The 54,612-nt window shown below is 68.3% G+C and carries 59 protein-coding genes (2 of these 59 cut by a window edge); 32 read left to right on the top strand and 27 right to left on the bottom strand.

Annotated elements, in window-relative coordinates; all coding sequences use genetic code 11:
* Positions 1-16 carry the beginning of a VOC family protein gene (locus tag ABT313_RS21610; protein WP_350856496.1) on the bottom strand. It extends 356 nt beyond the left edge of the window, so the window shows 16 of its 372 coding nt (coding positions 1-16); it begins with the start codon at positions 14-16; the stop codon falls past the left edge of the window.
* Positions 17-201: 185 nt separating this feature from the next.
* Here ABT313_RS21610 and ABT313_RS21605 point away from each other — a divergent pair, with 185 nt between their 5' ends.
* From ABT313_RS21605 to ABT313_RS21575, 7 genes are all read left to right on the top strand, one after another.
* Positions 202-1,593, top strand: coding sequence for an ABC transporter substrate-binding protein (locus ABT313_RS21605; protein ID WP_350856493.1), 1,392 nt, complete (start codon positions 202-204; stop codon positions 1,591-1,593).
* 4 nt (positions 1,594-1,597) lie between these two features.
* Complete coding sequence (locus tag ABT313_RS21600) at positions 1,598-2,527, top strand: carbohydrate ABC transporter permease (RefSeq protein WP_350856490.1); 930 nt, start codon at positions 1,598-1,600, stop codon at positions 2,525-2,527.
* Positions 2,524-3,408: a carbohydrate ABC transporter permease gene (locus ABT313_RS21595; protein ID WP_350856487.1), complete on the top strand. Its 885-nt coding sequence runs from the start codon at positions 2,524-2,526 to the stop codon at positions 3,406-3,408. The genes ABT313_RS21600 and ABT313_RS21595 overlap by 4 nt, the downstream gene beginning before the upstream one ends.
* Positions 3,409-3,415: 7 nt before the next feature.
* A complete protein-coding gene (locus ABT313_RS21590) occupies positions 3,416-4,291 on the top strand; it encodes an NAD-dependent epimerase/dehydratase family protein (protein WP_350856485.1) in 876 nt (291 codons plus the stop codon).
* Positions 4,292-5,557, top strand: coding sequence for an enolase C-terminal domain-like protein (locus tag ABT313_RS21585; RefSeq protein WP_350856482.1), 1,266 nt, complete (start codon positions 4,292-4,294; stop codon positions 5,555-5,557).
* 77 nt (positions 5,558-5,634) lie between these two features.
* Positions 5,635-6,900 carry an ROK family transcriptional regulator gene (locus ABT313_RS21580; RefSeq protein WP_350856480.1) on the top strand — a complete coding sequence of 422 codons (1,266 nt, stop codon included), beginning with the start codon at positions 5,635-5,637 and terminating at the stop codon, positions 6,898-6,900.
* Complete coding sequence (locus ABT313_RS21575) at positions 6,897-7,454, top strand: GNAT family N-acetyltransferase (RefSeq protein ID WP_350856477.1); 558 nt, start codon at positions 6,897-6,899, stop codon at positions 7,452-7,454. Before ABT313_RS21580 ends, ABT313_RS21575 begins: the two co-directional genes overlap by 4 nt.
* 470 nt (positions 7,455-7,924) lie before the next feature.
* Here ABT313_RS21575 and ABT313_RS21570 read toward each other — a convergent pair whose 3' ends face one another.
* From ABT313_RS21570 to ABT313_RS21560, 3 genes are all read right to left on the bottom strand, one after another.
* Positions 7,925-9,013, bottom strand: coding sequence for a Gfo/Idh/MocA family protein (locus ABT313_RS21570; protein WP_350856474.1), 1,089 nt, complete (start codon positions 9,011-9,013; stop codon positions 7,925-7,927).
* A 7-nt stretch (positions 9,014-9,020) separates the two neighbouring features.
* Positions 9,021-12,815 (bottom strand): discoidin domain-containing protein, encoded by a 3,795-nt coding sequence (locus ABT313_RS21565; protein WP_350856471.1) that lies wholly within the window; start codon positions 12,813-12,815, stop codon positions 9,021-9,023.
* Positions 12,816-12,895: 80 nt separating this feature from the next.
* Positions 12,896-14,266: a DHA2 family efflux MFS transporter permease subunit gene (locus ABT313_RS21560; protein WP_350856469.1), complete on the bottom strand. Its 1,371-nt coding sequence runs from the start codon at positions 14,264-14,266 to the stop codon at positions 12,896-12,898.
* Between the two features lie 95 nt (positions 14,267-14,361).
* On the opposite strand from ABT313_RS21560, the gene ABT313_RS21555 reads away from it, so the two are divergent.
* Positions 14,362-14,928 (top strand): TetR/AcrR family transcriptional regulator, encoded by a 567-nt coding sequence (locus tag ABT313_RS21555; protein ID WP_350856467.1) that lies wholly within the window; start codon positions 14,362-14,364, stop codon positions 14,926-14,928.
* 5 nt (positions 14,929-14,933) lie between these two features.
* Here ABT313_RS21555 and ABT313_RS21550 read toward each other — a convergent pair whose 3' ends face one another.
* Positions 14,934-16,046 (bottom strand): tyrosine-type recombinase/integrase, encoded by a 1,113-nt coding sequence (locus ABT313_RS21550; protein ID WP_350856464.1) that lies wholly within the window; start codon positions 16,044-16,046, stop codon positions 14,934-14,936.
* Between the two features lie 127 nt (positions 16,047-16,173).
* On the opposite strand from ABT313_RS21550, the gene ABT313_RS21545 reads away from it, so the two are divergent.
* A complete protein-coding gene (locus tag ABT313_RS21545; RefSeq protein WP_350856461.1) occupies positions 16,174-17,328 on the top strand; it encodes a coiled-coil domain-containing protein in 1,155 nt (384 codons plus the stop codon).
* Positions 17,329-17,341: 13 nt separating this feature from the next.
* Here the strand turns inward: ABT313_RS21545 and ABT313_RS21540 are convergent, their stop codons facing one another.
* Positions 17,342-18,139: an NAD(P)H-binding protein gene (locus tag ABT313_RS21540; protein ID WP_350856459.1), complete on the bottom strand. Its 798-nt coding sequence runs from the start codon at positions 18,137-18,139 to the stop codon at positions 17,342-17,344.
* Positions 18,140-18,195: 56 nt separating this feature from the next.
* Between ABT313_RS21540 and ABT313_RS21535 the strand changes: the two genes are divergently transcribed.
* Positions 18,196-18,588, top strand: coding sequence for a winged helix-turn-helix transcriptional regulator (locus tag ABT313_RS21535; RefSeq protein ID WP_350856456.1), 393 nt, complete (start codon positions 18,196-18,198; stop codon positions 18,586-18,588).
* Between the two features lie 136 nt (positions 18,589-18,724).
* Here the strand turns inward: ABT313_RS21535 and ABT313_RS21530 are convergent, their stop codons facing one another.
* From ABT313_RS21530 to pepN, 3 genes are all read right to left on the bottom strand, one after another.
* Complete coding sequence (locus ABT313_RS21530) at positions 18,725-19,135, bottom strand: hypothetical protein (RefSeq protein WP_350856453.1); 411 nt, start codon at positions 19,133-19,135, stop codon at positions 18,725-18,727.
* Positions 19,136-19,321: 186 nt separating this feature from the next.
* Positions 19,322-20,770, bottom strand: coding sequence for a septation protein SepH (sepH, locus tag ABT313_RS21525; RefSeq protein WP_350856450.1), 1,449 nt, complete (start codon positions 20,768-20,770; stop codon positions 19,322-19,324).
* Between the two features lie 187 nt (positions 20,771-20,957).
* The gene (gene pepN, locus ABT313_RS21520) at positions 20,958-23,414 is read right to left on the bottom strand and encodes an aminopeptidase N (protein WP_350856447.1); all 2,457 of its coding nucleotides are present in this window, start codon (positions 23,412-23,414) and stop codon (positions 20,958-20,960) included.
* A gap of 34 nt (positions 23,415-23,448) precedes the next feature.
* Between pepN and ABT313_RS21515 the strand changes: the two genes are divergently transcribed.
* From ABT313_RS21515 to ABT313_RS21505, 3 genes are all read left to right on the top strand, one after another.
* A complete protein-coding gene (locus ABT313_RS21515; protein ID WP_350856444.1) occupies positions 23,449-24,393 on the top strand; it encodes an aldo/keto reductase in 945 nt (314 codons plus the stop codon).
* Positions 24,390-25,151, top strand: a complete 762-nt coding sequence (locus tag ABT313_RS21510) for a YaaA family protein (RefSeq protein ID WP_350856441.1) — start codon at positions 24,390-24,392, stop codon at positions 25,149-25,151. Before ABT313_RS21515 ends, ABT313_RS21510 begins: the two co-directional genes overlap by 4 nt.
* A 108-nt stretch (positions 25,152-25,259) precedes the next feature.
* Entirely contained in the window at positions 25,260-25,889 is a 630-nt protein-coding gene (locus ABT313_RS21505; protein ID WP_350856438.1) for an HNH endonuclease family protein, read from the top strand.
* Here the strand turns inward: ABT313_RS21505 and ABT313_RS21500 are convergent.
* Both ABT313_RS21500 and ABT313_RS21495 read right to left on the bottom strand, forming a co-directional pair.
* A complete protein-coding gene (locus tag ABT313_RS21500; RefSeq protein WP_350856435.1) occupies positions 25,886-26,833 on the bottom strand; it encodes a LuxR C-terminal-related transcriptional regulator in 948 nt (315 codons plus the stop codon). The two genes, ABT313_RS21505 and ABT313_RS21500, sit on opposite strands and share 4 nt — an antisense overlap.
* 155 nt (positions 26,834-26,988) lie before the next feature.
* The gene (locus tag ABT313_RS21495) at positions 26,989-27,942 is read right to left on the bottom strand and encodes a DUF389 domain-containing protein (RefSeq protein ID WP_350857808.1); all 954 of its coding nucleotides are present in this window, start codon (positions 27,940-27,942) and stop codon (positions 26,989-26,991) included.
* A gap of 121 nt (positions 27,943-28,063) precedes the next feature.
* Between ABT313_RS21495 and ABT313_RS21490 the strand changes: the two genes are divergently transcribed.
* Positions 28,064-29,461: an APC family permease gene (locus ABT313_RS21490; protein ID WP_350856432.1), complete on the top strand. Its 1,398-nt coding sequence runs from the start codon at positions 28,064-28,066 to the stop codon at positions 29,459-29,461.
* On the opposite strand, the gene ABT313_RS21485 is transcribed toward ABT313_RS21490, so the two are convergent.
* Positions 29,403-30,605 carry a Cmx/CmrA family chloramphenicol efflux MFS transporter gene (locus tag ABT313_RS21485; RefSeq protein ID WP_350856429.1) on the bottom strand — a complete coding sequence of 401 codons (1,203 nt, stop codon included), beginning with the start codon at positions 30,603-30,605 and terminating at the stop codon, positions 29,403-29,405. The two genes, ABT313_RS21490 and ABT313_RS21485, sit on opposite strands and share 59 nt — an antisense overlap.
* Before the next feature lie 110 nt (positions 30,606-30,715).
* Here ABT313_RS21485 and ABT313_RS21480 point away from each other — a divergent pair, with 110 nt between their 5' ends.
* Positions 30,716-31,321 (top strand): rhomboid family intramembrane serine protease, encoded by a 606-nt coding sequence (locus ABT313_RS21480; RefSeq protein ID WP_350856426.1) that lies wholly within the window; start codon positions 30,716-30,718, stop codon positions 31,319-31,321.
* On the opposite strand, the gene ABT313_RS21475 is transcribed toward ABT313_RS21480, so the two are convergent.
* On the bottom strand, positions 31,314-32,234 hold the full coding sequence (locus ABT313_RS21475) for a threonine/serine dehydratase (protein ID WP_350856423.1): 921 nt from the start codon (positions 32,232-32,234) through the stop codon (positions 31,314-31,316). The two genes, ABT313_RS21480 and ABT313_RS21475, sit on opposite strands and share 8 nt — an antisense overlap.
* A 49-nt stretch (positions 32,235-32,283) precedes the next feature.
* On the opposite strand from ABT313_RS21475, the gene ABT313_RS21470 reads away from it, so the two are divergent.
* Positions 32,284-34,167: a propionyl-CoA synthetase gene (locus ABT313_RS21470; protein ID WP_350856420.1), complete on the top strand. Its 1,884-nt coding sequence runs from the start codon at positions 32,284-32,286 to the stop codon at positions 34,165-34,167.
* Here ABT313_RS21470 and ABT313_RS21465 read toward each other — a convergent pair.
* A complete protein-coding gene (locus tag ABT313_RS21465) occupies positions 34,135-34,914 on the bottom strand; it encodes an alpha/beta fold hydrolase (protein WP_350856417.1) in 780 nt (259 codons plus the stop codon). The genes ABT313_RS21470 and ABT313_RS21465 overlap by 33 nt on opposite strands.
* A gap of 17 nt (positions 34,915-34,931) precedes the next feature.
* Between ABT313_RS21465 and ABT313_RS21460 the strand changes: the two genes are divergently transcribed.
* The gene (locus ABT313_RS21460) at positions 34,932-35,582 is read left to right on the top strand and encodes an SDR family oxidoreductase (protein ID WP_350856414.1); all 651 of its coding nucleotides are present in this window, start codon (positions 34,932-34,934) and stop codon (positions 35,580-35,582) included.
* Positions 35,583-35,619: 37 nt separating this feature from the next.
* The gene (locus ABT313_RS21455; protein WP_350856411.1) at positions 35,620-36,048 is read left to right on the top strand and encodes an OsmC family protein; all 429 of its coding nucleotides are present in this window, start codon (positions 35,620-35,622) and stop codon (positions 36,046-36,048) included.
* On the opposite strand, the gene ABT313_RS21450 is transcribed toward ABT313_RS21455, so the two are convergent.
* Positions 36,038-36,832 (bottom strand): alpha/beta fold hydrolase, encoded by a 795-nt coding sequence (locus tag ABT313_RS21450; RefSeq protein WP_350856408.1) that lies wholly within the window; start codon positions 36,830-36,832, stop codon positions 36,038-36,040. The genes ABT313_RS21455 and ABT313_RS21450 overlap by 11 nt on opposite strands.
* A 69-nt stretch (positions 36,833-36,901) precedes the next feature.
* Between ABT313_RS21450 and ABT313_RS21445 the strand changes: the two genes are divergently transcribed.
* The gene (locus ABT313_RS21445; protein ID WP_350856405.1) at positions 36,902-37,351 is read left to right on the top strand and encodes a MarR family transcriptional regulator; all 450 of its coding nucleotides are present in this window, start codon (positions 36,902-36,904) and stop codon (positions 37,349-37,351) included.
* Between the two features lie 15 nt (positions 37,352-37,366).
* On the opposite strand, the gene ABT313_RS21440 is transcribed toward ABT313_RS21445, so the two are convergent.
* From ABT313_RS21440 to ABT313_RS21430, 3 genes are read right to left on the bottom strand one after another with little or no spacing between them, the layout of a single operon-like run.
* Positions 37,367-38,152, bottom strand: a complete 786-nt coding sequence (locus tag ABT313_RS21440; RefSeq protein ID WP_350856403.1) for an SDR family oxidoreductase — start codon at positions 38,150-38,152, stop codon at positions 37,367-37,369.
* Positions 38,149-38,988 carry a hypothetical protein gene (locus tag ABT313_RS21435; protein WP_350856400.1) on the bottom strand — a complete coding sequence of 280 codons (840 nt, stop codon included), beginning with the start codon at positions 38,986-38,988 and terminating at the stop codon, positions 38,149-38,151. Before ABT313_RS21435 ends, ABT313_RS21440 begins: the two co-directional genes overlap by 4 nt.
* Before the next feature lie 12 nt (positions 38,989-39,000).
* Entirely contained in the window at positions 39,001-39,468 is a 468-nt protein-coding gene (locus tag ABT313_RS21430) for an Lrp/AsnC family transcriptional regulator (RefSeq protein ID WP_350856397.1), read from the bottom strand.
* 93 nt (positions 39,469-39,561) lie between these two features.
* On the opposite strand from ABT313_RS21430, the gene ABT313_RS21425 reads away from it, so the two are divergent.
* Both ABT313_RS21425 and ABT313_RS21420 read left to right on the top strand, forming a co-directional pair.
* Positions 39,562-40,410 carry an LLM class flavin-dependent oxidoreductase gene (locus ABT313_RS21425; protein ID WP_350856395.1) on the top strand — a complete coding sequence of 283 codons (849 nt, stop codon included), beginning with the start codon at positions 39,562-39,564 and terminating at the stop codon, positions 40,408-40,410.
* Positions 40,400-40,825 (top strand): nucleoside deaminase, encoded by a 426-nt coding sequence (locus ABT313_RS21420; RefSeq protein ID WP_350856392.1) that lies wholly within the window; start codon positions 40,400-40,402, stop codon positions 40,823-40,825. The genes ABT313_RS21425 and ABT313_RS21420 overlap by 11 nt, the downstream gene beginning before the upstream one ends.
* A 1-nt stretch (position 40,826) precedes the next feature.
* Here the strand turns inward: ABT313_RS21420 and ABT313_RS21415 are convergent, their stop codons facing one another.
* On the bottom strand, positions 40,827-41,735 hold the full coding sequence (locus tag ABT313_RS21415; protein ID WP_350856389.1) for an LppU/SCO3897 family protein: 909 nt from the start codon (positions 41,733-41,735) through the stop codon (positions 40,827-40,829).
* Positions 41,736-41,830: 95 nt separating this feature from the next.
* On the opposite strand from ABT313_RS21415, the gene ABT313_RS21410 reads away from it, so the two are divergent.
* Positions 41,831-42,265 carry a GNAT family N-acetyltransferase gene (locus ABT313_RS21410; RefSeq protein WP_350856386.1) on the top strand — a complete coding sequence of 145 codons (435 nt, stop codon included), beginning with the start codon at positions 41,831-41,833 and terminating at the stop codon, positions 42,263-42,265.
* Here the strand turns inward: ABT313_RS21410 and ABT313_RS21405 are convergent.
* Positions 42,247-43,194, bottom strand: a complete 948-nt coding sequence (locus tag ABT313_RS21405) for a helix-turn-helix transcriptional regulator (protein WP_350856383.1) — start codon at positions 43,192-43,194, stop codon at positions 42,247-42,249. The genes ABT313_RS21410 and ABT313_RS21405 overlap by 19 nt on opposite strands.
* Before the next feature lie 108 nt (positions 43,195-43,302).
* On the opposite strand from ABT313_RS21405, the gene ABT313_RS21400 reads away from it, so the two are divergent.
* From ABT313_RS21400 to ABT313_RS21390, 3 genes are all read left to right on the top strand, one after another.
* Positions 43,303-44,250, top strand: coding sequence for a helix-turn-helix transcriptional regulator (locus ABT313_RS21400; protein WP_350856380.1), 948 nt, complete (start codon positions 43,303-43,305; stop codon positions 44,248-44,250).
* A gap of 300 nt (positions 44,251-44,550) precedes the next feature.
* Entirely contained in the window at positions 44,551-44,841 is a 291-nt protein-coding gene (locus tag ABT313_RS21395) for a DUF1905 domain-containing protein (protein WP_350856377.1), read from the top strand.
* 58 nt (positions 44,842-44,899) lie between these two features.
* The gene (locus tag ABT313_RS21390; protein WP_350856374.1) at positions 44,900-45,448 is read left to right on the top strand and encodes an isochorismatase family protein; all 549 of its coding nucleotides are present in this window, start codon (positions 44,900-44,902) and stop codon (positions 45,446-45,448) included.
* A gap of 40 nt (positions 45,449-45,488) precedes the next feature.
* On the opposite strand, the gene ABT313_RS21385 is transcribed toward ABT313_RS21390, so the two are convergent.
* Positions 45,489-46,421, bottom strand: coding sequence for an aldo/keto reductase (locus tag ABT313_RS21385; protein ID WP_350856371.1), 933 nt, complete (start codon positions 46,419-46,421; stop codon positions 45,489-45,491).
* Between the two features lie 71 nt (positions 46,422-46,492).
* Between ABT313_RS21385 and ABT313_RS21380 the strand changes: the two genes are divergently transcribed.
* Positions 46,493-47,320, top strand: coding sequence for a phosphotransferase (locus ABT313_RS21380; RefSeq protein WP_350856369.1), 828 nt, complete (start codon positions 46,493-46,495; stop codon positions 47,318-47,320).
* Here the strand turns inward: ABT313_RS21380 and ABT313_RS21375 are convergent.
* Positions 47,313-47,873 (bottom strand): cysteine hydrolase family protein, encoded by a 561-nt coding sequence (locus tag ABT313_RS21375; protein ID WP_350856366.1) that lies wholly within the window; start codon positions 47,871-47,873, stop codon positions 47,313-47,315. The genes ABT313_RS21380 and ABT313_RS21375 overlap by 8 nt on opposite strands.
* 26 nt (positions 47,874-47,899) lie before the next feature.
* Positions 47,900-48,178: a MarR family transcriptional regulator gene (locus tag ABT313_RS21370; protein WP_350856363.1), complete on the bottom strand. Its 279-nt coding sequence runs from the start codon at positions 48,176-48,178 to the stop codon at positions 47,900-47,902.
* A gap of 73 nt (positions 48,179-48,251) precedes the next feature.
* Here ABT313_RS21370 and ABT313_RS21365 point away from each other — a divergent pair, with 73 nt between their 5' ends.
* The 4 genes from ABT313_RS21365 (at position 48,252) to ABT313_RS21350 (ending at position 50,667) form a co-directional block, all read left to right on the top strand.
* On the top strand, positions 48,252-48,998 hold the full coding sequence (locus ABT313_RS21365; protein WP_350856360.1) for an SAM-dependent methyltransferase: 747 nt from the start codon (positions 48,252-48,254) through the stop codon (positions 48,996-48,998).
* Positions 48,999-49,061: 63 nt separating this feature from the next.
* Positions 49,062-49,445, top strand: a complete 384-nt coding sequence (locus ABT313_RS21360) for a tautomerase family protein (RefSeq protein ID WP_350856357.1) — start codon at positions 49,062-49,064, stop codon at positions 49,443-49,445.
* Positions 49,446-49,450: 5 nt separating this feature from the next.
* Positions 49,451-49,936 (top strand): NUDIX domain-containing protein, encoded by a 486-nt coding sequence (locus ABT313_RS21355; protein WP_350856354.1) that lies wholly within the window; start codon positions 49,451-49,453, stop codon positions 49,934-49,936.
* Positions 49,936-50,667 carry a DUF3626 domain-containing protein gene (locus ABT313_RS21350; RefSeq protein WP_350856352.1) on the top strand — a complete coding sequence of 244 codons (732 nt, stop codon included), beginning with the start codon at positions 49,936-49,938 and terminating at the stop codon, positions 50,665-50,667. The genes ABT313_RS21355 and ABT313_RS21350 overlap by 1 nt, the downstream gene beginning before the upstream one ends.
* Here the strand turns inward: ABT313_RS21350 and ABT313_RS21345 are convergent.
* The 3 genes from ABT313_RS21345 to ABT313_RS21335 form a co-directional block, all read right to left on the bottom strand.
* Positions 50,638-51,882 carry an RNA polymerase sigma factor gene (locus tag ABT313_RS21345; RefSeq protein ID WP_350856349.1) on the bottom strand — a complete coding sequence of 415 codons (1,245 nt, stop codon included), beginning with the start codon at positions 51,880-51,882 and terminating at the stop codon, positions 50,638-50,640. The two genes, ABT313_RS21350 and ABT313_RS21345, sit on opposite strands and share 30 nt — an antisense overlap.
* Positions 51,879-52,202, bottom strand: a complete 324-nt coding sequence (locus ABT313_RS21340; protein WP_350856346.1) for a YciI family protein — start codon at positions 52,200-52,202, stop codon at positions 51,879-51,881. The genes ABT313_RS21345 and ABT313_RS21340 overlap by 4 nt, the downstream gene beginning before the upstream one ends.
* A 76-nt stretch (positions 52,203-52,278) precedes the next feature.
* Positions 52,279-52,608: a YciI family protein gene (locus ABT313_RS21335; RefSeq protein WP_350856343.1), complete on the bottom strand. Its 330-nt coding sequence runs from the start codon at positions 52,606-52,608 to the stop codon at positions 52,279-52,281.
* 20 nt (positions 52,609-52,628) lie between these two features.
* Here ABT313_RS21335 and ABT313_RS21330 point away from each other — a divergent pair, with 20 nt between their 5' ends.
* Complete coding sequence (locus ABT313_RS21330; RefSeq protein ID WP_350856341.1) at positions 52,629-53,573, top strand: GNAT family N-acetyltransferase; 945 nt, start codon at positions 52,629-52,631, stop codon at positions 53,571-53,573.
* Between the two features lie 49 nt (positions 53,574-53,622).
* Complete coding sequence (locus ABT313_RS21325; protein ID WP_350857805.1) at positions 53,623-54,381, top strand: class I SAM-dependent methyltransferase; 759 nt, start codon at positions 53,623-53,625, stop codon at positions 54,379-54,381.
* Positions 54,382-54,427: 46 nt separating this feature from the next.
* On the opposite strand, the gene ABT313_RS21320 is transcribed toward ABT313_RS21325, so the two are convergent.
* Positions 54,428-54,612, bottom strand: partial view of a phosphotransferase gene (locus ABT313_RS21320; protein ID WP_350856338.1) — the 3' portion only. It continues 115 nt past the right edge of the window; only the last 185 of its 300 coding nucleotides appear in the window; the start codon falls outside the window, past its right edge — the gene reads right to left on this strand; it ends in the stop codon at positions 54,428-54,430.

Below are 54,612 nucleotides of genomic sequence, written 5' to 3'. Positions count from 1 at the left end.
CTACCTGGTCAGCCATGTGTTCCTCCTTCTCGCCAGGTACGTCGGTGCCAGTTGCGCGACCTCGACATGTTGCGCAAGCGTTATCGCAAAACAGTTGGTCTAGGCCTTGAGTTAGTAACACGCTTGGTTTAACTTACTCGGGACCTGGCCGGTGTGTGGCTCAGAGCACATCGGCGGCATCCGGAAACCTGAGGAGTTCCGATGACGAGTGTGAGCAGGTGGGGCCGGTACGGGACCGCCCTTGGGGTTGCTGGGCTGTTGCTCGCGGCCGGTTGTGCGAAGGCGACGACGCCGTCCGCGTCCGGAGGCGCGGGTGGTGACGTCGACCAGAACGCGCCGGTGACGATCACGATCGGCGACCGCCCGACGCCGGACAAGCCGAACGACTTGAAGGCCTTCAACCAGAAGGTCAAGGACTTCACGGCGAAGAACCCGAACATCACCGTGAAGACGACCGAGACCAGCTGGCAGGCCCAGACGTTCCAGGCCCAGGTGGCCGGTGGCACGTTGCCGACGGTGATGAGCATCAGCTTCACCGAACCGGCCAACATGATCCCGAACAAGCAGCTCGCCGACATCACCGACGAGCTGAAGACGGTCGACCTGACCAAGGATCTGAACCCGAACGTCCTGAAGATCGTCCAGGACGACAAGGGCCGCATCTACGGTGTCCCGACCGACGTGTTCTCGGTCGGCCTGGCCTACAACCGCAAGCTGTTCACGCAGGCCGGCCTGGATCCGGACAAGCCGCCGACGACCTGGGACGAGGTTCGGCAGGACGCCAAGCAGATCGCGGAGAAGACCGGCAAGGCGGGCTACGCCCAGCTGACCACCAACAACACCGGTGGCTGGATGCTGACCACGATGACCTACAGCATGGGCGGCACGGTCGAGAGCGCGGACGGCAAGAAGAGCACGTTCAACGATACCCCGACCAAGAAGGCGCTGCAGCTGCTGAAGGACATGCGCTGGACCGACAACTCGATGGGCTCGCGATTCCTCTACAACCAGGAGGAGGTCCGGCAGGACTTCGCGGCGGGCAAGATCGGCATGGTCCTGCAGGCGCCGGACGCCTACGACATGAGCGTGAAGCAGTTCGGCATGAAGCCGGCCGACTTCGGCGAGGCCGCACTGCCGCAGGACGGCGGCCCGTACGGCACGCTGACCGGCGGCTCGCTGAAGATGATCAGCCCGAAGGCGACCAAGAACGAGATCGTCGCGGCGCTGAAGTGGATCAAGTTCGACCAGTTCGACAAGTACACCTCCGAAGCGGTCGCCGTGCAGGACGCGAAGACCACGATCGCGGACAAGGGCTTCGTCGGCCGGCCCGGCATCAGCCCGCTGAGCCAGGAGACCTACGACCAGTACAACAAGTGGCGTGAGCCGTACGTGAACGTCCCGGTCAAGCAGTTCCAGGGCTACATCGACTCGACCACGTCGCTCAAGCTGCTGCCCGAGCCGTCGAACAAGGGCCAGGAGGTCTACTCGCTGCTCGACCCGGTGGTCCAGCAGGTGCTGACCAAGAAGGACGCGGACATCGACAAGCTGTTGAGCGACACCGCCTCGAAGATCGACGCACGCCTGGCGCGGTAAGCCCATGTTCCAGCAGAGAACAGATGATAAGTCGAGCCGGAGCGGTGCTCATTCTTGGGCCACCTGGTACCGCTCCGGCGGGCTCAGCAGCATCTTCTTCGGCCTGCCCCTGGTCCTGATCTTCCTGTACTTCTCCTGGGGCCCGATCGTCCGCGGACTGGTGCTCAGCTTCCAGAAGAACAACCTGGTCACGCCCGCGGAGTGGGTCGGCTGGTCGAACTTCAGCTACGTGCTGACCGACCCGCAGCTCCCGCAGGCGGCGCTCAACACGCTGTACTTCGCGTTGCTGGCGCTGATCTTCGGATTCCCGGTGCCGCTGTTCCTCGCCGTCTTCATCAGCGAGCTCCGCAAGACCGGCTGGCTGTACAACGTGCTGTCGTACCTGCCGGCCGTCGTACCGCCGGTGGCCGCGATCCTGCTGTGGACGTTCTTCTACGACCCCAGCGGCGCGGGTGTCTTCAACTCGATCCTCGGCTGGTTCGGGATCGGCCCGTTCGCCTGGCTGAACTCGCAGACCCTGGCGATGCCCGCGATCGTGCTCGAGGCGACCTGGGCCGGCGCGGGCGCCACCTCGATCATCTACCTGGCGGCGCTGACCGGCGTACGCACGGAGTTGTACGAGGCGGCCGAGCTCGACGGCGCCGGGATCTGGAGCCGGGTCTGGCACGTCACGTTGCCGCAGATTCGCGGAATCATCCTGATCATGATGCTGCTGCAGCTGATCGGGACGTTCCAGGTGTTCACCGAGCCGTTCCTGTTCACCGGCGGCGGCCCGAACAACGCCACGATGACGGTGCTGCTGCTGATCTACCGGTACGCGTTCGTCAACGGTGACTTCGGCGCCGCGACGGCGCTCAGCGTGCTGCTCGCCGGAGTGCTCTGCGCACTGTCGGTCGTCTACCACTTCGTCACCCGCCGCTGGAGTACGACATGAGCATGACCGAGCGCGGAATCATCTCCACCGCCGACCGGCAGCGCGGCATCATCCGCTACGGCCTGCCGGCGATCCAGGTGCTGATCTTCATCGCCGTCGCGATCGCCGGCGTCGGGCCGCTGCTGTGGCTGCTGAAGTCCGGTGTCTCCACCAGCCAGGACATCCTCAGCGGCCCGATGCAGATGTGGCCGTCGGGCATCCAGCTGAAGAACATCCCGGACGCCTGGAACCGCGTGCAGATCGGCGCGTATCTGGGCAACACGGCATTCATCGCGATCGGCTCGATGATCGCGACGCTGTTCGTGTGTACGACGGGAGCGTTCGTCCTGAGCATCCTCCGTCCGAAGTGGGGCCCGGTCGTCACCGGCGCCGTGCTCGCGACGCTGTTCCTGCCCGGTGTCATCTCACTGGTGCCGCTCTACATGACCGTCCTGGACATGCCGCTGCTGCACATCAGCCTGCAGAACACCTTCTGGGCGGTCTGGCTCCCGTCGGCGGCCAGCGCGTTCAACGTCCTGATCATGAAGCGGTACTTCGACTCGATCCCGCGCGAGCTGATCGAGGCGGCCCGGATCGACGGCGCGAGCAACCTGCGGCTGTTCACGGCGCTGATCCTGCCGCTGTCCAAGCCGATCGTCGGCGTGGTCGCGCTGCTGACGGTGATCGGCTCGTGGAAGGAGTACCTCTGGCCGCTGCTGGTGTTGCCCGACCCGACCCTGCAGCCGATCTCGGTCGCCCTGCCGCGTGTGCAGAAGACCACAGAGATCTCCCTGCAGATGAGCGCGCTGTTCCTCGCGGTTCTGATACCTGTGGTGCTGTTCTTGTTGTTCCAGAAACAGTTCCTGCGCGGCGTAGGAATGGCGGGAGGAATCAAAGAGTGAGGCCAGAGTGAGTGAACTGAACGGCCGGCGCGTGCTGGTCACGGGGGCCGCCGGCCGGATCGGGCTGGTCACGGTCGAGCGCCTGAACGACCTGGGTGCCAAGGTGACCGCCCTGTCGAACGTCGAGCACCCGGACCTGAAAGCGGACCGGGTGCTGATCGGCGACACCCGTTCCGAGACCGATGTCGCCCGGGCGCTGGAGGGTGCGGAGTACGTCGTCCACCTGGCGGCGCTCCCGCATCCGTCCGCGGGCACGCCGTACGACGTGTACTCGATCAACGTGGTGTCGACGTTCAACGTGCTCGCGCAGGCCGGCGCGCTCGGCATCGACCGGGCGGTGATCGCGAGCAGCATCAACGCGACCGGCGTCCCGTTCAACCCGCACGAGATCCGCCAGCCGTACTTCCCGTGGGACGAGAAGGCCCCGACCGACGTCGCCGACTGGTACTCGCTGTCCAAGCAGAACGACGAGAACACCGCGCGGATGGCGTGGCGCCGGTGGGGCATCGACGTGGTCTCGTTCCGGTTCCCGCATGTGAACTCGCCGGACGTGCTCGAGCGGATGGCGGAGAATGTCCGGGTGAAACCGGGCAGCGGACTGCGGGAGGCGTGGAGCTACCTGGACACCCGGGACTCGGCGTACGCCGTGGAGCTCGGGCTGACCGCGCCGTTGACGGGAGCCCACACGTTCTTCGTCGCCGCCGACACCACCATCGCGCCGTACGCGACCGAGGACCTGCTCGACGCATACGCCGCGGACGTGCCGCGCTCGCGGCGGTTCATCGGCCGCGAGGTGCCGATCGACCTGACCGCCGTCCGGACCGTGCTCGGCTTCCAGGCCAAGCACGAACTAGACCTACCCACCCTTTCTCTGGAGTCCTGAATGGCCCAGCAAACACCGACCACCTTCGACCAGCCGTGGCCCGTCCGCGACGACCTCCGGATCCGCGAGGTGAAGGCGATCGTCACGGCGCCGCAAGGCATCCCGCTGGTGGTCGTGAAGATCGAGACCACCGAACCCGGCCTGTACGGGCTGGGCTGCGCTACGTTCACCCAGCGGTGGAAGGCGGTGCAGACGTTCGTCGACGAGCACTTGTCCCGGCTGCTCGTCGGCCGCTACCCGGGTGACATCGGCGACCTGACCCGCCTGGCCGGGTACTCCGGTTACTGGCGCGGCGGACCGGTCACCAACAACGCGATCTCCGGGATCGACCAGGCGCTGTGGGACATCGCCGGCAAGCGCGCCGGGATGCCGGTGTACGAGCTGCTCGGCGGCAAGGTCCGGGCCGCGGCGGACACGTACATCCATGCCAGCGGCAAGACGATCGAGGACACGATCGAGCACGCGCAGAAGCTGATCGCGCAGGGCTGGCGCCACATCCGGCTGCAGATGTCCACGCCGGGCGGCGGCGGGTACGGCGCTCCGCGGGTGCCGACGCTGTACCCGGACGCGCCGTACCACAACGGCTGGTCGGCGCGGGACTACCTGCGGACGACGCCCGAGCTGTTCGCCGAGGCGCGGCACGCGCTGCCGGACAACATCGAACTGCTGCACGACGTCCATTCGCGGCTGACGCCGAAAGAAGCGGTGCTGCTGGCCCGGTCGCTGGAGCCGCACCGGTTGTTCTTCCTCGAGGACGTGCTCGCGCCGGAGCTGTGGGACCGGCTGCCCGAGGTCCGGGCGGCGTCGCCGGTGCCGCTGGCCGTGGGCGAGCTGACGACGTCGTTCGGCGACGCGGTCCGGTTGATCCGGGACGGCGGTGTCGACTTCATCCGATCGCACGTTTCCGACATCGGCGGTCTGACCCCGGCCCGCAAGCTCGCCGACCTGGCCGAGATCTCCGGCGTCCGGACGGCGTGGCACGGGCCGGGCGACACCTCGCCGATCGGGGCCGCGGCGAACGTCGCGCTCGACGTGAGTTCTGTTGCCTTCGGCATCCAAGAGGGCCACATCTACGACGACGCCGTGCACGAGGTGTTCCCGGGGACACTGCGGATCGAGGACGGCTGGCTGCGGCCGAACGAGGCACCGGGCTGGGGCATCGACATCGATCTCGAGGCGGCGGCTCGTTATCCCGCGCAACTGTCCGGACACGACGAGTGGGCAGCCGGGGTACGACGGATCGACGGAGCGCTCGAAGCGCCGTAGGAAGCCTGACAAGCACTGTAAACACGCACAGTGGGCAGTACGATCGCGGCTACTCGAGGTGAGACGGGGAGGTGGAGATGAACGAATCGGTCGACGGCCTGGCCGACGTGGTTCGCGCGGGCGCGAACCAGTACGACCTGGGCTCGTTCAACGAGGCGGTGATCATCGAGACGATCCGGCTGGCCGGCATCATCAGCCGGACCGAGATCTCCCGCCGGACCGGTCTCACCCAGCAGTCGGTGTCGCGGATCCTGCGCATCCTCCTCCAGCAGGGCCTGCTGGTCGAGGAGGCGCAGGAGCGCGCCGAACGCCTCGGGAAGCCGCGTACGCCGGTGCGGATGCGGTCGAACGCCGCGCATGCGGTCGGCATCCACATCGACCCGGAGCTGCTGACGGTCGCGGTCGTGGACCTCGACGGCCGGATCGTCCGGCGCGAGACCGTCGATCTGGCGGACGGTCTCGAAGCGGGCAAGTTGATCGATCTCACCGCGGCCACGGTCACGGCGGCGTTGAGCATCAGCCAGGTCGATCCTGCGTCGATGCTCGGCGTCGGTGTCGCCGTACCGGGGCCGATCGACACGGACGGTTCCCTGCTCGCGCTTCCGCTGCAGCCTGCTTGGCGCGGGCTGAAGATCCGGAAGCTGCTGCAGGAGCGGCTCAATCACCCGGTGCTGGTGGAGAAGGACGGGACGGCGGCCGCGATCGGCGAGCGCTGGATCGGACGGTCCGCGCGGGCTCGGGACTTCGCGTATCTGTATCTCGGTACGGGCGTCGGCAGCGGGTTGATCCTGAACGGGTCGATCTATCGCGGTGGGTCGGCGAACGCGGGTGAGTTCGGGCAGATCGCGGCGTTGCGGATGGGGGAGTGGGACCCGGTGGACGGGCCGCGGATGGTGCCCGAGTGCAACCCGACGGCGTCGTTGCCTTTGATCGCCGCGGAGTTCGGGTACGTCGAGAGCGATCCGGGCGCGACCGACGAGGCCAAGCGGTACAAGGCGGTGTGCAAGGCAGCAGCGGACGGTGATGCGGCCGCGGTGCAGGCGGTGACGCAGGTGGCGCGGGTCGTCGGGCAGGGCGCGGTCGGGCTGGTGGATCTGCTCGACATCGATCTCGTGGTGCTCGGCGGGCCGGCGTACATGAAGGAGATCTCGGAGATCTTCCTGACCGAGATCGGGCGGGCGGTGAACGCGCATCCGGTGGCTCGGGAGACGCGTCCGGTCGCCGTCGAGGAGTCGATGTTGCAGACCGACGCGGCCGCGGTCGGGGCGGCGTCGACGATCTTCCACGACGCCTTCACCCCTCGCGTGTCGGGCTCCAGCCAGGCACGTAGGCTGCCGAAGTGATCGAAGCCCGCTCGCTGACTCCCGACGTACAACTGCGCATCGCGACCCTCGACGACGCTCCCGCACTGGCCGATGCGCAGGTCCGCAGCCGCGAGCATCTGCGGCCGTGGGAGCCGGTGCGCACCGAGAAGTGGTTCACCACCGCGGGCCAGGTCGAGCGGATGACGTACCAGCTGGAGCGTTACAAGAACGGCCTGGTCGTGCCGTGGGTCCTCGCCTCCGGTGATCGGATCGTCGGTGCGATCACCTTGAGCGACCTCGTCCCGGGCCCCTTCCGCAGCGCCGCCCTCGGCTACTGGCTCGCCGTGGACGCCGTCGGCCGGGGCTTGGCCACGCGAGCCGTGGAAGCTGTCGCCGAGATCGCCGACACAGAACTCAAACTCCACCGCATCGAGGCCAGCACCCTAACCGCCAACACCGCCTCCCAGCGCGTGCTGTCCCGCACCGGCTTCCACCAGATCGGCATGGCCCCCACCTACCTACACATCAACGGCCACTGGCAAGACTGCAACCTCTACCAAAGAATCCTCAACACCCGAGAACCAGGCGCCTAACAGCACGCGAGCCCAGCGCCTAGCGGCGCAGGGCTCGCGGAAGATATTGCAGCAACCGCTCCGAGTGCAGGCAGGTGCCCGGGAGACGCCCGAAAGCCGCTTCGTGAGCTGCCTCGTCCAGTGGCCCGCTCGGCTTCCTGCAGTGCCTCGCACATGCAGGGAAGTTGCTCACGTACCTGCTGCGTGCGGTTCGTGCTCACGTGCCTCGTGCTCACGCACCTGCCGGGCAGTTCTTGCTCGCCCACGTGCTGGGTGCTGTTCGTGCTCACGCACCTGCCGGGCAGTTCCTGCTCGCCCACGTGCTGGGTGCTGTTCGTGCTCACGCACCTGCCGGGCAGTTCCTGCTCGCCCACGTGCTGGGTGCTGTTCCTGCTTACCCACCTGCTGGGCGGGGCTCCAATACATATCCGCGCGCCGGCCGCTACATATCCGCGCGCCGGCCGCCGTTAGGCGGCCGGCGCGCGTGCTTTTCAGTTGGGTGGGAGGCCGATGCCTCGGGCGACCTCTACGTCGTCGTACTTGCCTTCGAGGACGTCTTCGAACTTGACCGGACGCTGGAGGGTGGAGGCGATGTAGACGGCGCGCACGAGGGCGAGTGCGTTGATGCCGTCCTGCACGGTGATGGAGGGCTGCTTGCCGGCGGCGAGCGCGGTGAGGATGTCGGCGTACTGCGCCTTGTGCTCACCCGGATCGCCTACGTCAACCGAAGCCTCGTCCTTCGAACCGTCGACGTTCAGCCGGCTCAAGCGATCGTCTTCCACCTCGGCGCCGCCCTTGGTGCCGTGGACCGACACCCGTGTCCGCCCGCCGGGGTACGCCGCGGTCGTGGCGTGCAGCGTGCCGACCGCGCCGTTCTCGAAGGTGATCGTGGCGACGACGGTGTCCTCGACCTCGATCGCGTGATGTGCCGCGCGCAGCGCCTGGGCCTGGATGCTGACCGGGCGACCCATGAACCACAGCACGAGGTCGGCGGTGTGCACGCCCTGGTTCATGAGCGCGCCGCCGCCGTCCTGCGCCCACGTACCGCGCCAGCCTGCCGACGCGTAGTACTCGTCGCTCCGCCACCAGGCGACCGTCGCGACGCACGACGTCAGCTGCCCGAAGCGGCCGGCGTCGATCGCCTCCTTGATCACCGCGCTGCCGGCGTCGAACCGGTGCTGGCTGATCACCGACAGCTGCACGCCCTGGCCCGCGGCCCGGGTGGCCGCCGCACCGAGGCGGCGGGCGCGGCCGAGGTCGACGTCGATCGGCTTCTCGACGACGACGTGCTTGCCTTCCTTCAGCGCCTGTTCGGCCTGCTCGGCGTGCATGCCGCTCGGCGTGCAGACCGCGACGAGCGAGATGTCCGACGCACTCAGCGCCGCGGTCAGGTCGTCGTACTGCTTCGGCTCCGGCTGACCGGCCTCGGTCAGCTGCGCCAGCACCGCCTCCCGGGCGGCGGCGTCCGGGTCGACCAGCGCGGTGACGATCGCGTCCGGCCGTTCCGCGATGGTCGCCGCGTGGCGCTTGCCGATGATGCCGCAGCCGACGATCGCGACCTGCTGTTGTGTGTCAGCCATCTCGCTCCTACTGGAAGTTCGCGGTCAGAACCTGGTCCGTGCTGACGGTGAAGGTGTACGACGGCGCTGTCGACACCACGGTCCCGTTCACGGTCCAACTCTGGAAAACGCTATCCGATGATGGCGTCGCCGTCACGGTCACCTGCGCGCCGACCTCGTACTTGCCCGGCTCGGACTCGTTCCCGGCGATCTTCACCGTGCCGTTCCCGGCCGCCTGCACCGAGACGCTGCGCTGGACCACGTTGATCACCATCACGTTGTGCAATGTCGCAGTACCGCTGAGCGTAGCGCCGTTGTAGCGGGCCAGGTTCGTCGCCTCGACGTCCCCGCTGACCACCTGGATCGTGTGGCCGTCGGTCCCGAGGTTGTCCGTGCCGAGGTTGAACGCGTCGACCTGGCCGGAGTTGACGACCAGCCCGTCGTGGAACCCGTACGCGAACACGTCGAGCAGTGTCAGCCCACGGGCGCCGTCGACGGTGACGATCTTGGCCGTCTTGCGCATGTACTTGTCGATGACGAGCTCGAAGATGTTGCCCTCGTTCATCCAGTACGGCTGCTGGTACCCGACCCGCGTGACCGCGTTCCCGTTCGACAGCACGCCCTCGACCCGACCGCCGCGGCCGGCCCCGATCGAGATCGCGTGGTCGAAGAACGCACCGGCCACCTTGCGTACGACGACATCGTCGCCGCTGAGGTCGATGCCGTCCCACGCGTTCGGGAACCCGGCGTTGATCACGTAGTTCGCACCCGCCGTACCGCGGATGGCGTACGGATAGGGCACGACACCGTCGGCCGGGTTGTTCTCCGGGTAGAAGACCCGCAACCCACGCACACCGGCCCGGTTCTTGAGCGTGATCAGCGCGGTGTCCGTGTTCCGCTCGAAGGCCTGCAGAACGGTCCCGCCGCTCGCCCCGCCCTGGTCCCGGTTCGGTACGGCGGACGCGCCGCGCAGCTCGACCTTCGCCGGCACGCTCAGATGCGTGCTGATCCGGTACCACCCGGCCGGCAGGTAGACGATGCCGCCGCCCTCGCGTCCGGCGCGATCGAGCACCTTCTGCACGTCCCGCGTGGCGTCGGCGGCCGGCAGGTACCCGACCCCGTGCGGCGCGTCCACGACGTACAGCTTCTGCACCGGCTTCGGCAGCGGCTTCTGGTCGTACGTCGGTGCCGCGCCAGCCATCCTGTGGACGATCCCGGTGACCGCACCGCTGACCTCGGTGCCCGTGATCTTCACGTACCCGGCCGAGTTGTTGGTGATCCCGCCGTCGACGTGACCGCCGGCCAGGGTCAGGCCCCACCGGTCGTCCATCACGTCCACGAGCAGCCCGGTCCCGGTCCGGCGTACGTCGGGCTGGAGGAAGCTGCCGGTGAACTGCGCCCGCTGACCCGCGACGACGTGGATGCCGACCAGGTAGTCGGAGACGCTGATCCGGTAGAACTGGTCCCACTCGAGGTCGCCGAGGACGAGACCGGTGCCGTGCGCCCGCGTCCAGCTGTCGAGTGCCTGCCGCGCCGGCGGGTTGAAGGCCTTCGGCGCCGACGACCAGTACGAGTTGCTGAAGGCAACGTTCTCCCAGGTGCCGACGTCGGCGCCGTTGTAGGCCCGCGCGCCCTCGAACAGCGCCGTACCGGTCACGTTGCGGATCGTGGTCGACTCGTGCACCTGGCCGGAGCTCGGCGCGTTGCCGTGGTCGTTGGGCATCGTGCTGACGCCGATCCCGCGGTACGAGTTGAGCATGGTGACGTCGGAGACGGTCGACATCATGTAGTTCTCGTTGCCGATCCAGGCGCCGCCGGGGATCTCGAACGTGTAGCCGTACGGGACCGGCTTGGTCGCGCTCTGGTTCGGGTAGTACGTCGTGACGCCGAGGACGCCCGCGCTGCCGCCGATCCGGAACAGGCTCGGACCGTCGTCGCCGGACGGCAGATCCGCGATCACCACGGTGCCCGTGCCCAGCTTCTGGCCGTGGTCGCCGCGGAGGCTGCAGAACGCGTGGACCTCGATCGTGTCGGTCACCTTGTACTGACCGGCCGGCAGCCAGACCGTGCCGCCGCCCGCGTCCTGGCAGGCGTAGATCGCCTGCTGGATGGCCTTGGTGGAGTCGCGCCGGCCGGTGCGGTCGGCGCCGTACTGCGTGGCGTCGAAGTCGGCGACGACCCCGTCCTCGGTCGGGTTGCTGGTCTGCACCAGCTTCGGCGTCGGGGTGACAACCGGTGTGAGTCGGAGCTGGAGTTCCTTGACGACGAACGACTCGGCGCCGGTCATCGCGACCCGCACGTACCGGGCGCTCATGGTCGCGAAGCGGGTCCGGCTGAACTGATTGCCGCCCGGCGATCCGATCCGGCCGACGGAGGTGAACTTCGTGCCGTCGTTCGAGACCTGGACGGTGTAGTCGGGGGAGTAGGCCTCGGCCCACTCGACCCGTACGTCGTTGACCGGCCGCGGCTTGCCCAAATCGATTTGCAGCCATGAATCGGCGCCACCGGTCCAGGACGTGTCGTCGTCCCGGTCGTTGACGGCCGCGGCTGCGCCGTTGCTGGCCGTGGCGGTGCCGCTCGGCGCGAAGTTGGTGTCGACGATCGACGCGGTGAAGGCGTCGAGTTTCGTCTGCAGCGTCGTGAGCGCGGCCTTGACCTGTACGTCGGTGACGCCCGGGGTGGATGCGACCGCCTGAGCGTCGTCGATCGCGTCCTGCAGGGCGGCGCGGCTGCCGACCGGGTACTGGCCGTCGCGGGTGCCCTCGCGTGCCGCCTTCTCGGTGCGGGTGGCCTGACCGATCAGGTCCACGAGTCCTTCGGTGACGTCGAGCGTGGTCGCGACCTTGGCGACGCGGACCGCGGCCACCTTGAGGTCGACCGAGCCGTCGCCGTTGTGGATCCGGAAGTCGCCGCCGTTCGAGCGGTTGGTCATCACCGCGTCGGGCAGGGCGAACGTGTACGTCTTCCAGGTTCTGGTGTCGCCGTACCGGATCACCTCGGAGTTCTTGAACTTCTCCGGGATCGTGTCGCCGGGGGAGTCGTAGTGCAGACCGAACTGGCCGTTGCCCTCGTCGAAGTAGTCGATGCTGACCAGGACGAGGCTGCGGTTGTCGTACAGGTAGGTGTCGGCGACGTTCATGTAGAAGAAGCTCGTCCCCGGCGACGGCGCGGTGCGGTCGGTCTGCCAGTAGGCGCGACCGTCCTGTACGCCGGTGATCAGGTGCGACGCGTCGTCGCCGGCCCGCGGGCTGATGCCGTTCTGCACGGGCGTCGCGCCGAGCTGGACCGAGGCGCCCGCCGTACTGATTCGCAGGCTCGCGATCGTGATGTCGGTGCTGCCGCCGAAGACGCGGACGTCGGCGTCGCCGAGGCGGTTCGTGAACGCGATGCCGGTGAGCGAGAAAACGCCGGTCTTCCAGGTGCCGGTATTGGTCAGCTGGATGTCCGTGGCGTCCTGCTGGGGATCGGCCTTGGCGTCGTACTGCAGGTCGAGGGTGCCGGTGCCGCTGTCGAGATAGGTCACCGTCACCAGGACGTCGTCGGTGCCGATCTCGTCCACGTAATCGTGGTCGACGTCGAACTCGAGGTAGCCGGTGCCGGCCGCCTGGTTCGTCTGCCAGTACGTGCGGCCTTGCTCGGTGCCGGTGCGCAGCCCGGCTGGGTCGTCGCCGGCGGCGGGCTGTACGCCGAGAGTCGTGGGGGCCGGGCCGAGATCGGCGCCGACCCCGCTGGGGTACATGGTGGCGGCGTGCGCTGCCGGGACAGCGATCACGCTCGCCAGCAGAACGGCAGGAAGAACCCGCGCAAGCAGGCGTTTGGGCATGTGGAAACCTCCAGGTGGCGGACCGGAGTACACAAGGGAGAGCGGTTGCGCGGATAAGTTAAACCAAGCGTGTTACTTATTCAAGAGCCCGGGGCCCGGGCAGGAAGAGAGCCGGTACCGCGGCGATGACGGTGAACCCGATGGCCCAGGCGAAGCTGTGCGCGTACGCCGTCGACGCCGGGTGTCCGGTGAGCTGACTCTGCAGGACCACGGCCAGCGTCGCGGCGCCGAACGCACCGCCCAGCTGCTGCATGATCCGCGTCGTACTGCTCGCGTGCGGGATCTGCGCCGGCTCGAGATCGCGGAAGGCGCCGACCATCACGGCGAGGTTGACGGCGCTGAGCCCGGCCCCCGCGGATGACGAGCGCGACCGCGAGCAGCCAGTACGACGTACCGTCGAAGGCGAACGGGATGGTGCCGGCAGTGGTCAGCACAATGCCCGCGAGGACGACCGGGCGCGGGCCGATCCGGTCGGTGAGGCCACCGGCGGCTCGCGCGAGAAGGCTGCCGATACCTTGCGGGACGAGCAGGAGGCCCGCTGCGGTAACCGTCTGGCCGCGGGCTTGCTGGTAGAAGAGCGGGAGCAGCAGCATCGCGCCGTACAGGCCGAAGCCGGTGAGGAACAGCAGTCCGGTCGATGCGGCGAAGGACCTCGTGCGGAACAGCGCGAGGTCGATGAGCGGTTCGTCGGTACGCCGTACCGCGAAGATCGTCAGCAGGATCGCACCGAGGACGAGCGGGAGCAGGACGCTCAGGTGGCCGAAGCCGCCGCGATCGCCGACCTGGCTGAGGCCGTAAATGATGCCGGCCAGCGCGGGCGAGATGAGAAGTAAGCCCGGTACGTCGAGAGCCGCGGCGGTGGGCTCGGGGTCGGGCTTGAGGGTGCGTACGGCGAGGACGATCGCGGCGATGCAGATCGGGACGTTGACGTAGAAGATCCAGCGCCAGTCGAGGTGGCCGACGAGGACGCCGCCGATCACGGGGCCGAGGATGGGGCCGACCAGCGCGGGCAGCGTGACGACGGCCATCAGGCGGCCGATGCGTTCGCGGCCGGCGGCGCGCAGGAGCAGCGTCTGCAGGATCGGCAGCATCAGTCCGCCGCCGATGCCCTGGATCACGCGGAACACGATCAGCGAGACGATGTTCCAGGCGGCCCCGCAGAGCATCGATCCGATCAGGAACAGCGCTAGCGCGATGATCCACATCCGTTTGGCGCCGAAGCGGTTCGCGGACCAGCCGGTGATCGGGACTGCCATCGCGAGCGCCAGCAGGTACGCCGTACTGACCCATTGGACCGTGGACACCGAGGTGTGCAGCTCGATGCCGAGGGTGTGGATCGCGACCGTGACGATCGTGCTGTCGAGCAGTGGGGCCAGAGCGCCGAGCACCAGCACGGCGGCGAGTTTGAGGACCGCCCGGTCGAGGCGGTCCGTGGAAGGTGCGGTTGTCATCCGAGGGACTCCTTAGAGACGGTGCGTCTCTTACGGTTTTAGAGTAGGCTCGGATGCATAAGAGACGCAAGGTCTCTTGTTGAGGAGTGGATTTCATGGAGCGTCGCAGGGGTGCGGAGCTCGAGGCCGTCCTGCTCGATGCTGCCTGGGACGAGCTGATGGAGTCCGGGTACGCACGGCTGACGATGGAGGCCGTCGCTGCCCGGGCACACACCGGCAAGCAGGTGCTGTACCGGCGCTGGCGGAACCGGGCCGAGCTGGTGGTCGCGGCGATGCGGCATCGCACCGGCTCGATCGTCGAGAACGTGCCGGACACCGGGAGCCTGCGCGAGGACGTGCTCGGCGTACTGCGACTGATGGCCGAGCGGTTCGCGACGCTCGGGCCTGATGTCGTTCACGGACTGCTGGCCGAGGCGCCGGATCTGGATCCGGAGGTCTACACGCGGATGTCGAGCGTGATGGCGACGATCGTGAAGCGTGCGGCGGAGCGCGGTGAGATCCCGACCGACGACCTGCCCGACCGGGTGCTCACCGCTCCTACCAACCTGCTGCGTCACGAGATGCTGTTCGCCCGCGATCCGCTCCCGGCGTCTGCGCTCACGTCGCTCGTCGACGACGTATTCCTCCCGTTGGTCATCGGAAAGCCTGCACGTTCCGACTGACCCAGTCAGCGACGGGACTTGACGTGGTGGGGAACGGCCGTCATGACACGGCCGAGGTCGTCGGTGAGAGCGGCGACCCGCTCCGCGCGGCCGTCGTCGTCGATGTAGACCATGACTGTGCGGACGTCCGCGTGGCCGGACAACTCCTGCAGATCCTCGGCACTGTGGCCGCGACGTTTCTGGTCGGTGATCGCGGTGGCGCGCAGCGAGTGCGGGCTGACGCTCTCCGGGCGAGGGATCCCCGCGGCTCTGGCGAGCCGGCGAAGCAGGCGGGTGACATCATGTCGGTCGAGCCGATCGCCCGTGGCATCGGTGAGGAGTGCGGCCGGCCCCACACCTGTCCAAGGGGGCCGCGTCAGGCGGTACGCATCGAGAAGTTCGGCCACCGTGATCTCGAGTGGCACGCGGACGGCCTTTCCGCCTTTGCGGGTGACGACGAGCCATGTGCGCCGTCCCTCGTCGTGGCAGTCGGCGTCGTCGGCGCCGCAGAGTTCGGAGACCCGGAGAGCGGCTGTGTACAGCAGGCCGACGATCAAGGCGTCGCGCACGTCCGACGCGGCGCCGAGTAAAGCCGCGACCTGATCAGCGTCCAGGACCCGCGCCGACGTCGCACGGCGGCCGCGGTGGAACTTGGGCCGGTGGTCGTCGTCGGAGATCGGCGACGTGACCAGCAGGCCCCAGCCGGCGGCGTACCGGTACAGACTCGACAACGTCGACAGCCGACGCGAGATCGACGACGATGCGGCGCCTGCCTCCTGCTGGTAAGTGAGCCACATCGTCACCTCGCCACGACTCAGGTCGAGGCCGAAGCGCTCTCGACCAAGCTCCGTGCGAGCCCAGTCCGCCCACAGCAGTAGGTCGTCGGCATAGGCGACCCGGGTGTCTCGGCTCGGCCGCCTGGTCCCGCCGAGCCAGAGCACGACCAGGGCCGTCACTTGCGACGTGAGCGCTTCCATCAGTAGGTCGAGGCGGTCAACCGGATCCGCGCCCGAGTCGTGCAGCGGGCGGCGTCGTCCCAGGGACCGGCGTACGGCGCCTTCGGTCGCGGGATCTGGCTGTGGCAGCTCCGCGACCGTCTCTACAGCGCGAAATTCGAGGGGGACCGCGGCATCTTCCACGGAAATGACCGTAGCGCATAACGGGGATTATGCGCTAGTTCAGTTCGGTTTAGTTGAGGCTAAAGACATTGACGAAAACTAAACGAAAAGCCCTACTTTATGAACGAAATCGGGTAGGGTGATGACTATGCAGACGGAGACGGAGCCCGGAGCGCGGTCCCGGCAAGGGCTGTGCGACTTCCCTGGGGTGAGCTGTGCGAACCCGAAGCAGGTCGATCCCGGGACGCCCGGACGCCCGCCGAAGTACTGCGGCCGGGAGGGCGCGGGCGTCGATGGAAAGCCGGTGGTGCACAACAAGGCCAACGCCTGGGCCGCGAAGAACCGGCTGGCACGGCAGCCGGTTCGCCGGGATATCGCCGGAGCCGGAGCCGGCCCGGCCGGCGCACCGGCGATCGGACCAGTGACCGCGGCCCGAGTGACGCTCGAGCAGTTGATGAAGGGCAACCTGCCGCGCTTGGTCGAGGAACTGGAGGGCTACCTCGCGCAGATCGCGGAGGCGGTCCGGACGTACGGCGACGCGGAGGCGGTCGCGGCTGAGGTCGAGCAACTGCAAGCGGCGTCGCGCGCAGAGCTGGCAGACCTGGAACGGCTCCGAGGTCAGGAAGAGCACCGCCGCCGTATGGCGGAACAGCAAGCGGTGGAAGCCGAGGACGCTCGCGAGGAAGCAGACGAGGCCGCCCGGGATGCGGTCGCGGCGCTCGACGAGGCTCGCCTCGAGATAGCCGTCACCAAGGAAGCAGCGGAACAGGCTCGAAGAGACGCCGAAGCCATCCGGGAGAGCGCCGCTGCCGAGCTTGCGCAGCTCCGGCAAGAGCTCGCCGACGTCCACGAAGCCGCGGCTGGAGAGCTGGAGCGAACCCGCGCCGAGGCTGACCAACGGATACGCGACGTCCGGACAACCGCTGACGAAGCACTCCGCCGGGCGCGCAGCGAGGCCGAAGCTGCGCGAGCCGCTCAGGCTGCGGCCGAGACCGACCGCCAGTCCGCGCAACTGACGATCGGCGAGCTACGCACCGAGCTGCACCAGGAACGTGAACGCCACCGCGCCGAGCTCGAGGCCCTGCGAACCGAACACCGAGTGGACCGCGACCAACTACGCGCCGATCACCAGTCCCGACTGGCTGACGTGAAGAAGGCAGCCGAAGACCGGTTCACAGCCCTGACCGCGGCCCACCACGCCGCCGAACAGGTAACCGAAGCGCTCCGCCACCAACTACGAACCCGCCCCGTGCCTCCACCCGCCGACCCGGAGGAGGCCCCCGTCACCGCACCTGCCGACTAAGCCACCCAAGCCGTCACCGGAAGGCCGTGGCGTTGCGGGTGACCCAGTTGGCGAAGGTTCGAGGTTTGCGGCCCAGGACCTTCTCGACGTCCGGGCTGACTGCTTGCTCGGCGGCGGTCGGGGCGCCGAGTACGTCGAGGGTGGCGTCGACGACCGGTTCGGGCATGAAGGTCAGCATCCCGGTACGTGCCTGGTCCCGGCTCAGCTCGGTGAACTGGACGGGCTCGCCGATGGCCGTCCCGATCACCCCGGCCTGCTGGCGCGGTGAGATCGCGGCCGGCCCGGTCAGGGTGTAGACGGCGCCTGCGTGACCAGGGTCGCGTAGCGCGACCGCGGCGACCTCGGCGATATCGGCCGGGTCGACGGCCGGCAGTGCGACGTCCGCGAACGGCGCCGCCATCGCCCGTTGGGTACGGATGGACTCGGCCCACTGGAACGCGTTGCTGGCGAAGTTGCCCGGTCGGAGGATCGTCCATTCGAGACCGGAACCGGTGACCGCGTCCTCGTGGACGGACGGGTGGCGGTTCGTCGTGACGCCCTGCGAGGACAGGAGTACGACGCGCGGGACGCCCGCGGCTCGCAGTACGTCGACGACGCCTTCGAGGTTGCCGCCGGCCAGGAAGTCGGCGGAGGTCAGCAGGAAGACGGCCTTGGCGCCGTCGAGGATGGGCTTGAGGGTTGCGGGTTTGGTCAGGTCGGCCTGGTGCGCTTCGCCGTGGCGTGAGACAGGTACGACGTCCTCGCCGGCGGCGATCAGGGACTGGACGAGTGGGCGGCCTACGTTGCCGGTTGCTCCGGTGATCACGATCATGCCGAGGACGCTACTGGCCGTCGGATAGTAGGTACCTAGAGGATAGTATCGGGTTTGTGACCGAGACCACTGCCGTTGACCCCGTCCATCCCGTTCAGGCCTGTCCGATCGCGCCGGTCGTCGACCTCGTCTTCAGCCGCTGGACGACCCCGATCCTGTGGACCCTGAACGAGTACGGCCGCCAGCGCTTCGTCGAACTCGAACGCCGCATCGGCGTCATCACCCCGAAGGTCCTGACCCAACGCCTCCGCCAACTGGAACGCGACGGCCTGATCCTCCGCGAGTACCACGCCGAGGTCCCACCCCGCGTCGAGTACGAAATCAGCCCCCTCGGCCGCACCCTCGCCCCCCTCTTCCACGCCCTCGCCGACTGGTCGCCCAACCTCACCCAGGTAGAAGCCGCCCGCCACCACTACGACACCACCGAACCCGCCCACCGCCGCCCCTAACCACCCCGCCCCACCTACTCCCACGAGATGGGTTCACCTACCTCGTGGTGGGTTACCACCCCGGAGCAGCGGCGGGGAACCCGCTACGAGATAGGTGAACCCATCTAGCGGGGTTGGGTCGGAGGGGCGCGGAGGTTCAGGCGACGCCGACGAGCTCGCGGGCGGGGGCGAGGACGTCGACGAGCGTGAAGAAGTGCGGGAGGGCGTCCGCGAGACGCAGGGCGCCGGCTTCGTGGTGTTGCCAGCCGAACTCGAGCTCGCCGTCGACGGCCTGGTCGGACAGCGGTACGGCGTACCGGCTGAGCGTCACGCGGGACGGGCCGGTTTGGGGGTGGTGGTCGCCGCAGCCGCATTCGGCGGGGATGGTGATCGTGGTGAGGGCGTCGGGGGAGTAGGTGCGCAGGCGGAGCGTCGTGCCGCGGGCGGTGAAGCGGGCGATCGTTGCGTCAGGCAACTGGACGAGCAGCTCGACCGGTACGGCGTACGAACCGGGGAGGAGCCGGAGACCACGAGACGCGAGCAGGTCGGCGAGAGCCGGGAGATTCATGCGAAGTTCCTGTGAGTGCTGTGTCGGCGGGCGGGCCACGGAAAGGGGCAGGGCCTCGTGCGCCGGACTCGGCGCGCGTCAGCGACAACAGCAACAACACAGCATCTGCATGCGGACGATCATGGCAGCACCGCGGTCCCAGCGGCAAAACACTGTCCGCAATCTGGGACGACAGTCCGTGATGTGTCAGTCGGCTTTTTTGCCGAACATGATCTCGTCCCAGCTCGGGACGCTCGCGCGCTTGCCTCGGCGGGCCGGCTTCTTCTTCGGCTCGGCCGCGGCTTCCTCGGTGGCAGCAGGCTCGGTGGCGGCAGGCTCCGTGACAGCAGCCTCGGCGGCTGCGGGCTGCGGGGCCTCGACGACCGGGTCGGGCTCGACGTGCGGTGCCGGCTCACGGGCAGGCTCCGGGCGGCGCGCCTCGGCCGTACGCGACGGCTCAGCGGAAGGCGCCGCTGCCGGCTCCGCACGGCGCGGCTCCGAAGGACGAGCCTCCGCAGGACGGGCCTCCGAAGGACGCGGCTGCGCGGGAGCAGGCTCACGCGGCCGACGAGCCTCAACAGGGGGCTCGTCAGGTGCTGCGGGGGAGGCGAACGCCGGCGGGTCAGCGGGACGTTCAACCGCACGAACCGCCGGCCGCGGCGCCGGGGGCTGGTCGACAGGTACGTCGATCAGCGTCGGCTCTTCGTCCGGATTCGGCACCGAGTGCACCCGGCGCGGTCCACGCTCCGGCTCACGGGTGCCGCGCCCGGTCTCACGCGGGAACTCCCGGTCGAACTCACGCGACTCCCGCGGGAAGTCCCGGTTCAGCTCACGCGACTCCCGCACGAAGTCGCGCGTCTCCCGTGCTGCGGGCTCGGTCTCGCGGGAAGCCGGGTGGTTTCGGCGACGGAGGCCGATGGTGTCCTCGAAGCCGGCCTCGTAGCTGTCGGCGCCGTGGTCGGGCGCGAGCAGCGGGTCGATGTCCGCGACCGCGGCCAGCCGGCGCTCGCCGGGCTGCGGCTGGACAGGGGTCGGTAGCACCTGCGCCTGCTCGCCGACCAGCCAGCGCGCTTCGTCGTCGTCCGGTACGGCGTAACGCCCGGGAGCGTCGTACGCGAACATGGCGATCTTCTCGTCCTTCTGCTCCTCGCCGGAGTCGACGCTGTCCTCGGACTCGACGAAGTACGAGACGCGGACGGCCCAGCGACCGTCCTCGCGCCGCCACGCGTCCCACTCGGCCGAGGCCGGGTCGACGTGCCGGGTCCGCAGCCGGTCGGTCACCCAGGCGCCGAGATTCCGGGTGGGTGCGTCCGCGCCGCCACGACGACGGACGGACGCACGCTGCGCGAGGCTGGCGATGTGGTCGCGCTCTGCCAGGACCGGGCCGGCGAACGCCATCACGCGTTCCATCGGCATCTGGGCGATGGCGGCGACCGCCTCGGGACTTTCGCCGGCGCGGATACGAGCCTGGATGTCTCGTGGGCGCAGAGCGCTCTCCATTTGAATCTCCAGCTGGCCGAGTCGGGCACGGTCTCCGCGGAGGGCCGCACGCAACCGGTCGTCGACCGGTACGGCGAACTCCTCACCCGTCTCTGCCATCGCCAGGATGAGCTGTTTCCCATCCTGGCTCAGACCGACGAGCCTCGCCTCGCGCATTGACCTTGTTCTCCTGTGCGGTTCTAGACAGTCTCTCCCGGACGCCGGACCTGACCAAGACCGGCGCGCCGTGCCGCGCGGTCATTGTGGAGGTTACGTCACGAAATCACATCTTGCCTGGTCACCAGGGTCCTCCTGGTCACACCAGTCACATTAGTCACAACACGGTGTGACAGCTAACTCTTGATCAGTTCCCGAAGGCAGAACGGATCGCAAGTGCACGCTTCAGGTCGTCGGCGAGGTCGCCGACGGACCGGCGGATGCCGGCCGCGACCGCCTCGTCCGCGACCAGGTCGGCGGAGCGGTCGAGGACGCGCTGCTCGACGGTGTAGCGCGGGTAGGCGAGCTTGGCGGTGGTCGCGATCACCCAGCCGGACCGGAGCTTCTCGGTGCCGCCGATCTCGGCGAAGTACCGCTCGACGTACGGCGCGGTCAGCTCGAGCTGGGCCGGGTGCCAGAAGCCTTCGCTGGCGGCGTACAGCTCGTAGTTCGCGATGTCTGCGTCGGTCATGATCCGCGCCCAGGCGCGCTCCTTGGCCTCGGCCGTCGGGAGCGCCGAGCGGCAGCGGGCCGCATGCACGATGCCCTCGGACGACGAGTCCCGCTCGAGCTCGGCGTCGATCTCGCTGTCGCCGATCGCGCCCAGACGTGCGAGCTGCAGGAGCACGGTCCACCGCAGGTCCGCGTCCATCAGCAGGCCCTCGGGTACGCCGTCTCCGGTCAGCCAGCCCTGCAGTTGGTCGGCGGCGTCGCTATGCCGCACGTACGACCGGGCGACCGCGAGCTGAACGCTGCTGCCCGCGGGCGCGGTGCGCAGACGCTCGGCCAGTACGTCGGCCAGCCGGCCGCGGTACGGCTCGTACGGCAGGCAGACACCGAGCAGGCTCAGCGTCGCCCACGAGGTCATCGACGACACCGCGATGTCGCTGGTCTCGGTCGGCAGCACCGCGAGCAGCACCTCGAAGGCGAGCTTCGGGTCCAGCTCGACGTCGGCGACCGCGTCCCGGATGCTGTTCAGTACGACGGCCCGCGTCACGCCGCTCTCGATCTTCGGCAGCACCGTCGCGAGGTTGGCCAGGCTGTCGGCGTCGAGGCGGATCTTCGCCCAGCTGTCGTCACCGGCATCGGGGATGATCACCGCGAACGACGGGTCGAGGTCGACCTCCACCTCGTCGCCGTCGACCAGTACGTCGACGGTCGTCCCGCGGCCGTCAGCGTCGTACCCGCCGACGGTCAGCCTGTGCGGTCGTGAAGCCGGGTACGCCGCTGGCGCCTTGCGCTGCAGCTTGATGCCGGTCGCGGTCCGCGACGCGGTGATCGTGTCCACGCCGGGCGTCCGCAGCCAGCCCAGCGCCCAGTCGTCCAGACCGACCGCGCCGGCCTCGGTCCACTTTGCAACCAGGTCGGCGAAGGTGGCGTTGCCGAACTCGTTCGCCGCGATGTGCGCGTTCACGCCGGCCAGGAACACGTCGTCACCGAGGTACGCCGCGAGCTGCTTGAGGACGGCCGCGCCCTTCGCGTACGAGATGCCGTCGAAGTCGTCGAGCGAGGCGAGTGCGTCCTTTACCGCGTCGGCCGCGACCGGGTGCGTCGACGACCGCTGATCGGCCTGCAGGCCCCACCACTTGCGGATGTAGGCGAAGTCGATCCAGTTGTCGGTGTACCGGGTGGCGGCGGTCGAGACCCGGTGCGCCATGTACTCGGCGAACGACTCGTTCAGCCAGAGGTCGTTCCACCACTTCATCGTCACGGTGTCGCCGAACCACTGGTGCGCCATCTCGTGCACGATCGTCCGGGCCCGCTGGCTGCGCTCGCCGTCGGTGACCGCCGAGCGGAACACCATCGAGTCGCGGAACGTCACGCAGCCCGGGTTCTCCATCGCGCCGGCGTTGAACTCCGGCACGAACGCCTGGTGGTACTCGCCGAACGGGTACCGGTAGCCGAACATCCGGTGGTACTCGTCGAAGGACTGCTTGGAGACCTCGAAGATGTCCGCGGCCTCGCGGTCGAGCGCCTCCTTCAGCGACTGCCGCGAGACCACGCTGAGCGCGATGCCGTCGTGGGAGTCGGTGAGCTGGTGGTACGGCCCGGCGACCACGGTGACGAAGTACGTCGACAGCGGCTTGGTCTCGGCGAGCTCCCAGCGGCCGGGGGAGACCTGGGTGGCGGCGCCGTTGCCGAGCACCAGCCACTCCTCGGGCGTGGTCACGGTCATCCGGTACGGCGCCTTGAGGTCGGGCTGGTCGAAGCACGCGAAGATCCGCGGGGCCGCGTCGAGGAACGACATCGCGTACGTGTAGGCGAGCCCGTCGGCGGCATCTACCGCGCGGTGCAGGCCCTCACCGTCGTGCGAATACAGCATCGAGGCGACGACGACGAGCTCGTTCTCCGGCTGCAGGTCGTTCAGCTCGAGTCGTCCGTCGTTCAGGCCGGCCACGTCAACGGCCGTGCCGTTGAGCGTGACCGAGGTCAGCACGTCCGGTTTCACGTCCAGCCAGGTCGACGGACTCGTCGACCTGAACCTGATCGTGGTGGTGGACCCGAACGTCCGGTCTCCCTGGGTGAGGTCGAGATCGACGTCGTACGACTGGACGGAAAGGGCGGCGGCCCGAGTGCGGGCGCCGTCGACGGTGAGACTCGGCATGAGGGCCACTGTATGCCGAGATTAGGCTGAGCACATGAGCGATATGGAGTACCGGCAGCTCGGCGACTCGGGTCTTACCGTCAGTGTGGTCGGACTGGGGTGCAACAACTTCGGCAGGCGGCTCGACGCCGGCCGTACGGACGCCGTCGTGAACGCCGCGGTCGACGCGGGGATCACGTTGTTCGACACGGCGGACATCTACCGCGGCGAGCACGGGTTCAGCGAGGAACTGCTCGGGAAGGCGCTCGGTTCGCGCCGCGACGAGGTCGTGATCGCGACCAAGTTCGGCGGTGACCTGGGCGGCGTGAACGGCCCGGACTGGGGTGTCCGCGGCTCCCGCCGGTACATCCGCAAGGCGGTGGAATCGAGTCTGCAGCGGCTCGGTACCGACTGGATCGATCTCTACCAGCTGCACTTCCCGGACCCGGTGACGCCGATCGAGGAGACCCTGGCGGCGCTGTCCGAGTTGGTTGCTGAGGGCAAGGTCCGCTACATCGGCAGCTCGCAGTTCGCCGGCTGGCAGGTCGTCGACGCCGACTGGACCGCCCGGTCGAACGGCTTCGAGCATTTCATCAGCGCCCAGAACCAGTACTCGCTGCTCGAGCGCGACGTCGAGGACGAGCTGGTCCCGGCGTGCGAGCACATCGGCGTCGGCATCCTGCCGTTCTTCCCGCTCGCCTCCGGTCTGCTCACCGGCAAGTACAAGCGCGGTACGACGGCGCCGGACGGGAGCCGGCTCGCGACGCAGCCCGAGCGGTTGGCGCGGGCGGACTTCGACAAGATCGAGGCGCTCGAGACGTTCGCGGCCGAGCGCGACCTGACGATGATCGACGTCGCGATCGGCGGCCTGGCCGCGCAACCCGCGGTGGCGTCGGTGATCGCGGGCGCCACGAAGCCCGAGCAGATCGCGCAGAACGTCGCGGCCGGCACCTGGGACCCGACCCCCGCCGACCTCGCCGCCCTGGACGAGCTGACGTGACCCTTATCCTCCTGCCGCCGTCCGAGGGCAAGACCGGACGGTCGCGCGGCCGTGCCGTCGACTTCGGCACGCTGTCGTTCCCGGAGCTGAACCCGGTCCGCGAGCTGGTGCTCGAGACACTCGCAAAGGTCTCAGCTTCCGCCGACGCGTTCGACGTACTGGATGTCGGCGCCTCGTTGCAGCACGAGGTCGACCGCAACACCCGCTGGCGCACCGAGCCGTCCGTGCCCGTCTCCGAGCTGTACTCCGGTGTCCTGTACGACGCCCTCGGCTACTCGACCTTGTCTGCGGGCAGCAAGCGTCGCGCCGCCAACCGGCTGCTCGTCATCTCGGCCGCGTGGGGTGCGCTCCGACCGGCCGACCGCGTCCCGCCGTACCGGCTGTCGATGGGTACGACGCTGCCGGGCCACGGGCCGCTCGCGTCGGTATGGCGTGACCCGTTGAGCGCTGCGCTCAAGGAGGTCGACGGCGTGATCGTGGACTGCCGCTCGTCGACGTACGTCGCGGCCTGGCGCCCGTCCGGCGGGCAGGCGGACAAGTGGGTGTCGGTGAACGTCGTCCGCGAACGCGACGGCGTGCGCACGGTCGTCTCGCACATGGCGAAGCACACCCGCGGCCTGGTCGCGCGGCACCTGCTGGAGTCGGGCAAGGACCCGGGTACGCCGAAGTCGCTGCACAAGCTGATCGGTGAACGCTGGAACGCCGAGCTGGACCGCGCATCGTCGGGCTGGACGCTGACCGTCGTCGAACACGACTGACGTTCACTGGACTGTAACTGGTGAGTGGTTTCCTACAGCGCGTGATCGGGGAAGGCTGAGGGCAGCAACGTCAGGGGGGATCCGCCCTAACCCTCGGAGGCCTGACCGATGCGACGTTCGATCACTGCTGCCGTCACCGCACTGGCCGCGACGGCTGCCTTTACCCTCAGCACCGGACCGGCGCTGGCGTCACCGCCGACCCCGCCGTCCGCAAGCACCGCGGCCACCGAGCTGGCGAGCCTGACCGTCAAGACGGAGGGTTCGACGACCGGCTACAGCCGCGACAAGTTCCCGCACTGGATCACGCAGTCCGGCAGCTGCGACACCCGCGAAGAGGTCCTGAAGCGCGACGGGACGGGTGTGAAGGTCGACAGCAGTTGCCAGCCGACCGCCGGCAGCTGGTACAGCGTGTACGACAAGACGACGTTCACCGACTCGTCGGACGTCGACATCGACCACATCGTGCCGTTGGCCGAGGCATGGAAGTCGGGTGCCAGCGGCTGGACGCAGGCCAAGCGTCAGGAGTTCGCGAACAACCTGACGATCTCCCAGCTGATCGCGGTGTCCGCGTCGAGCAACCGCTCGAAGGGCGACCGGGATCCGTCCGAGTGGCAGCCGACGAACACCGCCGTGCACTGCATCTACGCGCGGTACTGGATCTGGGTGAAGTACACCTACAAGCTGTCGCTGCAGTCGGCGGAGAAGACCGCTCTGCAGCAGATGCTCGCGACCTGCTAGTCCTCGAGCAGATGGCGGCGCTGGGCGTGGATGCCGGCCTGGAACCGGGTCCGCGCGCCCAGCGTCTCCATCAGCTCGGCCACGCGCCGGCCGACGGTCCGGCTGCTCAGTGCCAGCTGCCGCGCGATCGCGTCGTCCTTGAACCCGGCCGCCAGCAACGTCATCAGACGCGCGTCCGTCGGGTCGGCCTTCGCCGACGGGACGACCGGCACGGCCTGGTCCCACAGCAGCCAGAACATCTCGATCAACGCGTCGAGCAACGCACACGGATGGACGACGAGCGCGCTGTCGACCAACTGGTCCACGGCCAGCGGCAGCAGCGCGATCTTCCCGTCGAACACCGCCAGCTTCATCGGCACCTGCGGATGCACCCGCGACGTCTCACCGGCATCGGCCGCGCTGAACGCCTCGTCGACGCCGCCCGGGATGTCGAGCGAGTCGGGGGAGTAGATGCCGTGCACGACCACTCCGTCGCCGAGTAGTCCGCGCACCTTCGGATCGGAGTCACCGGGCTGCGAGGCGTACGGCGGCCGGTCGAGGACGAGGAGCTGCTGCCCGGTCCCGTTGAGCAGCTGCGCGAACCGGGCCGCGATCGCCTCTTGACCGACGATCACCTCGACCAGGTTCTCCGGACGGTGCTGCTCCTGCGCCCGCAGCTCGGTCAGCATGACGCGGGCCTCGGCGCGGACGCGGTCGAGCTCAGCGCGCCGTACGGCGACCAACGCGTCGACCGCGACGTCCGGACGGGTCGGGAGCAAGCGGACCGGGTCGTCGGAGGTGGTGGTGAGCAGCCCGAGCTTCTCGAGCCGGCCGACGGTCTCAGTCAGGTCCTGCTCGTCGCGGCCGAGTTGCGCGGCGAGCTCGCGGACGTCGCAACCGGGCGCCGACAGCAGCGCGCGGTAGGCCTCTTCGTCCGGCGGCTCCACCCCAACCGTCTCCAGCATCCGATCAGGCTATCTCGTCCACTGGACCGTCTCGACCGGTTTGGCGACTTCGCGACATGTCCGGGATACGTCAGGCCCCGTCGAGGTGCGGATACCCTCGCGGTGGGGTATGTCTGACGTGCTGGGCGCGCGCGGATCGGACAGGGGACGTCCGGTCAAGCCTCAACGCGCGCGCCCGCCCTTCTCTTCACTCTCAGGTAGCTGCGCCAGATGGTCCGTTGCAACTGCAGGGTCACGACCCCGGCGACGGTCATCCCGGCCAGGTTGATGCCCAGCTGGGCCGCCGAACCACCGATCTGGTGCGGCGCCCACAGCGCGATCGACAGCGCGAGGTCACCGGCGGCGGGGACTGTCGTCACCGAGATGAAGACGCCGACCAGGGCGTTTCCCCGACCGGCGGTCTGCGACAGCACGCCGGCACATCCGGCCAGGACGGCGACCACGGCCGACCACTTGTCCGGCCGCCAGATGAATCCGGTCAGCGGGCGGGCCGCCGTCACGTTGGAAACGTCCACCCAGCCGACGGCCCGGGCCGCGAGCGCGGCGACCACGGTCAGCGCAATCGCGAGCGCGAAGCCCTTCACCAGCAGAGACGCCGATCGGCCGATCAGTCCAGGCTTGCGCAGGAACAGGCCGACCGCGAGCGCGGCCACCACACCGAACTCCGGGCCGACGACCATGGCGCCGACCACCAGGATCGCCGAGTCGGTGATCACTGCGATCGAGGCGATCATCGTCGCCAGCGTCAGGAACGCGTAGTACACCCACGAGCCGCCGGCTTCGTTGTACGCCTGGTCGACCACCGCGTCCCAGATCACCGCGTCGTCCGGCGCGCCGGGCGCTGCTTTCTCCGCGGCGCGGGCGTTGCGCGACGGGGCCGAGTCGACCGAGCTCAGCGCGACCGCGCCGTCGTCGTACAGGCCCTCGGCCTTCAGGAAGCCGAGGATGTCCGAGGTGGCCTCACGGGTCACGTCGCACTCGACCACGTCGCCCTCGGGACGGTGGGCGGCTCCGGGCAGCCGCACGATGCTCGTCACGCGCGGGTCGCCGACGAGCGTGTCCAGAACACGGTCCGTACAGCGCGTCGGGACGATCAGACGAAGGTGCATCACCTGCGACATGGTGTCAGGCCCGGCGGTTGTCCCGGGTCCGGGCCACGCGCCTGACCTCTCAGCCGGCTCTCAGGTGGGATCATGGGACCTTGTGACGCATTGATGCGAGGGAGGCACGATGAGTGAAACCGCTGCCGCGGCGCGCCCCGAACTCAAGCGGGTCATGGGCCCCGGACTTCTGCTCCTGTTCGTCGTCGGCGACATTCTCGGCACCGGCGTCTACGCACTGACCGGCAAGGTGGCGGGGGAGGTCGGCGGGGCGGTGTGGCTGCCGTTCCTGTGCGCGTTCGTCGTTGCGATGCTGACTGCGACCAGTTATCTGGAGCTCGTCACGAAGTACCCGAAGGCCGGTGGCGCCGCGGTCTACACGCACAAGGCGTTCGGGATCCACTTCCTCACGTTCCTGCTGACGTTCGCGGTGATGTGCTCGGGTCTGACCTCGGCGTCGAGTGCGTCGAAGGCGTTCGCGGCGAACTTCTTCTCCGCCGCGCACATCGACCCCGACCGCGGGTCGGTGCTGATGATCACCGCGCTCGCGTTCATGACGCTGATCGCGCTGGTGAACCTGCGCGGTGTCGGTGAGAGCGTGAAGGCGAACGTCGTACTGACGTGTGTCGAGCTGAGCGGTCTGCTGATCGTGATCGGTATCGGCGCGTGGGCGTTGATCGGCGGTGACGGCGACCCGTCCCGGCTGACCGACTTCCATGTGCCCGAGGGCGAGTCGCCGTTCGGCGCCGTGACGGCCGCGACCGCGCTGGCGTTCTTCGCGATGGTCGGGTTCGAGGACTCGGTGAACATGGCCGAGGAGACCAAGGACCCGGTCAGGATCTTCCCGAAGATCATGCTGATCGGCCTGTGCATCACCGGCGTCATCTACGTGCTGGTCGCGATCTCCGCGGTCGCGCTGGTCTCGCCCGACGAGCTCAACAAGGGCGCGACGCCGCTGCTCAAGGTCGTCCAGGCCGGTGCGCCCGGGTTCCCGCTCGAGGTGTTCGCGTGGATCACGATGTTCGCGGTCGCGAACTCCGCCCTGATCAACATGCTGATGGCCAGCCGCCTGCTGTACGGGATGTCGCACGAGCAGGTGCTGCCCGGTCCGCTCGGTCGCGTCCTGCGCAAGCGGCGTACGCCGTACATCGCGATCCTGTTCACGACGCTGCTCGCGTTCGTCCTGATCGGGTACGCCGACCTGGCGGCGCTCGGCGGTACGACGGCGTTCCTGCTGCTGTGCGTGTTCGCGATCGTGAACGTCGCGGTGCTGGTGCTGCGGCGGGACAAGGTCGAGCACAAGCACTTCAACGCACCGACCGCGCTGCCGGTGCTCGGGGTCGTGCTGTGCGTGTACCTGGCCAGCCCGTTGTCCGGGCGGGCGTCGGCCGACTACAAGATCGCCGGCTGGCTGATGCTTGTGGGGGTCGGGCTGTGGGCGATCACGTGGCTGCTGAACAAGTACGTGTTCAAGCGGCACGCCGATTTCGATCCGTCGCATCTCGACCCGCAAGGCCCGGTGAACTGACCGGGGTGCCCAGCACCGCGAGCAGGACCGTCGCGAGGGCCGCGAGCCCGGTGGCGACGGCGATCCAGCCGAGGGCGGGGTAGCCCGCGCCGGCGTCGATCGCCAGGCCGCCGAGCCACGGCCCGACGGTGATGCCGACGTTGAACGCGGAGAAGTTGGTCGCGGTGGCCAACGTCGGCGCGTCGCCGGCCAGGCTGAACACGCGCGCGTTCAGGGCCGGGTTGGCGGCGAACCCGAAGCCGCCCAGCAAGGCGATCACCGCGATCGCCGGCACCGGCTCGGACGCGGAGATCGCGAGCAGCGCCGATAGACCGACCAGCCCGGTGATGCTGATGAACAAGGTGTGGAAAGGAAGCGCGTCGGCGAACCGGCCGCCGCAGTTGATCCCGACGAACGACCCGAGGCCGTAGAGGGCGAGCACGCCGGGGACCGCGACCGGCGGCAGGCCAGTCGCCTGGGTCAGGAGAGGCGCCAGGTAGCTGAAGACGACCAGGATCGTCGCAGTGACCAGCGCAGTGGTGCCGAACGCGAGCCACAGACGCGCGTTGACCAGCACTCTCAGCTCGTCGGCCAGGCGTGGCGCCGTGGCCGGATCGGGCCGATCGGCGGGCACGGTTCTGAGTACGCCGAGCATGGCCAGAACGCACAGCCCGGCGACGGTCCAGAAAGCGGATCGCCATCCGAGCTGCTGGCCCAGGACCGTCCCGAGCGGCAACCCGACGATGGTCGCGACGGTCAGACCACCGGTCACCACACTCATCGCGCGGGCGCGCCGGTCCGCGCTGACCAGCGCCATCACGGTGACCGCGGCCACCGACCAGAACCCGGCGTACACAAAGGCACCGACGACGCGGGTAATCAGTAGGAGCGGGTAGCTCGGTGTCAGGGCGCCCGCCACGTGGGCCAGCACGAAGACCGCGAGGAAGGCGAGCAGCGCCGTACGGCGGGACCAGGTCAGTGTGACGACCGCGAGGACCGGCGCGCCGACCAGCATGCCGACGGCGAAGGCGGAGATCAGCAGGCCGGCCTGCGGGATCGTGATCTGCAGATCGGCCGACAGCTCCGGCAGCAGCCCGGCGAGCATCAGTTCGGACGTGCCCTGCGCGAAGATGCTCAGACCCAGGACATAGACAGCTATCGGCATCGTTCCCCCTCACTCCGACGAGTGCCACTCGGAGTATCTCAGAGATCACTGTCCGCTGTCGCCGCGCCTGTCACGGGCTGAGACTTGGGGGAGTACGGCATGGTGGATACATGAGTTCGCAGACTCCGGCGAAACGCTCCGGGCGGAGTGTGGACACCGCCAAGATCGGCGGTGGGCTGAAGCTGCTCGCGGCGCTGCTCGGTGTGATGTGGCTGAGCGAGGTCATCGACACCGCGACCAACGGCTCACTCGACCAGTACGGGATCATCTCGCGCGAGCCGCGCGGACTGATCGGCATCCTGACCGCGCCGTTCCTGCACCTCGGGTTCGGCCATCTGATCTCGAACACGCTGCCACTGGTCACGCTCGGCGCGATCATCGCGATCAGCGGCGCGACCCGGCTGTTCCAGGTGACCGCGATCGTGACGGTGCTCGGCGGGTTCGGCACCTGGCTGATCTCGCCGCCGAACACGATCACGATCGGCGCGAGCGGGCTGGTGTTCGGGTACGCGTCGTACCTGATCGTGCGGGGGTTGTTCAACCGCCGGCTCGGACAGGTCGTGGTCGGAATCATCGTGATCATGGTGTGGGGCAGCGCCCTGCTCACCAGCCTGCTGCCGCAGGACGGGATCTCCTGGCAGGGCCACCTGTGCGGCGGTATCGCCGGTCTGATCGCGGCGTGGGTGCTCGCCGACGACAGACGACGGGTCAAGTAAGCGTGCCGGGGTCCGTGTTCGAACCGCAGACGACCACGACGACCCGCTCACCGGCGGCCGGCTTGTAGGCGCCGGACGCCAGTGCGGCCCAGGCCACCGCTCCGCCGTGCTCGGTGGCGAGATGGTGTTCGTACCAGAGCTGCTTGCGGGCGGCAACGATCGCGTCGTCGTCGACGAGGACCGACTGCACGTGATGGCTCTGCACTGCCGCGTGGGCAAGGTCGCCCAGGCGACGCGCTCCCAGCGAGTCGGCAGCAACGCCGGCCACCGGGCCGTCGGCCGGTTGGCCGGCCTCGATGGCACGGCGCATGGTCGGGGCCAGGGCGGGCTCCACGCCGATGACCTGGGCGTTGTCGCCGATCGCGGTCGCGATTCCGGCGATCAGGCCGCCGCCACCGACGGCGACCAGGACCGTGTCGAACGGGCCGGCCTGCTCCAGAAGCTCGAGCCCGACCGTGCCCTGGCCGGCGACGACCTCCGGCTGGTCGTAGGCGTGCACCAGCAGCGCGCCCGACTCGTCCTGGGCCGCGAGCGCCGCCTGGTACGCCTCGGCGTACTCGCTGCCGATCTGGACGACGTCCGCGTCGAGCGTCCGCAGCTTGCCGAGCTTCGCGGCCGGGGTCGTCTCCGGGACGAAGATCCGGGCCGGTACGCCGAGTTCCCGGGCCGCGTAGGCCGCCGCGAGCCCGTGGTTGCCGCCCGAGGCGGCGACGATGCCCTGACCGGTCAGCTCGCCGCTGTCCTTGGCGCTGAGCAGCCGGTTGAACGCGCCGCGCGGCTTGAACGAGCCGGTGTGCTGGAGCAGTTCGAGCTTGAACGTGAGGCCGGGCGCGACCTCGATCACCGGCGTACGGCGTACCCGCCCTGCGATCCGCTCCGCCGCCTGCCGCACGTCATCGACACTTACCGTCATGCGTCAACCCTGCCACGATGGGAGGAAGTCGACCGACGGAGGCCATCGAATGGGCACGTACGACGAGAGCTACCGGCGGAGCCTGGACGACCCGCACGGGTTCTGGCTGGAGGCGGCGGAGGCGATCTCCTGGACGCGTCCGCCGACCCGCGCGATCGACGCCACCGATGCCCCGATCTACCGCTGGTACCCCGATGGCCTGCTGAACACGTCGTACAACGCCCTGGACCGCCACGTCGAAGCAGGCAACGGCGACCGGACGGCCCTTGTCTACGACTCGCCTGTCACCGGCACCGGCGCGACCTTCACGTACGCCGAGCTCCGCGACGAGGTCGCCCGATTCGCCGGCGCGCTGGCATCTCTCGGTGTCGGCAAGGGTGACCGGGTCATCGTCTACATGCCGATGGTCCCGGAAGCAGTCGTGGCCATGCTCGCCTGCGCCCGGCTCGGCGCGATCCACTCGGTGGTCTTCGGCGGCTTCGCCCCGCGCGAGCTGGCGGCTCGCATCGACGACGCGACCCCCAAGGTCATCGTCGCGGCTTCCTGCGGGATCGAGCCGACCCGCGTGGTCGAGTACAAACCGATCATCGACCAGGCCCTGGAGATCGCCGAGCACAACCCCGAACACACGATCGTCCTGCAGCGCCCACAGGCCGAGGCCACGCTGGGCGAGCGCGACCTCGACTGGACCGACCTCACCGCGAAGGCCGAGCCGGCCGGTCCGGTGCAGGTCGACGCGACCGATCCGCTCTACATCCTCTACACCTCCGGTACGACGGGAAAGCCGAAAGGTGTCGTCCGCGACAACGGCGGCCACGCCGTCGCGCTCGCCTGGACGATGCGCAACGTCTACGACATCGGCCCGGGCGACGTGTGGTGGACCGCCTCGGATGTCGGCTGGGTCGTCGGCCACTCGTACATCGTCTACGCCCCGCTCCTCGTCGGCGCGACCACCGTCCTGTACGAAGGCAAACCGGTCGGTACGCCGGACGCGGGCGCCTTCTGGCGGGTGATCTCCGAGCACGGCGCGAAGGCCCTGTTCACCGCCCCGACCGCGATCCGCGCGATCAAGAAGGTCGATCCGGAGGCGGCCGAGGTGGCGAAGTACCCGCTGGACCGTTTCCGGACGCTGTTCCTGGCGGGGGAGCGGCTCGACCCGGAGACCTACCACTGGGCCCACGAACATCTCGGCGTACCCGTCGTCGACCACTGGTGGCAGACCGAGACGGGCTGGCCGATCGCGGCCAACCCGCGCGGGCTCGAGCCGCTGCCGACCAAGCCGGGCTCGGCCACCGTGCCGATGCCCGGCTGGAACGTGCAGATCCTGGATGCGTACGGCAAGGAACTGCTGCTGCACGAGGAGGGCTCGATCGCGATCAAGCTGCCGCTGCCGCCGGGCGCGTTGCCGACGCTGTGGGGCGACGACCAGCGCTACATCGACAGCTATCTGAAGGAGTACGACGGCTACTACCTGACCGGTGACGGCGGGTTCATCGACGAGGACGGGTACATCTTCGTGATGGGCCGCACCGACGACGTGATCAACGTGGCCGGGCACCGGCTGTCGACCGGTTCGATCGAGGCCGTCGTCGCGGCCAACGCTGCCGTCGCGGAGTGCGCCGTGATCGGCATACACGATCCGTTGAAGGGGCAGCTGCCGCGGGCGCTCGTCGTACTGAAGGCGGGCGCGTCGGTGGGTGCGGAGACGCTGCGCGACGAGCTGGTGGCCGCCGTACGGCGGGAGATCGGGCCGGTGGCGGCGTTCCGGGACGTGTCGATCGTGGACGCGTTGCCGAAGACCCGGTCGGGCAAGATCCTGCGCCGGACGATGCGCGGGATCGCGGACGGGCGCGACGAGCCGGTGCCGTCGACGATCGAGGATCCGGCCGTGCTGGACGCCTTACGCCCGGTGTTGCGCACCCAGGAAGGCTAGAACCGCCGGACTTGCGACCGACCGGGACTCGTGGAAGTAGGCGTGGCGAGCGCCTTGGATCAGCTCGGCGCGCGCTCCGGGGATGCGGTCCGCGAGTAGCTGGGCGTTGGCAACCGGGCTGAAGATGTCGTCCGTACCGTGCAGGACCAGGGTCGGCGCGGTGATGCTCGGCAGGCCGTCCCAGGCGTCGTGCTTGTTGCTGGCGACCAGGTGCCGGCCCTTGGCGTACGTCGGCATGCTCTGGTCGCCGAGGACGTAGTACGGACCGGGGTTGTCTGCCAGCCAGCGCGATGTGTACATCAGCTCGAGCAGCACGCGATCGGTCCGTGCCGGGTCGGCGAGTGCCTTGCGGATCTCCTGGCTCCGCTCGTATCCGTGGGCGGCGCCGGGCGACGTACAGCCGAGGACGAGTGCGTCGACCCGCTCCGGGTGGTCGATCGCCAGCCATTGCGCGACACGACCGCCCATCGAGGTCCCGTAGATGTCTGCGCTGTCCAGTTCGAGGGCGTCCAGCACGGCCACGACGTCGTTCGCGAAGCCGCGGGTGCTGTACACCTCGTCCGGCTTGTCGCTGGCTCCGGTGCCTCGCCAGTCCAGCGTGATCGTCCGGCGTTGTTCGAAGTCGGAGCGGATCGGATCCCACCAGGTGTGGTTGTTCGACTGACCGGCCAGCAGCACAAGTGGTTGCCCCTCGCCCCGAACCTGATAGGCGATCCGTGTCCCGTCGATCGTTGATGCGAATGGCACAGAGATAGTCTGCGGGTATGCGAGTCGTCATTGCAGGTGGACACGGACAGATCGCGCTGCGGCTGACCAAGCTGCTGAGCGGTGACGGTCACGAGGTCGTCGGGCTGGTGCGCAACCCGGACCACTCCGCGGACATCGCCGCGGCCGGCGGGCAGGCCGCCGTACTCGATCTGGAGAAGGTGGACGCGAGCGCGGTCGCGGAGGTGCTGGCCGGTGCGGACGTCGCGATCTTCTCGGCCGGCGCGGGTCCGGGCAGCGGGAACGCCCGCAAGGACACGGTCGACCGCGGTGCGGCGGCCTTGTTCGCGGACGCGGCGCAGCAGGCCGGCGTACGGCGGCACATCCAGGTCGGCTCGATGGGCGCGGACCAGGCGCCGTCGCTGACCGACGACGAGACGTTCACCGTCTATCTGCGGGCGAAGTGGGCGGCCGAGGAGGACCTGCGCGCGCGGGACCTGGACTGGACCGTGCTGCGACCGGGCAGCCTCACCAACGACCCCGGCACCGGCAACATCCTGCTCGCCGACAAGACCGGCCGCGGCCGGATCAGCCGCGACGACGTCGCGCTGGTGCTGGCCGGCCTCTGCGACACCCCGGCCTCGATCGGCCGGACCCTCGAGCTCATCGCCGGCGACACCCCGGTGGATGAGGCTCTCAACTCCCTCTGAAGTTGCCACAAGCAACAGAATGTGACGGTTCGGCAAGATGGCAGACACACTCCGCCAGGTGACCTTCGAGCGCGTGGCGAACAGCAGCTACGAGGTGCGCAACGCCCGCGGCGGCACGATCCGGGTCGGCTCGGGCGGTGCGGAGACCGACTTCACCCCGGTGGAGCTGCTGCTGGCCGCGATCGGGACCTGCTCGGCGATCGACGTCGACATCGTCGTCAGCCGCCGCGCGGAACCGACCGAGTTCAGCGCGGTCGTGCGCGGGGACAAGATCCGGGACGCCGAGGAGGGCAACCGGATGGAGAACCTCGCGGTCGAGTTCGTCGTGCACTTCCCCGAGGGCGAGGACGGTGACAAGGCCCGCGAGGCGTTGCCGCGCGCGGTCAAGATGTCCCACGACCGGCTCTGCACGGTCAGCCGGACGGTCGAGCTCGGTTCTCCGGTCACGACGACCGTCAACGACTGAGCAGTTCCCGGAGTGTGTCCGCGTAGGCCTTCGGGTGGCTGAGGTTGCCGTTGTGGCCGCCTGGGAAGAGCTGTAGCTGCTGGTCGAGCACTGCGGCGAGCGCCTCTGCGCACTGGTAGTCGAAGACGGTGCGCGGCGTCGTCGTACCCGCTGCTGGGATGACTCGTGCGGTGACTGTCGTGAGGTCGGCGGGGAGGTCGTCCGCGGCGGCGCGGAAGTCGTGGCGGATGAAGTAGTCGAAGTTCGCGATCCGGTTGGCGTCCATCGGGAAGTCGGTGCGGTTCGGTTCGCCGTACGACGGGTCGATGCCGAGTGCGCGGGCGATCTCCGGGACGGTCGCCTGCAGGCCGTTGGCGAGGTAGTGGTCGCGGAGTTCGGTGAGCTCGTCGCGGTGGCGCTTCGGCTCGGCGCCGGCCAGCAGCCACGGCGCGATCGGCTCATGGGCGACCAGCGTCTGCAGTTGGCCAGGATGGTCGGCGGCTACGTGTAGGCCGATGACGGCGCCGAGGCTGCAGCCGAGCATCGCCACGGGCTCGTCGGTCAGGTGCGCGAGCAGACGATGTACGTCGTCAGCGTGGTCGGCAATCGTCGCTGGGTGGTCGAGTCGGCTCCGGGACAGGCCGCGGCGATCGTACGTGAGCACTGTGTACTCGTCTTTGAGGTGTCCGACCAGGTCGACCGTGCGGTCGGCGTCGCCTTCGCCGCTCTGCGAGATCAGCAGCAACGGACCGGTGCCTTCGAGTTGGTAGTGGAGGGCTGCGCCGGGAACTTCCAGGATCGTCATGGTTCGGAGATTACATCTAGGTCGATACATCTATCAAGATGTATCTGAGTTGATGTAGATTTTCGGGGTGTGAACGGTGTGGAGCTCTTCCTGCTCGGACGGGCGCTGATGAAGATCGGCGAGGACGCGTTGCCGGAGCCGCCCGGGGGAGCGGGGAAGTACGCCGGGAGTGCGCGGATGGTGCTGATCGTCGCGAGCGATATCGCCGGGCACCCGGAGAGCGCGGTGGGGGAGATCGCCGCGCGGACCGGTCTGCCGCAGAGCCAGGTGTCGACCGCGATCGCCCGGCTGAAGGAGGCCGGGTCGGTCATCACGACCACCGACCCCGCCGACCGACGGCGCGCCCTGGTCAGCCAGGCTCCCGGCGTCTCGGACCGCCTGGCTCAGGTACGCGCCACCACGATCGAGCCAGCCCTCGCCGAGGCCCTCGGCACCGACGACCCAGCCCGAGTCGCCGAGGTCGCCGCTGCCCTCGACCAACTCGCCCGCGCCCTACTACCCAACCGCCCAGCCAACTAGCGCGGCCGGGGTCGGTCAGGCTGCTAGGAACTCGCTGGCTGGGCGGATTCGCGTCTTGAGGAGGGACTGGGTTCGGTGGCTGTCCAGCTGGACGTCGGACGGTTCGCCTGGGATGGACGGGAGCGCGTCGGGGTTGAGGCCGTCGCGGATCGCGATGAGCTGGCCGAGTTCCAGCCGGCTCAGTGCCTCGGGGCCGGCGACGTGGGTGATGCCAGTGTGGTCGGACGTCAGCAGTTCGAGCAGTGCCGACGCCAGGTCGGTGACGTGGACGGGGCAGCGGATGTTGCCGGTGTAGAACGCTCCGGGCTCGCCCGCGGCCAGTCGTCGTACGCGCTGTTCTTCTTCCGAGTGGCCGTCGGACCCGATGATGAGCGACGTACGCGCGATGACCGCATCCGGGATCATCGCGTGGATCGCCGTCTCCGCGGCTGCCTTCGCGGCGCCGTACGGCGTGACCGGGCACGGCGCCTCGTGCTCGCGGTACGCCGTCTTGCGCGGGCCGAACACCGCATCGGTCGACACGAACACGAGCCGCGCACCATCGGCGGCCAAGGCGACGTTGACCGCGCCGAGCGCAGTCGTTGCCCAGTCGTCCTGCAGGTAGGCGGTGTGGATGATGCCGTCCGGACGCACGCTGCGGATCACGTCGCGGACCTGGTCCCGTCGCCGTACGTCAAGCTGCACTCCGCCTGGCAGAGCCTTCGAGTGGTACGCCGGCACCAAGTCAATCGCTTGTTCCCCGGCGCGGAGCAGGAGTTCACGCCCCAGGAAACCGGTGGCCCCAGTGACGAGCAACCTCACGCCACAACTCTATGACGTTCCAGCCGCCACCCGGCAGTCCGGGTCGCGCGTTTGACCTCGGCGACCGTTCGGATCTTCCGCGGTGTCATCCAGGACTGCGACGGCTTGTGCAGCATCCACCCGTCGCCGATGGTCAGCGCCGCGTGCTGGACCCTCGACGCCGTGTCGCGCCAGACGAACACAGTGCCGGGTACGTCGTCCCGTCCGCCGCGCTCGGTGTGATTCGCGAGCCACTGCTCGAACGGCTCCCGCAGCATCCACACGTTCTCCGCGCCCTCGACTCCGCAGCCGGCCATCACAGTGCCGAAGCAGTTCGGCCCGCTCCCATCCGGAAACGTCCCTGCCAGCTCACGGACTCGCTCAAACTGCCTGGGCCATGTGCGAACCTCCGTGTGCCTGCTGGGCCCGAGGTCCTCACTGACGATGTGCGGCAGCACGTTGCCGGGCTCGGTCAACAGCGACTTCCACCAGACGAACCGGTGCCCGTCCGCCTGCTGCCGGATGCCCGGCCCGACAACACCCGCCCACTTCCGCACCGTCGGAACCGCCCCACGCCCGTAGTCCACCTGCGCGCGCACGAGCGCGGCCCGGGTCGCCTTCGGGACCTCGCCGTACGCTGCCTCGCTCAGCCAGACGGTGCGCGCAGCCCGCCGGTCGATGTTGTAGATCCGGTAGGTGTCGCGATCCTCCGGCGTCGGCTCGCGGTCGTCGGAAGTCAGCTTCCAGGTGGTCGCCTGCTTGTTCGTGACGAAGAACGGCTGCTCGTCCGGCGCGAGCCAGTCCACCCATCGCTCCAGCAGGCCAGGCGAGACGTCGATCCCCAGGACGGTCAGCACCCGGCAACGCTCTCACTCCCGGGTGGACTCGGTCACCGGCTTTTCCGGTCCGCGGTACCGCTGGGTCTGCGAGTAGACCAGGTTGGTCGTCGTACTGCCGAAGTCGGTCAGCTCGTTGACCAGCTCCTCGAGATGCGGCATCGACGCGGCCGCGACCTTCAGCGTGTAGCAGTCGTCCCCGGTGGTCCGCAGGCACTCGAGGATCTCGCGCCGCTCGGCCAGCAGCCGGTGCAGCGGCTCGTGCTTGTTGCCCGGGTACTTCAGCCGTACGACGGCCAGCACCGGGTAGCCGACCTTGGTCAGGTCGACCTCGGCGCGGTAGCCGGTAATGACGCCGATCGCCTCGAGCCGGCGTACCCGCTCGGTGGTCGCCGACGCGCTCAGGCTGACGCGCCGGCCGAGCTCGGTCAGCGAGATCCGCGCGTCCTCCTGCAGCTCGCTGAGGATCGCCCAGTCGGTCGAATCGAGAGTCCCGGTCACCTGACCAATCTACCGGCGATTCCACGGCCCGAGGTGCTGTACGCCGGGAAGAATCTCTTCAGAACGCGGCCGCTGCCTGGATAGCCTGAGGACGTGGAACTTGGAGTGAACGTGCCGAACTTCGGCCCCGGGACGAATCCGGCGCGGCTGCGCGACTGGGCTCGCGTGGTCGAAGGACTCGGATTCGACCTGCTGATGGTGTCCGACCATGTCGTGATCACGCCGGATGTGGCCGAGCAGTATCCGGCCCCGTTCTACGAGCCGTTCACCACGCTGAGCTGGCTGGCCGGCATCACCTCACGGGTGCGGCTCGGGACGACGGTGCTGATCGCGCCGTACCGACATCCGTTGCTGGTGGCAAGGATGGCGGCGAACCTCGACCAGCTCAGCGGCGGCCGCCTCGTGCTCGGTGTCGGTGTCGGCTGGGCGCGGCAGGAGTTCGAAGCACTGGGCGCTGAACATGCGCGGCGCGGACGTGACACCGACGAGCTGCTCGCCGAACTCCGGCGCGCCTGGGCCGACACGGCGGGCTACGGTGGCGGAAACATCCCGATCTGGGTCGGCGGCTCGAGCCCCGCAGCCCTCCGCCGTACCATACGGTTTGGTACGGCGTGGCATCCGCTGCGACAGCGCATCGACCAGCTGCGCGCCGGTCTGGATCAGCTGCGGACGATGGCCGAATCGCTCGACCGGCCGGTTCCCGGGTTCGCGCCGCGCATCCTGTTGCGGCTGACGGACAAGCCCCTGCCTGACGGCGATCGTGTCGCCGGTGAGGGCACGGTGGAGCAGGTGATCGGCGACCTCGAAGTACTGCGGGAGCTCGGCGCGCAGAGCGTCGTACTCGATCCCTATCAGGGCGATCCCGCGGAGACGGAACGGCCCGAAGCGGCCTGGCAGGCGCTCGCGACAACGAGAGACTCTTGGAGACGACGTGACACCTGAAGCAGAAGGATTCCTGCGCCGCGCGATCGCACTGGCCGCGGCCGCGCGCGAGGCGGGCGACCCGCCGTTCGGCTCGCTGCTCGTCGGGCCGGACGGGACGGTGCTGGCCGAGGACCACAACACGACGATCAGCGAAGGCAACATCAGCTTCCACCCGGAGCTGAAGCTCGCCGTCTGGGCCGCACAGCACCTGTCACCCGAGGACGCGGCCGGCACGACCATGTACACCAGCTGCCAGCCGTGCGGGATGTGCACCGGCGCGCTCGCCCGTTCCGGGCTCGGCCGGGTGGTCTACGCGTTGTCCGGCGAGCAGCTCGACGGGTTGAAGTCCACCGGCGGCTTCCCCGCCGTACCGCAGGAAGGACCTGCGCTGTACGACGAGGCGCGCGTGCCGGTAGACGGGTACTACGTGTAGCTCACTTCACGTGCACGAGGCAGAGCGTGTACTTGTCCGAACCGTGCTCGGAGACGTACGAGGCCTCGGCGTTGTACTGGTCGCACTGGCTGTCGTCGGTCGAGTCGTCGATCTTGCCGACGATCTTGTACTCGGCCTCGGATGACGTGCAGTCGACGACCTTCACGTCCGGGCTGGTCGAGGTGCCGTTGTTCACCACGCAGGCGCCGACGTCGGCCTTCGCCTCGGTCGAGTTCAGGTTGGCGAAGACGATCAGCGCGATCAGCGCGACCGGCAGCAGCAGCATCAGGATCGCCGGACGCTGGAACAGCGGCTTGCCCGGGTTCATCGGCCGGCCCGGGCCCGGCTGCGGCTCCGGCAGGCTCTTGAACTTCTGCATCGGGCCGATGTTCATCAGCATCGTGATCGGGTTGATGATCGACGAGCCGACGCCCCACCAGCCCTGCCACAGGCTCTTCGACGTCATGTCGCGAACCGACGCGATCCCGCAGGTCCGGCAGAACGGACCCTGCAGCTTCAGGAACCGCATCAGGATGATCATGCCCTGGTGGCCGCGTACGGTCGCCTCGGCCGCCGGGTACCCACCGCAGAACCGGCAGGTCATCTGGCCCTGCGGAGCGAACGACTGCTGAGCACCCTGCTGCGGGAACGACTGGCCGAACTGCGGCTGGCTCGGGTACTGCCCCTGCGGGAACTGAGCCTGCTGCTGGGGCTGCTGCGGGGCCTGCTGGTACGGCTGGCCGTGGTACTGCTGCTGACCCTGCTGCTGGTCTGGGTACTGACCTGGGTACTGGCCCGGCTGCTGCTGGTCAGGCTGGGTGTACTGCGGGAACTGCTGCGGCGGCGGACCGTAGCCGGCCGGCTGACCTGGGTACGGGTTCTGCGGCGGCTGGGGAGGGGATGTGGTCACGAATGGTTCCTGAGGCTTGGTCGGGACACGCTGAACCATGGCACCTTACTCACACCAATGGTCCATTCGGCCGTTCATATGCCACAGTGCGCGGCATGCTCACCATCGGCCCGCTGACCTCTACCGACCGTGACTCCTGGCAGGAGCTGTTTGCCGGCTACAACGAGTTCTACGGACGCACGATGCCGGACGAGTTCTTCGATCAGGCGTGGACCAGGTTCCAGCTGGACACCGAGATCCACGCGCTCGGCGCCAGGCTGGGCGGCCGGCTCGTCGGGATCGCGCACTTCCTCACGCACGCGAGTACGACGGCACCGGACTCCTGCTACCTGCAGGACCTGTTCACCGCGCCCGAGGCCCGCGGTCAGGGTGCGGCGCGGGCGCTGATCGCGGCGGTCACGGACTGGGCTCGCGAGCGAGGCTGCGGCCGGGTCTACTGGTCGACGCACGAGAGCAACGCGACCGCCCGCCGGCTCTACGACCAGGTCGCCGAGAACCGCGGCTTCATCCTCTATCTGATCCCGCTGTAGCGGTCGGTCAGTTCGCGGCCGAGGCGTGCCAGTTCGGCCTGAACCTCCGGCGGGTCGAGCACCTCGATCGACCCGCCCCAGCCGGCCAGTTCCTGGGCGATCATCAGGGGCGTGGGCGCGCTGATCTTCAGCCGGACCCGGTCGCCGTCCGTCCCGTCGACCTCGCAGTTGCGGCCGAGGCGGTCCTGCATCACCCAGACGTGCCGCTGGTCCATCAGAACAGTTGCCGTCAGCCCCGATCGCCGTACCTCCATCCGCTCGACGATCTCGCCCCAGGCAGTCGACAGGTCGAATCCCTCCGGCCGCTCGAACGTCTCGTCCGTCGCCTGGGCCGCCACCACGCGATCGATGCGGAACGTGCGCTGCCCGCGGTTCGTCCCGGCGATCAGGTACCAGATGTCGTCCTTGTCGACGAGCCCGAGCGGATCGACCATCCGCTCCGAGGTCTGATGCCCGCGGCCCGAGTAGACCAGCCGGACTCGGTTCCGGCGTACGACGGCGTCTTGGAGGCTGCGTACCAGCTCGGGGCGCTCCTTCACGTGGGCACCCCAGCGCGCCGGGTCGATCACGACCGCCTCGGCCGCGGCCTGCGCGTGCTCGCGGAAGGTGCCGGGCAGCGCGCGAACCAGTTTGCGGAGCGCTGCCTTCGCCTCCGGCGCGATCGACGCCGCGGGACCGACGAGGAGGAACAAGGCCTGTGCTTCCGTTGCCGTGAGCCCGCTCAGGTCGGTGCGAGCGCCGCCGACCAGTTGCCAGCCGCCGTTGCGGCCGGGCTGTGGATAAACCGGGATCCCGGCTGTGGACAACGCCTCGAGATCGCGGCGGGCGGTCGCGACCGAGATCTCCAACTCCTGTGCGACGTCGGCCGCGGTCACCCGGCCGCGGGCCTGCATCAGCAACAACACCGCTACCAGTCGATCTGCCCGCACGATCCGATCGTCGCAGACAAACTGCTCATCTCGTGAGCACTACTGTCTTTCTGTCGGACCTGCACGCTAGCCTCAGTTCCGGACGGACACCTTCCGGAATGGTGAGCGATGGCGTACGACGTGAGCCCGACAGCCCGGACCTTGATGGTCCTGGAGCTGATCCAGAACAGCCCCGGCATCACTGCCGACCAGTTGGGAGACAAGCTCGGCGTCTCCGAACGCGCGGCCCGGCGGTATGTCGCGATCCTGCGCGAGGCCGACATACCGATCGAGTCCGTCCGCGGCCCGTACGGCGGTTACCGCGTCGGCCGTGGGCTGCGGCTGCCGCCGCTGATGTTCAGCACCACCGAGGCGCTCGGCCTCGTGATGGCGGTGCTGGAGGGACCGCGCGGCTCCGCGGACCCGGTCGAGAACGCGCTCGGCAAGATCATCCGCGTGCTGCCTGAGCAGATCGCCCGCTCAACCGACGCGATCCGCCGGGTCAGCGCCCGCGGGCCTGACCCGGGCGCCCGGACACCGGAGCCCGAGATCACGGCCGCCCTGGTGTCGTACAGCACCGAATGCCGGCAGGTCCGCATCCACTACCGCCTGCATCAGGCTGAGCGGCCGATGGAGGTCGACCCCTGGGCAGTTGTCGTACGCCGAGGCCGTTGGTATCTGCTGTGCTGGTCCCACGCCAAGGACTCCCAACGTGTCCTCCGCGTCGACAAGGTCACCAAGGTCGAGCCACTCACCCAGGACTTCACGCCGCCACCCGACCTCGACCCACTGGCGGCTGTCGAGGAGCATCTGGCCCTCGGCTGGAAGTACCCGATCGAGGTCGTGATCGACGCCCCGCGCGCCGATGCCGCCTGGTGGATCCCACGCTCGATGGGCCGCCTCGAGCCCATCGACGAGACCCACACCCGCCTCCTGGCCAGCACCGACGAACCCGACTGGTACGCCGCCCAGCTGACGGCGATCCGAGCCCCCTACAAGATCCTCGGCAGCCCTGAAATCCAGGCCGCCTCCCAGGCCCTGGGCCAACGCCTGATCGCCGCGAGCACTCTCGACTGATGCGCCTGAACACCGTGACCTGGGGCTCGGGCCCGCGCACGGCCGTCCTCCTGCACGGCATGCTCGGCAGCGCCACGCAGTACCACCAACTCGGCCCGGCCACTCTCTCGGCGCCGTCGTTCTGGCGCACGCGGTGTCCCAGCTACGTCCAGCTCGCGCCGTGTACGTCGACGTACCTCTCGTCAACTCACCACACGATCCGCCGGCTGACCACCACGAACGCCGTATCCGCTCCGTCCGTGGAGCGGGGCATTGTGTCTGGTATGGATTTCTCGACGACTTCATGGAGGTGCTGGAGGCGTGAACGAGATCGAGTTCGCCGGGGAGATCTGGTACTGGCGCGGGCCGGCGCCCTGGTACTTCATCACGGTGCCGGAGGAGGAGTGCGGGTACTTCGAGGCCGAGTCGGGCTTCGTCAGTTACGGGTGGGGGATGATCCCGGTCGTCGCCGAGATCGGCGGGACCGAGTGGGACACGTCGATGTTTCCGAAGGACGGGCGGTATCTGCTGCCGGTGAAGGCCTCGGTGCGACGGGCCGAGGATCTCGACGACGGTGACGTGCCGACCGTGCGGTTACGGCTGCGGACCTGAAACTGTCGGCGGCCGGGTCTAGCGTTCGGCGTACATCGAGGATGGGGAGGTAGCGAGCATGTCCACGCTGGCTGATCGGCCGAACACGGCCTTGTTGGTGGTCGACGTACAGAACGGTGTCGTCGCCGAGGCGCACGAGCGCGACCAGGTGGTTGCGAATATCAGCACGCTCGTCGGCAAGGCCCGCGCGGGCGGCGTGCCGGTCGTGTGGGTGCAGCACTCGAGCGACAACCTCGTGAAGGACAGCGACGAGTGGCAGTTCGTGCCCGAGCTGTCCCGCGACGGCTCCGAGGCGCTCGTCCACAAGACGTTCCCCGACTCCTTCGAAGCGACCGACCTCGAAGACGTCCTCGCCAGCGCCGGCATCGGCCACCTGATCGTGAGCGGCGCGCAGACCGACGAATGCATCCGCTCCACCATCCACGGCGCCTTCGTCCGCGGGTACGACGTCACCCTGGTCGGGGACGCGCACACGACCGAGAACCTCTCGGAGTACGGCGCTCCGACGCCCGACAAGGTCATCGCCCACACCAATCTGTATTGGCAGTATCACCGGGCACCGGGCCGCACCGCAGCCGTGCAGAACACCGACGAGGTCAGCTTCTAGGTGACGCCGGGGCGACGCTCGCCGCCCCGGCATCGGTGACTCAGCCCGAGACAGCGTCGAGGACGGCGAAGTCCTCGGGGGAGAGGGTGATGCCCGCAGCCATCAGGTTCTCCTCGAGGTGCTGCCGGCTCGACGTGCCCGGAATTACGAGGACGTGCGCGCCCCGGCTGAGCGTCCACGCCAATCGGATCTGCGCGGGCGTCGCGCCGTGCCGATCCGCGACCTCCTGTACGGCAGCCGACTCCGGCACCCCGCCGGCCTCCCGCGACTCCGCGGTCAGCGTGAAGAACGGCACGAACGCGATCCCGAGCTCACCGCACAGACCGAGGATCTCGTCGTTCACCCGCCCGAATCCCACGCTGTACCGGTTCTGCACCGCCACCACCGGCGCAATTTCGCGCGCCTCCTGAAGATGCTCCAACCGCACATTCGACACACCCAGGTGCCGGATCATGCCCTTCGCCTGCAATTCGGCGAGGACGCCGAAATGCTCCGCGATCGACTTCATCCCGTGCAGCCGCAGATTGACCAGATCCAGCACGTCCACCCCGAGCGCCCGCAGATCACGCTCCACCAGGGCCGGCAACTCGTCCGGCCGCGCCAACCCGTCCCTCGTCGGCCCCACCTTCGTCGCCACCACCACCTCCTTCGGGTACGGCGTGAGCGCACGGCGGATCACGTCGTTCGCCCAGTCGAGGCTCTCGAACGACGTCTGTCCCGCGCCGCCGTGACTCGGGTAGAACGCCGCAGTGTCGATGTGGTTCACGCCCAGCTCGACCGCGTGCCGCAGCAGCGCGACAGCCCGCTCCTGCAGATCCGCCTCGTCGCGGAGGGCGCCCGCCAGCCGCTTGGTGCCGAAACCGATCCGCCGTACCGCAACATCCCCGAGCTGCCAGAATTCGCCGGACTTGCTTTCCGCAATTCCTGATGATAGGTTAAATGGTAGAGACGTATTTACCTGTGAATTCTGCATTCGGCCAGGATAAATCCTCGAAGGACATTCGTCCACCTTTCTCGCCATTCTTTCTGCGTTATTCTGCGCAGGTGGGACTCACTGACACACAACAGGCTCTTCTCGACGCCTGGCTGCCGTCGGCCGAGCTCGTCAAGGACCACAGCTGGGGTCTGGTCGGCACGCTCGTCCTCGAGCTCGTCCACAACGGCGAGCGCTACATCGCGAAGGCCGGAGACGCGGCCGACCACCACCTCGTCCGCGAGATACGGGCCCACCGCAACTGGCTGAGCCCATGGACCTCGCGGGGGAGGGCGCCGCAGTTCGTCGATGCCGACGACGAGGCCAAGCTGCTGCTGACGCGGTTCCTCCCCGGGCAGCTGGTCCACGGCACGCCCGCCGAATGGGCTCCCGCGACGTACGACGAAGCGGGTGAGCTGCTGGCGCAGTTCCATCAGCAGTCCGCCGTACCGGACGACGACTACGAGTCCCGCGAGAACCGGCGGACGCTTGCCAACCTCGGCAAACCGCACCGGATCGAGCCCGACCTGACCGAGCGTCTGCAGGCAGAGATCGCCGCCTGGCCGACACCGCTGGCGATTCTCGTGCCGACCCACGGCGACTGGCAGCCGCGCAACTGGCTGACCGACAACGGCATCATCCGCGTCATCGATTTCGGCCGGGCCGACCTCCGCCCGGCGTACACCGATCTCGCCCGGCTCGCCGCCCAGCAGTTCCGCTCGAACCCCGAGCTCGAGTCTGCCTTCCTCAGCGGCTACGGCTCAGACCCACGCGAGCCGGACGTCTGGCATCGTGCCCAACTCCGCGAGGCGATCAACACCTGCATCTGGGCCCACCAAGTCGGCGACGAACCGTTCGAGCAACAGGGCCACCGCATGATCGCGGAGGCCATCAGCTAGCGACAGTCTTGGCCCACTCGTCGATCGACACGACGTCGGCCTGCCGCGGGAACACCTTCTCGGTGAGCACGCGGTGGACCTCGGGGTCGGAGTCGCGACAGCCGTCCTCGAGAACCGTCAGCCGGAAGTCGAGGTCTGCCGCTTGGCGCACCGTGGACAGTACGACGCCGCCGGTGGCCAGCCCGGTGAGGACGAGGCTGTCGATATCGCCCGACCTGAGCACCACGTCGAGGTCGCTGCCCGCGAAGGCACTGACCCGCTTCTTCGTCACCACGATGTCGCCCGGCAGCGGGGCGACGTCCGGGTGGATCGCGACGTTCGGATCGTCCGCCGCCACCCCGACGCCGCCCGAGATCGCGCTGAACGCCTTGTTGCGGGAGCTGATCTCCGGATGGCCGGCGCGGAACCCGACGACCACGTAGATCACCGGGAGCTGCGCCGCGTGTGCGGCGTCGATCGCGCGACGCAGGCCGACGAGATAGTCGGGGCCGCCGGCGATCCGGTCCACGATGACCTGCTGTACGTCCATCACGAGAAGAGCTGTGTTCGCCATATGTGGTGTCCTTTCAAGCTTTGTGGTTAGAGGCGCTCCGACAGCCGGTCGAGCAGTGCCGGCAACTGCTGCAGCTCGCGTCGCTCGGCCTGGCTGAACTCGTCCTCGATGGCCTCGGCCAGTCCTTTGGGCCGAGACGGAGCGGCGGTCCGCCGCGATCTTGCGGCCGCGCGCGGCTCGCGGCTTACCAGTCCGCGTTCCTCGAGGGCGGCGAGGGTGACTGCCATGGCCTGAGGACGCACGCCCTCTTGCTCCGCCAGTGCGCTGGGGGAGGCCGGACCGTCGCTCTCCAGCCGGGCCAGCACATTAATTCATCATAAGTACCTGGCCGCCCGAAACTCCGTTGTCGGCGCTCGCGGAGGCTGGCATCGTCACCCCATGTCCTCAGCACTCGATGCGCTCACGCTCGACCGATATCCGCGGTCGAACGCCTATGACCGCCAGTGGATCGTCGACAACCTCATGGGCCCGCATCCGCTCTGGAGCGCGGAGGGTCTGATGGGGGCGATGACGCTCGAACCCGGGATGCGCGTCCTCGATCTCGGCTGCGGTACGGCGCTGACGTCGATCTTCCTCGCCCGCGAGTACGACGTGGAGGTGTGGGCGACCGACCTCTGGGTCGACCCGACCGAGAACTGGCAACGCATCCAGGATGCGGACGCCGCCGACCGCGTCCACCCGATCCGATCCGACGCCCACCAGCTCCCGTACGCCCACGACTTCTTCGACGCGATCGTCAGCATCGGCGCCTTCAACTACTTCGGCACCGGCGCCGACTACCTCGGCTACGTCACCCAGTTCCTCCGCCCCGGCGGCACGCTCGGCGTCGTCGTACCCGGCATCCGCACGGCGCCGGCCCTCACCCTCCCGCCGTACCTCGAGTCCCGCTGGGGCCCCGACCTCTGCACCTGGCTCCCACCCGACTGGTGGCACCAACTGTGGCAACGCACCAACCTGGTCACAGTCGAAACCGCCGATTTCCTCCCCGACAGCTGGTCCGACTGGCTCCTCTGGCTGAAAACCTGCGCCGAAGTAGGACGCGGCTACAAACCCGACGAACAAATGCTGCAAGCCGACCAGGGGAATTTGCTCGGTCTAACCCGCCTGGTAGCGAAGCTCAATTAGCAGTGTGGTTACTGCCACCGACATATTCGCGCTAGTGAAAGGATCCGTCGTATGCCGAGCACGATGATTGAAGTTCGTCGGGAGTATTCCGAGGCGGAGGAGGTTGCGCTGATCGATGCCGTGCACGATGCGGTGGTCAGCGGGTTTCAGATCCCGCCGCAGGACAACGACGTACGGCTCGTCGTCCACGCGCCGCACCGGTTCGCCTGCTCGCCGCGGTTGACGCAGCCGGAGTACTTCACCCTCATCACCATCGACTGCTTCGCCGGACGTTCACTCGACGCCAAGCGCACGCTCTACACGCACATGATCGCCAACCTGAAGCCCTTCAACATCCCCGAGGACCACGTCACGATCCTCATCCGGGACCACCCCACCCAGAACTGGGGCCTCCGCGGCGGCCACCCCGCCTCCGACCTGGACCTCGGCTTCAACATCAACGTCTGACAGGGATGACGCTGCGCACGACTCGCCACCTGACGTCGGTCTTCCTGCGTCGTCAGGGGAGTGTGCTCCTGCTGTACCGCCGCGGATCCCGCGCGATCGCCGACTCCTGGGTCGGCATCGGCGGGCACGTGGAAGCAGACGAGCTTGACGACCCCGCTCGCGCCGCTCTCCGGGAGCTTCACGAGGAGGTGGGGGTTGCCGCCGATCACCTCGACAACTTCAGCCTTCGGTACGTCGCGATGCGAGACACCGGCTCCGAGGTACGCACGACGTACTACTTCACGGCGGACCTACGCAGCGGCTCACCGATCCCGACCGAATGCACCGAGGGCGATCTCCGATGGTTCGAGCTCACGGTGGACCCGTCGACGCTCGAGATGCCGCCGACGGCTGCAGTCGCGTTCGCGCACTGGTTGGCCGAGGGCCGGCACGATGAACAGCTCCGGTTCATCGTGATCGACGCCGACGGACACGTGACGGGACCGCTCTGATGATCACGCTGCATTTTCATCCCAATTGGCCGCATGGGGATCGGATGGTGATTGAGTCGATGGCGGCGGATGGGTTTTATCGGTCGCAGTTTGTCACCGGAGTTTCCAACGGGGGATTGACGGCTTTCGAAGGCGGTGATCGGTGGCGGTGGGAGAGCCGGTTGTTCGCGCGGGAGTACGACGATCGGCCGGCGGCGGCGCGGCCGGTTTATGGGGTGTGGAATCGGCGGGAGGATGTCTACGGCGGCGGGATCCGGTTCGGGTCGTCGTACTTTCGGTTGAAGCCTGAGGCCGTCGAGCGGTCGACGTTCTGCTTTCCGGATTCTGCGCGGGATCCGCAGCACTTCGGCGACAGGAGTGTGTTGGAGCAGCTGTGCCGGCTGGCGGACGAGTCCGGCAACGACGATCTCGACGAGTACGTCGAAGCGCACGTCCACGGCGACGTACGACTCGACACCGACGGGGAAGCCGTGGTCCTCGACCCGTCGTTCATCGGCACGCAGGTTGAGGACGCCGCTCACAGGCTCGGTTGTCCGGTGGAGTATCACCCGGGGTTCCGTGCCACGGCTGACGACTTCGACCCGTCGTACCGCGGGCAGCACATCGTCGACCTGGCACGCACGCTCGGCGCGGACCTGACGCCTGAGCTACTCGGCCGCTCCGCGCACCAGGGGCAACCCATCAAGCAGGTCTGGCACTGCCTAGCCCGCTTCGGAAGGGTCGGCCGCTAGCTGGTCCCGGCGACGAGTCAGGTACGCCGTCTCGGCAGTGTTGCCGGCCAGCTCGATCGCCCGGTTGTACGCCGCCCGCGCCTGCCTGCTCTGGCCCATCCGCCGCAGCAGATCCGCCCGGGTCGCGTGGTACGCGTGGTACCCGTCCAGCTTCTCCGCGAGCCGATCAACCGTCGACATCGCCACCTCCGGCCCGTCAAGCTCAGCCACAGCGATCGCCCGGTTGAGCTCAACGATCGGGGACGGATCGACGCGGACCAGCTGCCCATACAGCGCAACCACCTGCGACCAGTCCGTGTCCCGCACATCCCGCGCGGAGGTGTGTACGGCGTTGATCGCCGCAAGGATCTGGTACCGCCCCGGGGCGACTCCGGCCGCCAACCGCTCGCGCACCAGCCGGTGTCCCTCCGCCACCATCGCCGCGTCCCAGGAGCCGCGATCCTGCTCGTCCAACGACACCAGCTCGCCACTCGCGGACACCCGCGCCGTACGACGCGCCTCGGTCAGCAGCATCAACGCCAGCAACCCGGCCACTTCACCGTCGTCCGGCATCAGAGCACGAATGAGCCGGGTCAACCGGATCGCCTCCGACGTCAGCTCATGCCGCACCGGATCCGTATCCGGGCCGGTCGCCAGATACCCCTCGTTGAACACGATGAACAACACAGTGAGTACGCCGGACACGCGCCGGGGGAGATCCTCCGCGTCGGGCACCCGATAGGGGATCCGAGCCGCCTTGATCTTCGACTTCGCACGGGTGATCCGCTGGCCCATCGCAGTCTCCTGCACCAGGAACGCCCGCGCGATCTCGGGCACGGTCAGCCCGCCGACCATGCGCAGCGTCAGCGCGACCCGCGTCTCCATCGACAGCGCCGGATGGCAGCAGGTGAAGATCAGCCGGAGGCGTTCGTCGTCGATCACACCGAGAGGCTCGGGCGGTTCGTCGTACGACATCTGAGCCTCCTTGTGTTTGTCGTCGCGCTTGTTCTCACGGCGCAGCCGGTCGATGGCCTTGCGGTTGGCGGTCGTGGTCAGCCACGCGCCAGGGTTCGGAGGTACGCCGGTGTCCGGCCACCGCTCGACGGCGGTCGCGAACGCTTCGGCAGCGGCCTCCTCGGCGACGTCGAGATCGCCGAAACGCTTGGTCAGGGACGCGACCACCCGCGCCCACTCCTCGTGGTGGACCCGCGTGATCGTCTCCCGGACATCGCTCACAGGAACGGCCGCACCTCGAGCCTGCGGTTGCACGCCTTCGACGCCTCGGTCACGAGCTCACGTGCCGCGTCGAGATCGGCGGCCTCCATGATCCACAGACCGGCGATGTACTCCTTGGACTCCAGGTACGGCCCGTCGGTGAAGATTGCCTCCGCACCGCGGTTGTCGACGACAGTGGCCGCGCTCGGCGCCGCGAGACCGCCGGCGAAGACCCAGTTGCCGTCGGCGATGATCCGTTCGTTGAACGCGGTGATCGCGGTCATCTCTTCCGGAGTGGCCGAATTGGTCCGGTCGTCGAGCACAGAAACCAGGAACTGCATCACACATCATCTCCCGTGGTGAATTCTTCGGAAACGGTAGCCGGTCGGCGATTCATCCGTCCGCTCATCTGTCCGCTCACTCGTCCGCGAACGGGCGTACTTCGAGCTTGCGGTTGCAGACCCGCGACGCTTCCGCGGCGAGCTTGAGCGCGACGTCGAGGTCCGGCGCGCGGACGATCCAGAGCCCGCCGAGGTGCTCCTTGGACTCCAGGTACGGCCCGTCGGTGAAGATCGCCCGCTCGCCGCGGTTGTCGACGACGGCGGCGGTCGCGGGGGAGTCGAGGCCGGCGACGAACACGAGGTACCCGTCGGCCCTGAGCCGCTCGTTGAACGCCTCGACCTCGCCCGAATCGTCGGTCGCATCGGCGGTGCTCTCGTCGTCGATCACAGAAATCAGGTACTGCATCTCGCATCAACTCCTCAGCTTTGAGCCTGCTCGGTGGCCAGTTCACCCCTTCCACGAACGCCTGCGCACCGATCCGACAATCTTCGCCCGAGAAACTTTCCACGCCGGGGGAGAGCCGCATCCTTGGTACGTTGCGCGCCATGACCGACCCCATCAGAACCGAGCGGCTCGTACTGCGTGAACCCGAGGCCCGGGATCGTACGGCGGTCATCGAACTCTTCACGTCCCCGGACGTCGGCACGTACATCGGCGGCCCCAGGGACCGCGACGAACTCGAGCGCGCCGTACCCACGTCACCGGAGAAGCGCCACGGCCTGTTCGTGGTCGATCTCGGCGGGCAAATGATCGGCATGGTCACGCTGGACCCTCGCGACCCGAACCGGCCCGGTACGGCATCCACGGAGCTCGGCTACATGTTCCTGCCGACCTCCTGGGGCCATGGGTACGCCGCCGAGGCCTGCGCCGCGGCGCTCACCTGGTTCGCAGCCACCCGTCCGGGCTCGCGCGTGGCCCTGACGACCCAGACCGCGAACGCCCGATCCCTCCGCCTGGCCGAGAAGCTCGGTTTCAGCGAGGTCACGCGCTTCCAGGAATACGGCGCCGAACAGTGGCTGGGGGTGTGGACGGCTCCGCAGTACAGCGGTATTGACTTCTATTGCGACGTCGCGATTCCTGACCCGAGCCGGCTCAACGTCGTACACGAAGACGAATTGGTCCTTGCATTCCATCACACGCGGCCGTTCTGGGAGACCCACATCGTCGTCGTGCCGAAACAGCACATTGCGTCATTCACCACGGTGAATTCGTCCGACGAATTGGTGATGCGGCAGTTGTTCGCGGTCGTCCAATCGATCGCCGCAGAAACCGAGAGAACGACCGGCGCGGCCGCAGTACTGACGAATCTCGGCGAATACCAGGACTCCAAACACCTCCACATTCACGTCCACAGCGGGCCTCGCCGGTAATCCGTGTGCACGGTCGCGAGCGCCGACGGCTATGGTCTGTCTCGTGGCGATGGCAGACGACTCACTGGCGGACGCTCCTGCAGACCCGAGCCAGCCGTGGCTCGAACTCTCTCCGCACTACGAGCGAGCCCGATCCAAGGAGGACTCGCTGGATAGGCTTGTCGAGTGGCCCGCGCAGCGAGATCTGCTGGGGGATGTCGCCGGACGCTCGGTGCTCGACGTCGGGTGCGGCAACGGCGGCAAGCTCGTTGAGTTGGTCGAAGACGGTGCGACCGGCTCCGTAGGCGTTGATCTCAGTGGCAACTTCCTCAGTGACCCGCCGGCTGGCTTGGAATTCATCCGAGGAGATCTCTCCGAACTCGATTCTCTGCCCGGGCTCGCTGGTCGCAGGTTCGACCGAATCTTGTTCCTGCAGTCTTTCGGCTACGCGAAAGATCCGGTGCGCACTCTGCGGGCGGCGCGCGCAATGCTGGCCGACGACGGATTCATCCTGCTGACCAGGACGCAGCCAATCCGATACGCCGTCGAACGAACCGAACAGAACGGGACATCGCTCGGCGAAGAGTATTTCTCCACGGCGCCGTTCTCCTACCTCAGCGGCTGGAACGACCAAATTACGCTCACCAAGCGTGCCTACACAATCTCCGACCTGCTCAACGAGTTCAGCGCGGCCGGCCTATGGATCGAAACCGCGCTCGAGCCCCAACTACCCGAAGACGCCCGCCGCCGCTACCCACACAAGCAGGCCTGGATGAACAAGCATCTCGGCATCCTGATCTTCAAACTCCGCCCGCTTCCTGGCCATTAGCACCAAACGAGTTCATCTAGATGGGTATGTCCGGAAAGCAGTTTGACTATTCGGTCGCATATGCGCCGTGCAGCCACCGGGGGAGTTCTGTCAGTGTGGTCCCGTCGAGGCCTCGTACGTCGGGTGTGGGTGGGTATTCCGGCGCCCTCGCACACCAGCGCTGGATGGTATCCACCTCGACATCCGCCGGCTGAGCCAACGCCTCCGCGAAATCGATCAGACCAGTGACGC

This window comes from Kribbella sp. NPDC000426 (genome assembly GCF_040300265.1).
GTDB lineage: Bacteria > Actinomycetota > Actinomycetes > Propionibacteriales > Kribbellaceae > Kribbella.
This window is presented reverse-complemented; position numbering and strand designations above follow the sequence as displayed.

What these genes read in the sequence shown, in the direction of transcription:
- ABT313_RS21605 (WP_350856493.1), top strand. Translation starts at nt 202, where the DNA reads ATGACGAGTGTGAGCAGGTGGGGCCGGTACGGGACCGCCCTTGGGGTT.
- ABT313_RS21600 (WP_350856490.1), top strand. Translation starts at nt 1,598, where the DNA reads ATGTTCCAGCAGAGAACAGATGATAAGTCGAGCCGGAGCGGTGCTCAT.
- ABT313_RS21595 (WP_350856487.1), top strand. Translation starts at nt 2,524, where the DNA reads ATGAGCATGACCGAGCGCGGAATCATCTCCACCGCCGACCGGCAGCGC.
- ABT313_RS21585 (WP_350856482.1), top strand. Translation starts at nt 4,292, where the DNA reads ATGGCCCAGCAAACACCGACCACCTTCGACCAGCCGTGGCCCGTCCGC.
- ABT313_RS21580 (WP_350856480.1), top strand. Translation starts at nt 5,635, where the DNA reads ATGAACGAATCGGTCGACGGCCTGGCCGACGTGGTTCGCGCGGGCGCG.
- ABT313_RS21570 (WP_350856474.1), bottom strand. Translation starts at nt 9,013, where the DNA reads ATGGCTGACACACAACAGCAGGTCGCGATCGTCGGCTGCGGCATCATC.
- ABT313_RS21565 (WP_350856471.1), bottom strand. Translation starts at nt 12,815, where the DNA reads ATGCCCAAACGCCTGCTTGCGCGGGTTCTTCCTGCCGTTCTGCTGGCG.
- ABT313_RS21560 (WP_350856469.1), bottom strand. Translation starts at nt 14,266, where the DNA reads ATGACAACCGCACCTTCCACGGACCGCCTCGACCGGGCGGTCCTCAAA.
- ABT313_RS21555 (WP_350856467.1), top strand. Translation starts at nt 14,362, where the DNA reads ATGGAGCGTCGCAGGGGTGCGGAGCTCGAGGCCGTCCTGCTCGATGCT.
- ABT313_RS21545 (WP_350856461.1), top strand. Translation starts at nt 16,174, where the DNA reads ATGCAGACGGAGACGGAGCCCGGAGCGCGGTCCCGGCAAGGGCTGTGC.
- ABT313_RS21540 (WP_350856459.1), bottom strand. Translation starts at nt 18,139, where the DNA reads ATGATCGTGATCACCGGAGCAACCGGCAACGTAGGCCGCCCACTCGTC.
- ABT313_RS21530 (WP_350856453.1), bottom strand. Translation starts at nt 19,135, where the DNA reads ATGAATCTCCCGGCTCTCGCCGACCTGCTCGCGTCTCGTGGTCTCCGG.
- sepH (WP_350856450.1), bottom strand. Translation starts at nt 20,770, where the DNA reads ATGCGCGAGGCGAGGCTCGTCGGTCTGAGCCAGGATGGGAAACAGCTC.
- pepN (WP_350856447.1), bottom strand. Translation starts at nt 23,414, where the DNA reads ATGCCGAGTCTCACCGTCGACGGCGCCCGCACTCGGGCCGCCGCCCTT.
- ABT313_RS21515 (WP_350856444.1), top strand. Translation starts at nt 23,449, where the DNA reads ATGAGCGATATGGAGTACCGGCAGCTCGGCGACTCGGGTCTTACCGTC.
- ABT313_RS21505 (WP_350856438.1), top strand. Translation starts at nt 25,260, where the DNA reads ATGCGACGTTCGATCACTGCTGCCGTCACCGCACTGGCCGCGACGGCT.
- ABT313_RS21500 (WP_350856435.1), bottom strand. Translation starts at nt 26,833, where the DNA reads ATGCTGGAGACGGTTGGGGTGGAGCCGCCGGACGAAGAGGCCTACCGC.
- ABT313_RS21495 (WP_350857808.1), bottom strand. Translation starts at nt 27,942, where the DNA reads ATGCACCTTCGTCTGATCGTCCCGACGCGCTGTACGGACCGTGTTCTG.
- ABT313_RS21490 (WP_350856432.1), top strand. Translation starts at nt 28,064, where the DNA reads ATGAGTGAAACCGCTGCCGCGGCGCGCCCCGAACTCAAGCGGGTCATG.
- ABT313_RS21485 (WP_350856429.1), bottom strand. Translation starts at nt 30,605, where the DNA reads ATGCCGATAGCTGTCTATGTCCTGGGTCTGAGCATCTTCGCGCAGGGC.
- ABT313_RS21480 (WP_350856426.1), top strand. Translation starts at nt 30,716, where the DNA reads ATGAGTTCGCAGACTCCGGCGAAACGCTCCGGGCGGAGTGTGGACACC.
- ABT313_RS21475 (WP_350856423.1), bottom strand. Translation starts at nt 32,234, where the DNA reads ATGACGGTAAGTGTCGATGACGTGCGGCAGGCGGCGGAGCGGATCGCA.
- ABT313_RS21470 (WP_350856420.1), top strand. Translation starts at nt 32,284, where the DNA reads ATGGGCACGTACGACGAGAGCTACCGGCGGAGCCTGGACGACCCGCAC.
- ABT313_RS21460 (WP_350856414.1), top strand. Translation starts at nt 34,932, where the DNA reads ATGCGAGTCGTCATTGCAGGTGGACACGGACAGATCGCGCTGCGGCTG.
- ABT313_RS21455 (WP_350856411.1), top strand. Translation starts at nt 35,620, where the DNA reads ATGGCAGACACACTCCGCCAGGTGACCTTCGAGCGCGTGGCGAACAGC.
- ABT313_RS21450 (WP_350856408.1), bottom strand. Translation starts at nt 36,832, where the DNA reads ATGACGATCCTGGAAGTTCCCGGCGCAGCCCTCCACTACCAACTCGAA.
- ABT313_RS21410 (WP_350856386.1), top strand. Translation starts at nt 41,831, where the DNA reads ATGCTCACCATCGGCCCGCTGACCTCTACCGACCGTGACTCCTGGCAG.
- ABT313_RS21400 (WP_350856380.1), top strand. Translation starts at nt 43,303, where the DNA reads ATGGCGTACGACGTGAGCCCGACAGCCCGGACCTTGATGGTCCTGGAG.
- ABT313_RS21390 (WP_350856374.1), top strand. Translation starts at nt 44,900, where the DNA reads ATGTCCACGCTGGCTGATCGGCCGAACACGGCCTTGTTGGTGGTCGAC.
- ABT313_RS21385 (WP_350856371.1), bottom strand. Translation starts at nt 46,421, where the DNA reads ATGCAGAATTCACAGGTAAATACGTCTCTACCATTTAACCTATCATCA.
- ABT313_RS21375 (WP_350856366.1), bottom strand. Translation starts at nt 47,873, where the DNA reads ATGGCGAACACAGCTCTTCTCGTGATGGACGTACAGCAGGTCATCGTG.
- ABT313_RS21365 (WP_350856360.1), top strand. Translation starts at nt 48,252, where the DNA reads ATGTCCTCAGCACTCGATGCGCTCACGCTCGACCGATATCCGCGGTCG.
- ABT313_RS21360 (WP_350856357.1), top strand. Translation starts at nt 49,062, where the DNA reads ATGATTGAAGTTCGTCGGGAGTATTCCGAGGCGGAGGAGGTTGCGCTG.
- ABT313_RS21355 (WP_350856354.1), top strand. Translation starts at nt 49,451, where the DNA reads ATGACGCTGCGCACGACTCGCCACCTGACGTCGGTCTTCCTGCGTCGT.
- ABT313_RS21350 (WP_350856352.1), top strand. Translation starts at nt 49,936, where the DNA reads ATGATCACGCTGCATTTTCATCCCAATTGGCCGCATGGGGATCGGATG.
- ABT313_RS21340 (WP_350856346.1), bottom strand. Translation starts at nt 52,202, where the DNA reads ATGCAGTTCCTGGTTTCTGTGCTCGACGACCGGACCAATTCGGCCACT.
- ABT313_RS21335 (WP_350856343.1), bottom strand. Translation starts at nt 52,608, where the DNA reads ATGCAGTACCTGATTTCTGTGATCGACGACGAGAGCACCGCCGATGCG.
- ABT313_RS21325 (WP_350857805.1), top strand. Translation starts at nt 53,623, where the DNA reads ATGGCAGACGACTCACTGGCGGACGCTCCTGCAGACCCGAGCCAGCCG.